Origin of the sequence: Rhizobium phaseoli (assembly GCF_003985125.1) — a bacterium.
In the GTDB taxonomy this organism is placed as follows: domain Bacteria; phylum Pseudomonadota; class Alphaproteobacteria; order Rhizobiales; family Rhizobiaceae; genus Rhizobium; species Rhizobium phaseoli.
Genome location: NZ_ML133565.1, coordinates 1 through 57,671 on the forward strand (window position 1 = coordinate 1; position 57,671 = coordinate 57,671).

A 57,671-nucleotide genomic window follows, 5' to 3' on the forward strand; every position below is an offset into this window, starting at 1 on the left:
TCTTGCCAGCATCGCTGATACGTCGATTACCAGGCTGGAGCAGTTGCTTCCGTGGAATTGGACGCCGCCGACCGTCAACGCTCAAGCGGCCTGACCTGCGGCCTTCACCGGAGGCTTACGCTGCAAGGGCGGCCGTGTCTTGAAGGTCGAGGCCAATATAGCGCCTGACGTCCTGAAAGCGCTGATCCGCTCGGTGGAAGACGCATGATTGCGCCAGGCGCAAATGTGCGCGTTTATCTCGCCTGCGGCGTGACGGACATGCGCAAGGGGATCGATGGGCTTCGCCAGAAGCCCACGTCCGGTTCGGTGTTTGCGTTCCGAGGCCGTCGCGGTGATCGCATCAAGCTTTTGTTTTGGGATGGCCAGGGGTTTTGCCTCTACTACAAGGTCCTGGAGAAGGGCCGCTTTCCCTGGCCGTCTGCGACCGATGGCACTGCCCGGCTAACATCGGCGCAGCTATCAATGCTGTGGGAGGGTATCGACTGGCGACGTCCGGCCTGGACATCTGCACCGACACGGGTGGTGTAGAACAGACGTCAATCTTTACAGATAGATAGGTGGCGATCTAACGCCAAATCAGATATAGATTTTGGGCATGGAAACGAGCCACTCGATCCTACCTGATGATGTCGATGCGTTGCGAGCCATTATCGCAGAGCAGGCAGATCAACTGGCTGAACAGGCTCGAAAGCTCCAATCCCGTGACACCCTGATCGACAAATTGAAGGCGCAGCTTGCGGTTCTCAAACGAGCACGGTTCGGCTCGTCGTCCGAGAAGATGGACCGCGCCATTGAACAGCTCGAACTGGCCTTGGAAGATATCGAGACGACCGAGGCAGAAGCCATGCCTCCGGCATCACCGTCGACTGCCGGTGCGGCAAAAGCCAAGCCGAGCCGCCAGCCACTGCCCGATCATCTGCCGCGCCATGACGTGACGCACCAGGCAACGTGCTCATGCCCGGTCTGTGGCGGCTCCGACTTCATCCGTGCAGGCGAGACTGTCAGCGAGGTTCTCGACTACGTCCCGGCCTCGTTCCGTGTCGTGCGTCATATCCAGCCGCGGTTCACCTGCAAGGGCTGTGATACGCAGGTGCCGAGATGCCGTCACTGCCCATCGAACGCGGCAAGCCGGGACCGGGTCTGGTCGCCCATGTGCTGATCGCCAAATACTGCGATCACCTGCCGCTCTATCGCCAATCTGAGATTTACGCGCGGGAAGGCGTCGATCTTTCGCGCTCGACCATGGCGGACTGGATCGGCAAGGCCAGCACCTTGCTGGAGCCGCTGCTGATCAAGCTTCGGGAGCATGTGTTCGCAGGCCATCGACTTCATGGCGACGACACGCCCGTTCCGGTGCTGGAGCCCGGCAAGGGCAAGACCAGAACCGGCCGGTTGTGGACCTATGTTCGCGACGGCCGTCCCCATGGCGACACGACACCACCGGCCGTCTGCTACTTCTTCAGTCCGGATCGCAAGGGACTGCATCCCAGGCAGCATCTGGCCACCTTCTCCGGCGTGCTGCATGCCGACGGCTATGCGGGCTTCCGTGACCTCTATGAACCACACAAACCAGGCGGCCCGCCGGCCATTCTCGAAGCCGCCTGCTGGGCGCATGCAAGACGCAAGTTCTTCGACCTGACGACGTCAGGCAAAGCGCCAATTGCCGAGGAAGCGCTGCGGCGGATAGGTGAACTCTACGATATAGAGAAGGCGGTCCGTGGGGAGTCACCAGACATGCGGAAAGCTGCGCGGCAGGAAAGAGCCAAGCCCAGGGTCGAAGCCCTGCAGTCCTGGCTGGACGACAACCTCAAACGCCTGCCGCAAAAATCCGGCACAGCGGAAGCGATCCGATATGCGCTTTCCCGTTGGAAATCGCTTTGCCGTTTCCTTGATGATGGCAGTATCGAGATCGACAACAATGCTGCCGAACGGGCAATCCGGCCGATTGCGCTCGGACGCAAGAACTGGCTGTTCGCGGGATCGGACAAAGGCGGCGAACGCGCTGCCGCGATCCTATCGCTGATCGAGACAGCAAAGCTCAACGGCCTCGATCCGGAAGCTTACCTGCGGGATGTGCTCACCCGCATCGCCGATCACCCCATCAACAGGGTCGATGAACTCCTGCCGTGGAACCTATAAATTCCTTCGCATCTGGCTTGAAGGGACGCTTACCCTGTTGCAGCACGCGTGATGATGCAAATATCATGATCTTGATCGCGATAGGTTACGGGTGCCCATGAACCTTCAACTTTGCCTATGTTGCAAACTCCCGACCTTAGAACAACGAAACAGGTTCGACGTATGTGTCGTCTGTTTTTGGGAGGACGATAGCCAAGACGATCCCCATGCCGATGAAGTTTGGCATGGACCGAACGGGGATTATTCGCTGGCTCGCGCACGCCAAAATTTCGCAAACCACTACCATATGTACGATGCCGGGAAGGGCATTCCCGAAGTCGAGTTTCCGAGTGCCGCGAGGAAGCGTTTGTTGGAATATGTTCAATCAAACTCCACACAGATTAAAGGTGCGAAACTGGCGGCATTGATCGAGGATTGGTACGAGCGGTGAATTGGAGCGCCGGTTTTGCGCCTTCAGCTCGAAAAAGAAGGCTCACCGGACGCTTACGTTCTGTCCGGCATGCAGCTTCTACAAACGGAAGCGCGTATTTGACATCGGGAGCGCTCGAAATGCGGATTTCGTCCTTCAATCGCCCCCATCCGTGCGTCTCGGGTATCTTTCGCACTTTCTCTTCAACGTCCACCAAGCTGGTCTCCGGCAGGCGCATCAGGATTGCCCTTCGCTGGACCTTAATCTCCAGAAAGTTCGTCCCGCCCGAAACCTTGTAGGCGATGCGTTGCCGAGACGTGACGACCTCGCCCGAACGCAAGCGGCCATCAATCGCCAGTATGTGGTCACGGAGCTCACGCAGAAGCGGCTGCCTGACTGCGTCGGCGTAGGCAATGTGATCCTCGAAAGAGGCCGTGCCTTCCGGCGTTCCTTGCCTTCTCCTCTGTGGTCCTACGGAAGGTTTACGCGGGACAAGATCGATGTCGCCTGTGGTCACAGTATCAGCCATCGGAGCGCTGGGTTCCTGTACAGCTGGTTTCTCCGGACGAAGTCCGACTGAGGCGGCAACTTCATTGAGGATATCAATCGCGAAACTGAGACTGACCTGAAAGAATTCACGGTCCGAACCGGACCGATGCTCCGCCAACCTCTGATGGATCAACCGTTCCGCCCGATGACAATCCGTCACCCGTCTGGACAACAGCACTTCGAAGTTTTGAGGCACTCCCGTCGCTGACGAGATCTCGGCGGCCCTTTCTTCGGGCGTCCGAGTCGTCATTCCGATCTTATACTGGTTTGCGCGATAGGCTGGATTGAATAGGATGTATATGTGCCCTTCAGTCAAGACTTCCTCCCATTTCAGGAATTTACAACGGCTAGCGGGTTCCTCGGTCCTAGGTTCCAACGCACCTCTGGGTGTCGGTCCGTCAATTTCGCCAGTGGCTAGGCTAGCTCGAAGGTGAACCCATTGCTGCCGTAGCAATCTTGTGATCGACCCATGCAGCAAGGCCGTTCCAGAGTTCTCGGTCGAGGCCGACTTGGCAAGCGATCGCAATGATCTGCTGGTATGAGACGGGCGTGATCGCAGATTGGCCCGCGAGACTGGGATCCATCAGACCCCGCTTCGCCTTCCGCGCCGTCGGGAAACTGGGGTGATCGGCAAAGACTGCGAGAGCAGTTCCTTGAAGATGGCGGTGCTTGCCGAGCGCTGCCGCCAGCACGGCGTTGCGCATCCACTGATAGGCATCTCCCTTAAAAGGGCAGGGCGTATGGTCAACACCCGTATCGAGAGCGAAGACCGTTGGGATATATTCCCAGTAACGAATGCCCTTGCCTGTAAGAGCACACTGTGAGCGCACGCCGTTGCCCGGGTTGATCTGATCGACGTAGCTTCCGTTGCATTGGCGCTCGCCAAAGCCTGACACCGCGGTTTGGCTACATTGTCCTCCGGGTTCGGTGAACTTGCACTCGATGACGAGTGCTGCCGCGGAGCCGATAGCAAGTGCATCGACTTGCGTCGGCCTCGGTTCCCCCAGAAGCCGATCAGTATCGGTCCACTCGAGTGTTATCGCCCATGGACCACCCGGCGCCACTCCCACACGCTCGGCGATGGCGTCGAAAATGCGGTCGCGATCTGTGCTCGTTTTGAGTGTGCCGAACACATCGATTGCAATGGCTTGCGACGAATGCACCTTATAGGCCTGAATTCGGTTGGTTCGGTCACGATGCCAGGGAAACGTCTCCCAGTCCTCGATCGCTCCGTGACTGGCCGGAAATAGATTTTCGCGGACTGCCTGGAAATCGGAGATCATCTTGGGTGCGCCTCAATTCCATCAAGCCAAGAAGATGGTTTCCTCCAATCGAAGAGGCTCAACCTTGCAGGCATTGGTGATGGGGTCGCGTTAGGTGACACTCGGCTTGTCCACCAGCTTCTCGACCAATCGCCTGAGTTCCGACGGGGTCGTTTGGCCAGCCACCACCTCGTGGTAGCCAATTCCGGCGCGTCGCAACGCCTCTTTCTTTACGGCGTCGCGCGCGGCCGCTGCGCCTTGATGATGCGCTCCGCCTTGGTATTCGATGACATGCCGCGGTCGGCAGTTGCTGTCCACGAGCAGTAAGTCGACACGCTTGGAATTGATGCAACTGTAGGCGTCTGGGTCGGCACTTCGCAGGATCTCGCCCAGTGAAACCTGAGCCATCACCTGCCAGGACGAATTGCAGCCGATCACCACACTGTCGAGTTCCCGAAACACCCGGGCTTCGCTCTTGTTCAGTAATGGTTGGATGGTGAACTTCGAGCGCATCACGATACGCAGTTGATCCGTGGCATCGATTGGCCGCAATGGCTGAGCAGCTGGGGTCTGAAGCCAGGGGCCTTGTATGACGCGCTCGTTCCAGCGCCTTTCCTCCGATTGCGACCTGTTTCTCTCTCGCCACGCCAGTCTGCTCGTCGCGGTTAGGTACTGCTCAACGGCCATGCCGATGATAATACCCACGAACAGCGCGGCGATTAGCAGTTCGGGCTTTTCAAAGTCTGCAATGGTTATGCCGCCCGAAGCGCCGGCTGCGGCAGCTCCGATGATCAGCCAAGGTGCTGCGAACAGCACCGACCTCTGGCGATATTGCATGCCCCTCTCCGGATTTCCCGCCAAGATAGTATGACGCTTTTACGGGGCGCGGAAAGTTATCCAAAAGAATGAGGTTTCACACGCCGCAAACCTCCACCCGATGATCGGTTTCCTGTTTCCGAGGGATGGTTCTAGCGACTAGCGGGCATCCGCTTTAGCCAGGATTCCTTCATCGCTGGCACAGCGAAAGCTTTAGGCTGCAGGGACAATTTAATCATTTGAGCCAGAGCATGATGGCGGCGATTTTGATGAATCCCATGAAGTTGGCGGCGACTTTGTCGTAGCGCGTTGCGATTCGCCGCCACTGCTTGAGCTTTGCAAAGAAGCTCTCGATCCCCCAGCGGGCCTTGTAGGCGATGCGGTCGTAGGCATGCTGATACTTTCGCTGACGGCGTGGTGGAATGACCGGTTCGCCACCTTGTTCGAGAATAATGTCATGCAGGCTGTCGGCGTCATAGGCGCGGTCGGCGAGCACCTGCTTGGCCGGCAGCCCCCGGACGAGATCGCACCGGCAAGCCGAGCGCATCGACTACTGCATGGATCTTGCTGCCAAATCCCCCGCCGGAACGGCCGAGAGCCTGGGCTTGCGGTCCCCCCTTTTTCGGCGTCCGCCTGCCGCTTGCGCTTGTGCCCGGATCACCGTGGCGTCGATGGACAACCGCTCCATATCCGGATCGATCGCGACGGCTTCGAAAATCTTGTCGAAGATGCCCTGTTCGATCCAGCGATAGTAGCGCCGTTTGATCGTCTGATAGGGGCCGAAGCGGTCTTCCGGCAGATCACGCCAGCGCGCGCCCGACCGGGCGAGCCACAACACCGCATCGAAGAACCGGCGTCCGTCACTACGCGGACCGCGCCGGCCTTTGCGACCGCCGGGCACTAACGGCTTCAGCCGCTCCCATTGATCGTCTCGAAGAACCTCACCATCCATCGCCAACCTCCAAAAGTCAGCGTTGAATCTGATTTGCTCCCAAAACGGAATCCCAAATCATTAATTTGTCACTACAGCCTAGAGTCAGTGCCAAGCCTGTTGCCATGGTGTTCACGCTCTGGGCTAAAAAGATCGCATAATGGATCGAAGGGAACTGGCTCGGCGAGCAGAAAAGCACTTCGATTAAAATCGTCCAGAACGCTCGACAGGCGGATGCCACCTACCGTAAGACGTCATGAAGACTTATCCACCAGGCGGGGCTTCGTTTCTCTGAGGGCCAGAGCCCGGCTTTCGCGCCTTAAGCGCTTAATGGCTGACCCTCATGTGTCGGCATAGTTAAGTGAGCTGTATTGCACGGTTTCGAAAATATACTATATTACATCTGCACATATATCGTTAACGCAATTGATAATGTGCGTAATTTATAATGGTATACTCCATTGGTTCCCGTGTTATTGCTGAATCCGCCAAATTTTTATTTTAGCTTAATATTACTATACGCGATGAGTTCCGAAGCTCGGCGCTCACGAAGTAAAACGGCCGGAGATGCGACAAAATTGCACATGGCGTTTCTTGCGAGACCCCAATACCAAAAGCGAGTGCGGGGGCGCATAAGCAACACGCTATAGGAGAGATCGCTCTCCTTGGCTCGGCTAAGGAAATGACCTCCGCATGGGCAGCTTTGATGCTGGTATCGCCACTGCTCCGGCACAGCCGCTCGATAGCGGCCTGCGCGCGCTGTGCGGGATCGCAGCCTTCTATAGGATTGCAGCCGACCCCAACCACCTCCACCATGAATTGTCACTTGGCAGAGGGGTGGCGAGCGAGCGTGAAATCCTGCGCGCCGCAGCGGCAATCGGGCTGAGGGCGCGAGCGACCGTTAATCTCACCGAGGCGCGGCTGAAAACCCTGCCAGTGCCCGCTATCGTTCGCCTCTCCGAGGGAACCTTTGCCGTTCTGGGTGGCCCCACGGCGTCGGGCCTCTATAGGCTTGTCGATCCGGTCACGCGCGCCGATCGTGAACTCGGCGCCAGCGAGCTTCTCCGCGAGTGCGGCGGGTCCGCGATCCTTGTCGCCCGAAAGCTTGGAGGTGCGGGAGCAGATCCCAGGACCTTCGGCCTGAAGTGGTTTCTTCCGTCGCTGTGGCGGTACCGCAAACCGCTGGCGCATGTGCTTGTCGCCTCGCTCTTCGTCCAGATCTTCGCGCTGGTGACGCCATTGTTCTTCCAGGTGGTGGTCGACAAGGTCCTGACGCACAAAGGCTATTCGACGCTTTTCGTCCTCGTCGCCGGCATTGCGATCATCGGGCTCTTCGACGTCGTGCTGCAGTATCTGCGGACCTATGCACTTTCCCACACCACCAACCGCATCGACGTCGAACTCGGACAACGGCTTTTCCGGCACCTGCTTCGCCTGCCGCTCGACTATTTCGAGACCCGGTCCGCTGGACAGACGGTCGCCCGGGTAAGAGAGCTCGAGACGATTAGGAATTTCCTGACGGGGCAGGGGCTTTTCGCCGCGATTGATCTGGTCTTTGCGATCGTGTTCCTCTGCATCCTTTGGCTCTATTCCTGGAGCCTGACATTGATCGTTCTCGGCTCGATCCCGCTCTACGCCGTTGTCGGAATTCTCGTCCGCCCGCCCCTCCGTGAAATGATCAAGGAGAAGTTTAATCGCGGCGCGGTCAGCCAGCAGCTCTTAGTCGAGGCGATTATCGGCATTCAGACCGTGAAATCGGCAGCGGTTGAACCCGTCATGCAGGCGCAGTGGGAAGAAAAGCTCGCCGCCTATGTGAAAACCGCGTTTCGGACGACGCTTCTTGGCGCCGGCGGTCAGAACGTCATCCAGTATATCAGCAAGCTTTCGAGCGCGCTGCTGCTGCTCTTTGGCGCGCGGGCGGTGATCAATGGCGACCTGTCTGTCGGTTCGCTGGTCGCTTTCAATATGATCGCCGGTCAGGCGACGGGACCGGTTCTGCGGCTGTCGCAGCTGTGGCAGGATTTCCAGCAGGTTCAGATTTCGATCGACCGGCTCGGCGATATCCTCAACACGCCGATGGAGCGCGCTCCCGCCACACGCCTCACTCTTCCTCCGCCGCGGGGATCGATCGAGTTTCGCAATGTGACGTTTCGGTACAGGCCGGGCAGTCAGGATATTCTCAAGAGGATCAACCTGCACATCAGACCGGGCGAAGTCGTCGGCATCGTCGGCGCGTCAGGATCCGGAAAATCGACGCTCACGAAACTCATCCAGCGCCTCTATCTCGCCAACGAAGGCCAGGTCCTGCTCGACGGGATGGATATATCGCAGACGGATCCAGCCTGGCTCCGTAGTCATATCGGCGTGGTCCTGCAGGAAAATCTCCTCTTCAACAGAACGATCCATGAGAACATCTCGCTTGCCAATCCGGCATTGCCGCGAGCGCAGGTCATGACGGTGGCCAGACTTTCGGGCGCTGACGAGTTCATATCTAGGCTGCCTCAGGGATATGACACTCTGATCGAGGAGCGGGGCGCCAATCTCTCGGGCGGCCAGCGCCAGCGCATCGCGATTGCCCGGGCGCTCGCCACCAATCCGCCGCTCCTGATTTTCGATGAAGCGACTAGTGCGCTCGACTACGAGAGCGAGCGGGTGGTGCAGGAAAACATGCGCCACATCGTCCAGGGGCGTACAGTCATCATTATTGCCCATCGCCTTGCCGCGGTCAGAAACTGCCACCGGATCATCGGCATGGCGGACGGGCATATCGTCGAGATGGGTACGCATGAAGAGCTGCTCCGCAAATCAGATGGCCTTTTCGCTAGGCTCTGGGCTTTGCAGAACGATGCGAGGGTCTGCGCATGAACGCGACGAACAGGAGCACCCTTGCCCTGCCAGGCCGGTCGCGGACCCGATCGGATCATGAGTTTCTGGCCCCGGCACTTGAGGTTCTCGAAACGCCGCCATCCCCAGTCGGCACCGCCCTCATCGTGATCATTTGCCTGCTGGCAACGATCGCCCTGGCATGGGCTTATATCGGCAGGATCGACATCATCGCGACTGCGCAGGGCAAGATTCAACCGGTTGGCCGGGTCAAGGTCGTCCAGCCGCTCTATGGCGGCAAGGTCGTGGTTCTGCCGCCTCCCAATGGAACCGAAGTGCATCGCGGCGACGTATTGTTCCAACTCGATTCTGCCGAAGCGATTGCCGACGAACGAGATGCCGAAACCGCGCTTGCGTCTGTCCATGCCGAAGCTACGCGTCGGCGCGAGGCGCTTGTTGCTGCGGCTGCAGCGGATGATCCCCGCGGTGCTCGTATTGACTGGGCAGCAGACGTGCCCGAGAAGCTTCGCAAGCGGGAGGACGCCATCCTCGCCAGCGAACTTGGCCAGCTTGATGCATCGCTGACGTCATTGCGTTCCCAAGTGCGCCAGAAGGAAGGGGAGCGCAACCATCTCCACGATACACTCGACGAGCAGGCGTCGCTCGTTGATACGCTGCAGCAGCGGGTTGCAATGCGGAGTACTCTCGTTGGTGAGAATGCAGGGCCAGTTGCCGGCGTCATCGACGCGACCGAAACCTTAAAGACGCAGCGAACACAGTTTGCAATCCAAAAGGGCCAACTTGCTGACGCCGTGGCAGGCATCGATGTCCTCAAGGCCGAGATCGAGAAGACCCGCAGCACGTTCGTCAGCGATCAGACCGAAAAACTGGGTGATGCCGAGCGTCAGGCTGAAGATCTGGAACAGCGCCTCGCAAAGAGCCGCGCCGAACTGGCACAGATGACCGTGCGCAGCCCAATCGACGGTGTCGTTCAGGCTTCAGTGATTTCGACCGAGGGCCAGGTGGTGACGGCCGGGGAGGAGGTTCTGAGGATCGTTCCGGCAGGAGCCATGCTAGAGCTCGAGGTCTACGTTCCTAATCGGGATATCGGCTTCGTTCATGTTGGCCAGCCGGTGGTGGTGAAACTGGATGCATTCCCGTTCACGCAGTACGGCACAGTTCCTGCGACGATCGTCAAGATTGCCACCGATGCAATCCCAGAGCCGGATGCTGAGCGCCGTGAGGAAGACACCGCTGCCGCGCTTCAGACATCGCTGTTTGGGGGTGCCGAGCGGACACAGAACCTGGTTTTTGCGGTGACGCTGAAACTCGAGCAAAATGCGATGCCGGCGGATGGCGCAGATGTTTCGCTTTCGCCGGGAATGTCGGCAACGGCCGAGGTCAGAACCGGTTCGAGGCGGATACTGGCCTATGTGTTATCGCCTCTCGTTGAGGTGGCAAGCGAAGCGATGAAGGAGCGATGATTTGATAAATGCGATGCGCCCTCGCAGCAACCGAGGTGGTCGGCATTTTCCGTCGTCTCATCATATCGGTGGAGGACCCGAGCGTGAACGGTGATTTTGTACCTGTAAGCCCGCTTTCCCCGATCGGGCCCATCCCCATCCTCTTGTTTCTGATCTTCCTGTTTTTAATAGGTCGAATTCTGCTTCGACGAAGCGTAATTGGCTTGGAAGGCGTTTTCGCGATTCTGATGGTCGCGGTGACAATTTCATCTCTCGCGTTGTTTCACCGATTTCGAACCCCTGACTATCTGCTCATCTTCTTGGTTACGCAGATTGTAATCGCTTTGACCTTCTTCCCCATCGCCTGGTGGATGGCCCGCCGCGCCAAGGTGACTGACGAGGGCTTTTTTTACAGACTCAGCAAAGTCCCAGTTGAAAGGAATATAAATAGCGCATCGGTGGCGGCTGCGGTAATGATAGCCGCATGTTTCGTCATATACATATCAGACTATAGATTGACGACACCCTGCGACAATATGAAGTGCTACACGATAGACTTTTTTATAGGATCTAGGGAAAGCGGATTCTTTAATCTGTACATGGCAAACACGCTGACATCCATATTCTTTATTTCGTTTTTTGTGCACCTATACAACATCTATCGCAAGACGGTAAAAGATCGCGAGAACTCCTGATGAATACACTCAGTGTCACATTCAGTTTCAATGACCTCAAGAATGAGTTCGATCAATTCAACAAAGAAGTTGGCAGAGCGGCATTTGCTGTTCAGTCATTCATGGCCTACACGATCTCGGCAACTTACGCTGCGCACCACCAAGCAATTGACATCCTTTCCCATGACAACCAATCGGCTCTGAATCGGTCTGTGGGAATATACGTCGACGACAGCATCGCGCTCTCCGCTGGCCGCCTCGCGGTCGGGCGGCGGAAGCGTCAGCCGCAGAACATCCAGAAATGTCGCTGTTTACTGGTGCCGAGCGCACTCAGAATCTCGTCATCGCGGTGACACTGAAGCCTGAACGAAATGCGGAGCGACCGGATGGCGCAGATGTTCCGCTCTCGCCCGGAATGTCCGCGACGGCTGAGGTCAAGACCGGTTCGAGGCGGATCCTTGGTCATGTGTTTTCCCCTCCGGTCGAAGTGGCAAGCCGGACGCTGAAGGAACGGTGAGTATGTTTCAGCGTCAGCGGACGATCGTAAATCTGATGTTCGAGCGAACTACATGCACCGGAAACCAGTGGGCGAATCTGGATAGCTCGTCGATTTGAACCTTTCGCAATGCGGACCCAGAAATGGTGCCCATTTCCCAGAACACTTGTTCCGCAACGGAATCTAGCAGATTTAAGTAATGGTTGAGCAATGGAATTGAATTCAAAATCGCACGAAAAGCCAAGCAGCAAAAGCACTGTTTTCGCTTTTAGGTTCCCAATTGTGGTATCCTTGCTGCAATCGCTAATGTTTCAGATATTGATTCTATGGACGAATATAGAAATACTGAAAATACTAATATTGTACTGGTTTTTGTCAGCATGTTTGGTGGTTTATTCTCTGATTTTTGGGGCAGTGTTATTATTGCGCGGCAAATGGTCTACATTGTTTTTAACTCCAATCACAATTCTGGCGATCTGCGGATTAGCCTTGACGCCTGGGCAAATTGCCGAGGGGGTGCTTAGAGGCTACGCCCAATATATTGAGGCGAGCGGAAAATGTTCGCCTACCGCTGCCCCTCTCGCAGCTAATCAAGCGTCGTTATGTTTTTCCAGAGATACCATCGACGGTTCTTACAAATTCCTGATTTATGATCCTACGGACAACGTCCTGCGTCCTCGAGAGAAGCAGGATGGTTACTGGAGAGATCAACTTGAGCGAGGGTCTCTAGGAGGGGTCCTAGTGGACTGCCATTCCTCGCCTGAACAATTTGCCACCCACGTCTACTTTCTTGACTGCCCCTACCTCTGAGGTCGCAAAATGCAAAACACCTTTTACGTCAAAGACATAAACCATAATTTGGTGCCGGCTAAGTATCTGGAGGTGGATGGTCTGCCTGTCTACAATCAAAATCTTTTGCTTGATAGACCAAGACTTAGTCAGGTGAATATAATCTATGATGCCAATGGTGTTGTGTTGCCTGAACAGAATATTACCGACCGTCTGATCGTTCCTGAAAACTATAATATTCAAGCCGCGATTGATTTTGGAAGAATGATTTCCGGCAACCCTCCATTGCCGACGGACGCTCTCAGTGGAGGGTTTTCTTCGTCACCTTCCCCCGAACTCACAATGGCAGGTGCTTTTTGGGAAGGCGGTTCTCAAGATCTGCAGCGAACATATCTCGGAATTAATGGGGAAATTGTGAGGGGTGGACCATTCGTCCAGGCGTTTGTCGATGCAGCCTCTTTCCACTTAGGCCTCGTATCGTACTTTGCCGGGGTTCCGCTGCACGACACCTTATGGGGAGGCGGCGCTTTGAATCGCCTTGCCGCCTTAACGAATTCGAAGATAGACCTAAGTGGCGACGAGTTTGGCAACACCCCCGCCAATGCCGTATCCATTCCATTGGGCTATCAACTGGGCCAATATCTGGATAACGCTTCCGATGAGCATTTCTTTAGCGGATTTTTGTCTCCATCACTTCCAACGATCAATGTAGCGCCTTTCGATATGTCTCCGGGAGATAGCGACGGCCTTGTTTTCATTGGCGATGTAACTTCGAATGGAAACAGCGAAGGCTTCCTCGGCGGCATCCCGTTACCTTCAAGCAATCCTGTAGATCCGTCAGAGAGTTACTTCACAGATCCCGCCAACTTCGACTTCAGCAGTGTGGGATATACACCGAAATCTTGGGATTACTTCTATCAGGATGATTGGACCTACAGCAGCGAGTCGGATGACAATAGTCCTTCGGCGTCGCGATCCGATCCCTTTTCGAGTGGACAAGGGTCGCATGAGTATGAAGTGAGCTACGACAACAGGGACGATAGTAGCCGCGACGCTGCCGATCCCGATAGCGGTTCGCTTGGTGGCGTGAGCTACAACAACTCCGGCGGGCAGCATAATGTAAGTATCAACACCGGGCCGAGCTACTATGACCCGGGCGGCTTCTTCCCGAATGTCGATGGTGATCTTGACGACGATTATTCCGACGATGACGACGACGACAGTGACGACGACGAACCCGTCGTCCTCGATCTCGACGGCAATGGTATCAAGCTGACGCAGCAGACGTCGTCGATCACCTATTTCGACATGGCCGGCGACGGCAAGCAGCACCTGACGGCCTGGGCGGCGGCCGGCGATGGTGTGCTTGCGATCGACGCGAACGGCGACGGCAAGATCGACCAGAAAAGCGAGATCGATTTTACCGCGTGGGACACGACCGCCACGACCGACATGCAGGCGCTGCGTGATGTCTTCGACACCAACCACAACGGAAAGCTCGACGCCGGCGACAGCCGTTTTGCCGATTTCAAGGTTGTCGTGACGCAGGCCGATGGAACGCAACAGCTGAAGAGCCTTGCCGATCTCGGCATCACGTCGATCGACCTGATTTCGAACAATCAGACGACAGAGCAGCCCGATGGATCCAAAATCAGCGGTACGGCGGCATTCTCGCGAGCAAACGGCTCGACCGGAACGGCCGCGGACGTGTCGCTCGCCTTTGACAAGACCGGCGTCGTGACCTCGACTTCGACCACGCATCTCGCCGATGGATCGACCATGATCGATACCAAGGCCAGCGGCACCGATGGCGCGCTGCAGTCGGAGCGCATTCTGGCGACTTCGGCGGACGGGTTGGGCCGCACGCTGACGATCGACATCGACGGCGACGGCATCATCGATCAGCGGCAGACGGATGTGACGGTGATTGGAAGCGATGGCAGCCGCTCCGAAACGCTTTCCGATTTCGGCAATGGCGGGACGATCCTGACCGACAGCATGACGACGGCGACCAGCGCTGATGGAAAGCTTGTTACGATATCGAGAGACCAGACTGGCGGCGGCCACACGACGCAGCGGGAGACGGATGCGACCGCCGCAGACGGCACTCTGACCGTCACGGTCACGGACCTCAACGCCGACGGTTCCGAAAAGGATCGGACGACCACTATCACCAGTGCCGATGGTCTTTCGAAGACCCAGAACTCGGATTCGACCGGGCGCGGCATCGTTGATGGGACCACGGCCGACATGATTTCCGTCGCCGGCGATGGCACGCGGACCGAAGATGTCAGCGACTACGCGGGCACGAGTTCTGCCAGCAGCAGCCGTATCGACGAGACCGTAACGGTGACGAGCGGCGATGGCCGAAGCAAGACCATCACCTCCGATCTCGATGGCGACGGACATGTCGATCAGCGTGCCTCAAACGTGATCGTCGTCAATGCCAACGGCACATCGACGGCAACACAGACCAGGCGCGGCGGCGATGGCTCGCTGCTCAGCGAGACCGTGACGGCGTTGAGCGCCGATTCCCTGGTGCGCGCCACGAGTACCGATGCCGATGGCGACGGCACTTTCGAAGAGAAAAGCCAGGACAGCACGGTGATTGCGGCCGATAGCGGCCGTGTCGAGACCGTTACGGATACCAACGCTGATCTATCGCTGCGTGATCGCACGGTCACCGCCTGGAGCGCCGATGGGCGAACCAGGACGATCGAGACCGACACGAATGGCGACGGTGGTTACGATTCCGTCGAAACCATCGCGGTTGCCGGCAACGGAACAATCACGGATACGCTTTCGGACTTCAATCCGGCGGGGACGATCCTGTCGAACCGGACGGTCACGGTGACGTCGGCCGACGGGTTGTCGAAGAATGTGCGCACCGACGAGGACGGCGATGGCGATTTCGACAAGCAGGCCGATACGGCAATCGTCATCAATGCCGACGGCTCGTCAACCACAACGCTGATCAACTGGAACGGCGCACACAGCATCCAGACCGGCAAGGCCGTAACAACGGTCAGCGTGGATGGAAAAAGCACGACGGTCGATCGATACCTCGGATCCTCCAGCGCAAAGGATAGTTCGGAACAGGACACGACGGTCCTGAACGCCGACGGATCGCAAACTCGTACCGTCATCGACACTGCGGGGTCGTCGTCGGCGCCGGTCAGCAAGACGGTGACGGCAACAAGTGCCGATCATCTGAACATCACGACCAGCACCTATCTCGACCAGTTTTCCAATCCGGAACAGGTCAGCGCCCAGATCACCGCAGCCGACGGCAGCGAAACGACCACTTCCTCGACCTACAGCGCTGACGGAAAGCATCTGCTTGAGTCTTCGGTGACGTCGACGAGCGCCGATCGCCTGACCTCGCTTGTCACGACCGACAGCGACGGAGACGGCGATGCCGACCAGCAAAAGAGCGATGTTACGGTGCTCAACGCGGACGGAAGCCATGTGGAGACTGTTTCGGATTACGCCGGGACGAGCTCCGCGGCTGCCAATCACGTCGATAGCCGTGTGACGACAACAAGCGCCAACCGCCGGCAGATCACTGTCCAGTTCGACCTCGATGGCGACGGGACCTTCGATCGCGTTGCAAGCGACGTGACGGCTTTTTCCGCCGACGGATCGCAAGCCGAGACAGTCTCCGACTATGCCGGGAACAGCACCACCCTCATCGATCGGACAACGATTACGACAAGCCATAGCGGCTATGACAAAATCACGACTGTCGATGCCGACGGCGACGGCCAGGTCGATACGACGACCACTGACATAATAACGCTCAATTCCGATGGATCGACGACCGAGACCATCACCATTGCCAATGGTGCGACACTCAGAAGCCGGCTCGTCACCAAAGAGCAGGCGGACGGCAAGACCAAGACGATCACAACCGATGCTAACGGTGATGGAGGCTTCGACACCGTCGAGTCCGTCACGGTTTCTGCCGACGGGAGTACCGTCGACAGCGTCTCGACCTTCAGTCCTGATGGGACCGTTCTCGAAAAGCGCGTCGTCACGACGACGTCGGCCGACGGCCTGATCAAGACCGTCGCAACGGACGCCGACGGCGATGGCGATTTTGACAGCCGGTCGGTAACCTCGAGCGCGACCAATACCGACGGATCTACGACAGTCACATCCACCCAGACGAACGGCGACGGGAGCGTGCAGACAGGAAAGACTGTCAAGACGATCAGTGCCGATGGCCAGACGCTGACGACCGACACCTATATTGGCAGCGATTCTTCCGTCGACAAGACCGTTCAGGAGGTCCGTACGCGCAACGCGGACGGCAGTATTCTCGATGTTGAGGACGGGGTTGCCGGCGTCAATCGCCTCAAATACGTCCACACTCTGACGACAGCGAGCGCCGATGGAAGAAGCAGCACTAGCGACCTGTCGAACGGTATCCCGCCGACCAATGCCCAGACGACGGTCAGCTCGGTCAACGCCGACGGCTCCAAGGTAACGATCGTCGAAACCTACGGCATCAATAACCCGGTCGCCTTCAATGAAATCAAGACGACCACGATCAGCGCCGATGGATTGACGAAGACCGTCAAGAACGATTTCACCAATAGCGACAATACCGAGTCTTACAGCGAGACGATGTTCGACGGGACGGTCCTGAATGCGGACGGCTCGCGCACGGAAACGCTGCGGGACACGAACACGACGGGCCAGGTGATCGATCAGGTCATCAAAACCACCTCCGCCAACGGCGATCTCGTCACCCAGCAATGGAGCGGCAATCACACCTGGGCCACAACTGCGCTCACCGTCCACAATAGCGACGGTAGCACCACGACGACAACCAGCGCCGGCACCGCGATATCAGGCTCGGCTGTCACCGGATTGGTCGATCAGCAAGTGCAGACGGTTTCGGCAGATGGCTTGATTACGAACACCGTGACCACCCTTCTAACGAAAACGGCAAAGTCCGACATCTCGATCCGGAATGTCGACGGCAGCAAGACGGAAACCGTCCAACTCTCGAATACTGTCACCGGCCATCTGCTGCGTTCGGAGACGATCGCAGACAGCGCTGACGGCCTGTCGCATACGGAGAGCCGCGACAGCGATGGCGACGGCGTTGCCGATCGCAGCGAAACGACTGTGACGGCCGGCAATGGCGTCAGGACGACGACGATCTCCAATTTCAATGCCGACGGCAGCCTCAAGGATCGCTCGACGACGTCAGTCAGCGCGAACGGTCTGGAGACCGATTACAGTTTCGATTCGGACGGGGACGGCGTGACCGATCGCCGGCGAACGGATGTTACCGTTCTCAACCCGGACGGCAGCCGTACCGAGACCATTACCGATCTCGCCCCTGACGGTATTGCCGTCCTCGACAAGGTGACCAGCACCACGAGCGCCGACGGGCTGAGCAAGACACAACTCTCTCAGCTCGACGCAGCCGGGCGCGTCTCGGAATCACAGATCGACAACACGACCGTCGATGCCAATGGGGAATTGGTCGAGACCAATACAACGTATTACAGCGACGGGACCAAGCGAAGCGGCTTTGTCCGGATCACAAGCGCCGACGGCCTCGAGATTGTCACCGACTTCGATCACGATGGCGACGGCGTCATCGACGAAAGCCAGCTGTTCAACACCGATGCGGCAGGAAACACCTATCAGTCGCTCGATTATCCTACGGGCAAGTCGTGGCGCACGGGTGCGGCGGACAGTTCGGCCGACGGTTTCGTCATCAACGTGGATGACGATGGGCGCAGCACTGATGTCACGATCCTGTCGCCGGACACGCCGTCCGATCCAACGAGCGCGCCGACCGATCTCGGCGACGAATTCATATCGGTCGCCGCCGAGGCGAACGGCTCTTATAGCTGGGAAGCGGTTTCGACAACCGGTTCGGTCACCGCCTATGTCCGGCACGGGATCGATCCCGATGGCATCGATACCATCACCTGGTCGAATGTGCGTGGTCTCAGCGGATCGGCGCAGATCGAAATGACCGAGGAAAACCTCGACGTCGCCGAGATGCAGCGGATCTACGATGTCGTCTTCGACCGCGACATGCAGAACTCCGAGCGCGAGCAACTCGGGACCTACCTGACCCAGGGCGCCCTCAACGCAACGCAACTTGCGACCGACCTCATTGCAAGCGCAGCCTTCACGTCGAACTACGGGACCTTGTCGAATGTCGGCTTCGTCGAAGTGCTCTATCAGAATGCCTATGGACGCAATGCATCCGTCAGCGAGATGCAAACGTGGCTCGGCAAACTGAGTTCCGGCAGCATTACGCGGGCGGCCTTGGTACTAGCGATTTCGGAGAGTGCGGAACATCAGGTCGTCGGCAATGACCACATCACGACCAATGTGACCTCTGGCAAATACCTGCATTCGACCGACAAGGCCGCGGCGACCGAAACCGTCGATCGTCTCTATCGCGTCCTGCTCGGCCGCGATCCGTCGGCAAGTGAAGCGGCGTCGAAGGCAACCGCCATCACCGGCGGTACCGAAACCCAGTTCCAAGTCGCCAATGACATTCTGGCCTCCTCGGCTTTCACGACGCTCTACGGCGGCCTGTCAACGGCAGATCTCGTCAATCAGCTCTTCATCAATGCTCTTGGTAGGGCGCCGACCGCGTTGGAGGCCTCTTTCTGGACGTCAGCACTCGGATCCGGCACCACCAAGGCTGACTTCGCGGTCGCTCTTGCGGTCAATCAGTCCTATCTGTCATCGACGACGGGGAATGGCATCGACGTTGTCGGCACCGCCGGCAACGATATTCTGACGGGCGGGACCGGCGACGATACGATCGATGGCGCGGCCGGCAGCGATGTGATTCTTGGCTTCGCTGGTAATGATACAATTGTCGGGGGAGCGGGTGCCGATACGATGATCGGCGGCACGGGCGACGACATCTATGTCGTCGACAATGCCGGCGATGTGGTGACAGAGAATGCCGGCGAGGGCACCGACACGGTGAAGACGGCGCTGGCGTCGTACACGCTTGGTGCCAATGTCGAGAACCTTGTCTCTACCGGGACGGCGGCCTTTGCCGGCACCGGCAACGAGCTTGCCAATGCGATCACGGGTGGAGTGGGCGCCGATACGCTCGACGGCGGAGCGGGTGCGGACACGCTGACGGGCGGGGCGGGCAACGACATCTATGTGGTCGACAATATCGGCGACGTGGTGGTGGAGGTCGCAAGTGCCGGCACCGACACGATCAAGACGACGCTGAACAGCTATTCTCTGGCGTCGCTCGCCAATGTCGAGAACCTGACCTTCACCGGCACGGGCGACTTCACCGGGGCAGGCAATGCCGCGGTCAACGTCATCACCGGTGGAGCCGGCAATGACATCCTCGACGGTGGCGCAGGCGCCGACACGCTGGTCGGCGGTGCGGGCAACGACATCTATATCGTCGACAATACTGGTGATGTGGTGACGGAAGCCGCAAGTGCGGGAACCGACACGATCGAGACGGCACTTGCCAGCTACTCGCTGGCAGCACTCGCCAATGTCGAGAACCTGACCTATACCGGCACGGCCGCCTTCACCGGCACCGGCAATACATTGGCGAACGTCATATCAGGCGGGTCCGGCAACGACACGCTCGATGGCGGCGCTGGCGCCGACACGCTGATCGGCGGCACTGGCGACGACACCTATATCGTCGACAATGCCGGCGACGTGATCACCGAGAATGCCGGCGAGGGCACCGACACCGTCAAGACGGCACTCGCCTCTTACACGCTGGCCGCCAATGTCGAAACCCTGGTCTATACCGGGACCGGAACAGCAGTCTTTGCCGGCACGGGCAATGCGCTCGATAATGCCATCACCGGCGGTGCGAATGCCGATACGTTGTCTGGCGCCTCCGGCAATGACACGCTTGATGGCGGCGCTGGCGCCGACCACCTGATCGGCGGCACGGGCGACGATACCTACATCGTCGATAATGCCAGCGATGTGATCACCGAGAATGCCGGTGAAGGCACCGACACGATCAGAACGAACCTTGCGACCTATTCGCTGGCCGCGCTCGGCAATGTCGAGAACCTGACCTACACCGGGACCGTTGCCTTCACTGGCACCGGCAATGCCGCAGCGAACGCCATTGCGGGCGGCGCCGGCAACGATACGCTTGATGGCGGCGCAGGTGCCGACACGCTCTCGGGCGGCGCTGGCAACGACATCTACATCGTCGACGATGCGGGCGACGTGGTGGTAGAGGCGGCCGGCGGCGGAACCGACCTCGTCAAGACGGTGCTTGCCTCCTATACGCTTGGCGCCAATGTCGAGAACCTCACCTATACCGGATCGTCGGCCTTTGCCGGCACCGGCAACGAGCTCGACAATGCGATCACGGGTGGGGCTGGTGCCGATACGCTCTCGGGCGGCGCCGGCAATGATACGCTCGACGGTGGGGCAGGTGCCGATACACTGATCGGCGGCTTGGGCGACGACACCTATATCGTCGACAATGCCGGTGATGTCGTCTCCGAGAATGCCGGCGAGGGCACCGATACGGTCAAGACCTCACTGACCACCTACACGCTGGGCGCCAATGTCGAGAACCTGACCTATACCGGCACGGCCGCCTTCACCGGGTCAGGCAATGCGCTCGACAACATCATCACCGGCGGGACCGGCGCCGATCACCTGGCAGGCGGTCTCGGCAACGACACCTACATCGTCGACAATGCCGGCGATGTGGTCACCGAGAATGTCGGCGAGGGCACCGACACGGTCAGGACCGCGCTTGCCTCCTACACGCTGGCTGCCAATGTCGAGAACCTGGTCTATACGGGTGCTGCAGCCTTTGCCGGGACCGGCAACGGCCTCGACAACATGATCACGAGTGGTGCAGGCGCAGACACGCTGACCGGCGGCGCCGGCAATGATACGCTCGACGGCGGTGTTGGCGCCGACCACCTGATCGGCGGCACCGGCGACGATACCTATATCGTCGACAATGCCAGCGATGTCGTCACCGAGAATGCCGGCGAGGGCACCGACACGATCAGAACGAGCCTGGCGACCTATTCGCTGGCCTCGCTCGCCAATGTCGAGAACCTGACCTACACCGGCACGGCGGCCTTCACCGGCACAGGCAACGCGTCGGCCAACGTCATCACTGGCAGTTCGGGCAATGACACGCTCGACGGCGGAGCAGGTGCCGACACGCTGATCGGTGGCACCGGTGACGACACCTATGTCGTCGACAATGCCGGTGACATCGTCGTCGAGAACATCGGCGAGGGCATGGACACCATCAAGACATCGCTTGCGAGCTATACCCTCGGGGCGAATGTCGAGTTCCTCACCTATACCGGGACTGCCGCCTTCACAGGGACGGGAAATGAGCTCAGCAACACGCTGACGGGCGGCACGGGCGCCGACACGCTTGTCGGCGGCGGCGGTGATGATTTCCTCGACGGTGGAACAGGCGCCGATCACCTGATCGGCGGCATCGGCGACGATGACTATGTGGTCGACAATGTTGGCGATGTGGTGACGGAGAATGCCGGTGAGGGAAGCGATACGATCTTTACAACGCTCGCGACTTACTCATTGGCAAATGTCGCCAATGTTGAAAACCTGACCTATACAGGAACAGCGGCATTTACGGGTACCGGGAACGCGTTAAACAACGTCATCAGAGGTGGTGACGGTGCCAACATCCTGGATGGCGGTGCCGGCGACGATACCTTGATGGGGGGCTACGGCAATGACACGTTCATCGTCGACAGCCTGAACGACGTCATCATCGAAAATGCCGGAGCCGGAACCGACACGATCAAGACGGCGCTTGCCAGCTACTCGCTGGCCGCAATCAGCAACGTCGAGAACCTCACCTACACGGGCACTGCTGACTTCACGGGGACGGGCAACGAGCTTGCCAATATAATTACGGGTGGGGTTGGCAACGATGTCCTGGATGGGGGAGCCGGCGTCGATACGCTTGTCGGTGGTGCGGGCAATGATACCTACATGGTCGACAATGTCAGCGATGTGGTCACCGAAGCTGCCAACGCCGGGATTGATACGATCAAGACGGCGCTCGCCAGCTATAGTCTGGCCTCGCTCACGAATGTCGAAAACCTTGTCCACACCGGGTCTTCTGACTTCGCGGGAACGGGCAACGCATCGGCGAACGCGATCATCGGAGGGGCTGGCAATGACACGCTCGATGGTGGAACCGGCGCAGATACGCTGACAGGCGGCACCGGAAATGACATCTATGTCGTCGACAATGTCGGTGACCTGGTGGTCGAGAATGCCGGCGAGGGGACCGACACAGTCAAGACCTCGCTGGCGAGCTACACACTCGGGGCGAATGTCGAAAACCTCATCTACACCGGGACAGCGGCGTTCACAGGAACTGGCAATTCGCTCGACAACGTCATCACCGGCGGCAGCGGTGCAAATCGGCTGTCAGGTGGCGGGGGTGACGACATCTTGATCGGCGGCGCGGCTGCGGACACATTCGTCTATGATGCCAACGGTGGGATAGACACGATCGTGGGCTTTGTCGCTTCCGGATCTGCCCACGACGTGCTCGCTGTCGATAGCTCGGTCTTTGCCGACTGGGCGCATCTCTTGGCGGCCTCCACACAATCGGGCAGCGACGTTATCATCACGGCAGACGCCGATGACAAAATCATCCTCAAGAACGTGACGGTTGCGAGCCTCCAACCAGCGAATGTGCAGTTCGTGTGATCGCCTCCATGGCTCGTCCGGTACCCACCGGGCGAGCCCACATTTTTTCACGTTGGACAGGTGAGTGTTTTGACTTCTTGGGACTATGGTTTCGCAGGACGGTGCTTCGGGCCGGTATCGACGGAAGAATTGAGAGCCTTGATTACGCAGAGGTCGCTTCCCCGAGTGGCCAGCGTGACCCTGGGCGAGGTTCTGGGCGCGAAGAGTCGTGCGGAACGAAGGAAATGATCTGCGTCAGACGGGCTCGTGAGCCTGCTCGCGGAGCCATGCGCAGAGCTGCCTGGGCGCGAGACGCGGATCGTCGGCGCGCATCAGCGCAAAATGCCAGGCGGGCCCGCTCAGCACGTAAGAGAACGGCGCGATCAGCAATCCCTTTTCCAGAAGCGGCCGAAACAACACCGGCGACAGCAGCGCCACGCCGACGCCGGCCAGTGCCGCATTAGCGTCCAACTCGTGCGTAGGATAATCGATCGCCACGAATCGCAGAGCCCGCGATAGCTCGCACCGGGCGCCCCTGAACCACGCATGCCAATCCGGATGAGGCAAAAGCTCGAAATCGGCAAGCGCATCCGGCAGGATCACGGTCCGCGTTGCCAATAGAGAGGGCGCCAGCATTGGCGTCACTTCAACGGGGACAAGCGGATATTCTTCAAGCCCTTGCCATCCTCCACGACCGGTCCTTATGGCAACGTCGAACGCACTGGGATCGCGGACATCTGCGGAGACATCGACCTCGATGGGGGATGTTCCTGCGGAGGGATATCGTGCCAGACGTGGCGCAAGCCAGCGGGACGCGAATGTCGGAGGCGCGGTCAAACGGAGCGGTGGGATGGTTGCCTGAAATTCGTCGATCGCGCCGGCGACGTTCTCCAGCGCCGCGCGAACTCGAGCAGCCAGCAGAGCGGCGGCAGGCGTTGGGACAACTGGTCGAGCCGCTCGCTCGAAGAGCGGCTGGCCAAGTTCGGCCTCCAATGTGCGGATACGAAGGCTGACGGCCGCGGGTGTCAGGCATAACTGTTCGGCCGCACGGGCGAAGCTACCGGTGGAAACACACGCTTCCAATATGCGCAAAGACTCCAACGGCAACCGCATGATCTCTTCTCTTTTGATTAATTTTTCTTGTGATGGTCACAAGCAATGCGCGTTTTGGAGCTACAGCGCCTTCAAGTAGGGTTTAGATCCAACATAGGCGATCCGACATGTCCCTGCAATCTCGACACTTATTCACATTGTTCCTGACTCTTCATCCGGCGCTTGAGCTTGGCCAGACACCGGCCGGAAGCCGCCGCATCTTTCCCGTTTCCGGCGGATGTTTCGAAGGCGCGCGACTGAAAGGAGAGGTGTCGCCGCTGATCGGCTCCGATCTGCTGCTGGTGCGCGCAGACGGCACGTTTCAGCAAGATGTAAGGCTGTTGCTTGTCGCCGATGACGGCGGCCTGATCTTGATGACCTATCGCGGCGTCCGGCGTTCGTCCCAGGCTGTCGACGAGCGTCTCGCCCGCGGCGAAATGGTTGATCCTTCCGAATACTATCTCCGGACAACGCCCTATTTCGAGACCGCCGCCCCACACCACGCCTGGCTCAACCAGATCGTCGCGGTTGCGAAAGGCGGACGACGGCCTGGTGGCGTCGAGTATGATGTGTTCGAAATTCTTTAAAGCAGCTCGCAATCAATCTGGCTCGCTATCAACGCGCGGCCTTCATCCAGTGCGAGGGCAGCATGATAAGGGAGACTGCAAGTGAAGAAACTGATCGTCAGCAATTGGGTCAGTCTAGACGGATATATCGCCGGCCCGAATGGTGCCCTTGACTGGATCCTTGGCGACGGTCGCCTTGCGCAATACGAAACCGAACTCATGGCGCAAGCCGATACGATTCTCAGTGGTCGCCGGACCTACGAGCAGCTGTCACAATACTGGAGTGCGGTACCGAATAACCCTCAAGCAATGGATTGGGAAAGGCGCTACGCGGATATGATCAATGCCGCCCATCACATCGTCGTCTCACATGACTTGCAAAAGGCGCCTTGGGGCAACTCTACGATATGGCCCTCCATCGAACAGCGAGCTCTCGACGCCCTAAAGGCGGGATCGGATAAGGCGATCCTCATCTTCGGCAGTGCTACGGTTGTGCAATCCTTGACGAACCTGGGGGCCGTAGACGAGTTTCACCTCCTGGTCCACCCGGTGCTGCTTGGCGGCGGGACGCGGTTGTTCGAGGAGGTGGATGTTCGCATGAACCTTAGACGTGTCGATGTTGAGGCGTTCGACAGCGGAATCGTCAAGATGGTCTACCAGCGGGGCTAGAAGTTTCCGCTGGACCAGAGATCGGCACTAGTCAAATTTCGTCCCGAGAGAACGACGGCGTCAGCAGCATCACAAAGCCGAAGCTTGCCTGTTCAGCTGAGGCAAGTGCGTCGCCGAGCGTGAAGCCACCACGCCTCCGTGCGGTGTTGGCAAGTCTCATAAGCGTGACCGAGGCGACGCCGCGAGGTTCGCCTACTTTGCTCTTCTCCGGATCCATGATCAGGCTTCCCGGGCCTGGTCATTCTCGATCTTAAGAGCCAGCGTCAAGCAGTTTGGATCACGTGCAACCAAAGCTCGGCTGGTGCTGTCCAGCCGGTCGCGACCCCCACAGCCGTGACGATGGCCCAGCCCGGCTCAGCGCCAGCGCGTTCCACAAGTCGCGGCGCATGTGAGGTGATACATTGCCGCGACTGTTGGACTGCTGCGACAGGAACTTTGGCCGCTTCTAACCGCTCGCTGATCTGCGCCTGAAGCGGGTCGATGGCGAATAGAGCAAATAGCCAAGCTGCGATATCCGAGATCACAAAATACCTCCTATTCGGTTCGGCAAGACAATGTCGGGAAATGGTCCGGCATCACGAAAGCGCCGAAAATTTCGCCAGAGGGGCCCGGACCAGGGGAGCGTTAGGGGTTGCATCAGACGGTGTTCAAGTCTGATAGTCGTGTCGGCCGCTTCTGCGATCCGAATGGTCGTGAAGATTTCTGATAGTAGGCAGGCGCCACGACGAGGTAACGCGAAAATCCCGTATCGTTCATGATCTGATCACCTGGGCCTATTGATGAATTGGCGAGTTTGATTCATCACCATCATGGAAGAACCCGAAATGGCGGAAGACGGCACCACCACCATCCGAGCCACATTTGAACTTTTGGGTTTTACGACAGCCGGCTCGACCTCACGCGCGTGTTCAGTCTCGGGGCGGTGACCAAGGAGCCGTTACAGGGCAGTACCAGGGCCTCCGAAAAATCGGGCCAAAGTCTCCGCAGTATCTCTTGGATGCTCTTCGGGAAAAAAGTGGCCGCCCAGCACAGCGCAGCCTTCCACCTTGTCGCTCCACTGACGCCAGAGCGCCAGGGGCCCGCCTTCCGAGGCGTACCACTCAGCCAGCGCACCGGTCGCGCTCCAGAGCGCCAGCATCGGGCAGTCAATTTTACGATCCGCAATCCGATCTTCTGCATCGTGCTCACGATCGATAGACGCTGCTGCGCGATATTCTTCGCAAATTGCGTGGACGTGATCCGGATCAGACAGTGCCTGAACATAGGCGCGTTTGACCTCGGGCGGGAAAGCCGTTGCAGAGGAACCCCAACCCTCAAGCGCCTGGTCAATAACAGCCTCGGGCGCGCCGACAATGAGCCGCTCCGGCAATGGCGGCGACTGCGCGAGCAGGCTCCAAGGCCAGAATGCCAGAGCGAAACGGTCGTCCGCACGGTTCCATGAGTCGTCAGTCGGGACAATATCGAGAACTGCCAACTTTTCGATCAGACCTGAATGATCGAGCGCCATTCGATAGGCCACACGGCCGCCGCGGTCATGGCCGCAGACCATGAAGTGGCCAAATCCGACTTTTGCCATCAGCTCGATCATGTCTTTGGCCATCGCACGCTTCGAATAGGCCAAGGGGTCGGAAACAGTCGAAGGACAGCTGCTGGCACCATAGCCCCTCAGGTCGGCGCAGACGACTGTGAATCTGGACGCCAGCAATCGAGCGATGTCTCGCCACATGAGGTGTGTTTCGGGAAAGCCGTGCAAGAGCAGCAATGGAGGGCCATTGCCGGTGACCGTGGCGAATATCGACGCGTCGGACAGTGCGAACAGTTCTCCATGTACCCGATCCGGCATTTGTCAGCCTCGTGCGCTGCGGTTGAGCCCGCTCGCGTTGATTGCGGACGTGATGACGGGTGAACGTCCTGCCCGCGGCAGAGTTGCAAAGAACTCGGACCGCCAGATGAGCGGTTACGCGCGGAGTGCGACCAGCGAACGGCGCGCAGGCTTATATTAAGGGTGAAACTGACACCTAGGCAGGGTGTGATAGATGGGCCGCAGGTTCAACTCCCTTCAACTGCAGCCATTTGAAGATCGACGGTTCCCCCACCGAAGCGATGCGTGATGAGTGGAGTGATAGCGAATGCTGCTGCTGAATTGGTTCAGAGACCTTGTGCGGTGGCCACATACCCACATACGTGCTAATGTAGGTTTTCTCAGTTCAGGGAGTAGTTCGATGAGCCGATTGACGATCGACATAACGGACCAGCAACATCAGACCCTGAAGGCGCTGGCAGCTTTGCAGGGCAAGACAATCAAACAGTATGCACTCGAGCGCCTATTTCCTGGCGACACAGATGGAGATCGGGCCTGGCAGGAGCTGAAAACGTTGATGAACACGCGCATCAAGGACGGGCTCGCGGGAAAACTATCGACCAAAACCGTAGGCGACATCCTCGATGAGGAGATTGCCGAGGATCGTGCTTGACAGCCTACATCCTTACGGCAGACGCGGAATCCGATCTACGTTCTGTAATCCGCTACACGCGGGCGCAATGGGGTACTGCTCAGGTGCGCCGCTACGTCTCAGCTTTGGAGCGAGGTATTGCAAATCTCGCTGAAGGCAAGGGTCCGTTCAAGGATATGAGCGCGCTTCATCCGGCATTACGAATGGCGCGGTGCGAACATCACTACGTCTTTTGTCTGCCTCGCGAGGGTGCGCCCGCTTTGATCGTAGCGATCTTTCATGAGCGGATGGATCTCATGAAGCGTTTGGCTGGTCGTCTGGACGAATGATCTTTGGACGAAGGTGAGATTGCGCAGTGCTGGCAGGTGCTGCCGATAAAGCGGCACCCCTTCGCATCGCCAATTTTTTTCGCGTCAAGAGCCCACACCTAATTCTAACGACGCGCTCTGGTTTTGCTGCGGCTCCCACCGGTAGGCGGTGGTTATGGTCGTCGATGGCTGACCGCAAGTTCAGTAAATTATTGTTATCGCGCACGATCAAAACAGCACGGTCGACGGTTCATATCCCATCAAGGCGAAGGTACCCCATGCCTTGATAAAACGCTCCTTTTTCGTGATCTGCATGCGCGGCCCACATTGCGAAAACCGACGAATGCGGCCCGGATGAGCGGGGCGGCCGTCCGCGTTCCGCTAATCTGGAATCCGACAGGCCCGCGCCAGCGGTCGCACATCGAGACGTTTTCGCTTTGGACACAAAGAACATATCGCATTTTCATCAAGTCAGAACAGATCGCGGCAAGAGTACGAAACAACATTGAACCCAGAGAGATATGATGTCGCGGATGGCTTCACCCATTGTGATCATATCTATGGTTGACACTGATATGGTCTCCTGGGTATTGTTTCATCCAGTTCAACTTGGAGACAGACATGAATCCGCAGCAGCTAAAGGCCGCACTTGGCTCGGGCCTCCTTTCGTTCCCGGTTACCCACTTCGATCGCAACGGCAAGTTCGCGCCGGAGAGCTACAAGGCTCATGTCGAATGGCTTGCCAGCTACAATGCACCGGTCCTGTTTGCCGCAGGCGGAACAGGCGAATTCTTCTCATTGAGCCCGAGCGAGATCCCGGCCATCGTTTCAGCGGCAAAGGAAGCCGCGGGAAAGACCGCCATTGTCTCCGGGTGCGGATATGGGACCGAGATTGCCGTGGAGATTGCAAAATCGGTGGAGAAGGCGGGGGCTGACGGCATACTTCTGCTGCCGCATTATCTCATCGACGCTCCGCAGGAGGGATTGTATGCCCACGTGAAGAAGGTGTGCCAATCGGTCGGCTTCGGCGTCATGGTCTATAACCGCGACAATTCCGTTCTTCATGCCGATACACTCGCCCGTTTGTGCGACGAATGTCCTAACCTCATCGGTTTCAAGGACGGCACAGGCGACATCGGACTTGTTCGCCAAGTAACGTCAACCATCGGCGACAGACTTATGTATCTGGGCGGGATGCCGACCGCCGAGCTGTTTGCGGAAGCCTATCTTGGGGCAGGGTTCACCACATATTCGTCCGCCGTATTCAACTTCGTGCCTGGATTAGCGAATGATTTCTATGGCGCGCTGCGCGCCGGCGAACGCGCGAAGTGCGAACAGCTTCTCAAGGACTTTTTCTATCCCTTCATGAAGATTCGCAACCGCGGCAAGGGCTATGCGGTGTCCGCGGTAAAGGCGGGCGTTCGAATTCAGGGCTTCGATGCGGGCCCGGTCCGGACTCCTTTGACCGATCTGACCGGAGAAGAGATGGGCATGATGGAAGCGCTCATTGCGCCATATCGCCGATAAGATGTAGAGCCTTTCCACGAAGTGCGAAGCAGTTTTCCATCCGGAACTGCGCAAAAATAGAAAGTTAGAGCGGTTCAGCGCTTCCATCAAAAGCTGGATCGCTCTGGCACGCGTTCTGGAAGTCTGCGGCAATTCCGGAACAGTGACTTCGGTGTCGCGACCCCCGCCGCCGGTTTTGTCGGCTTTTCACATCCACTTGCATGGCGTATCGACGCCCAATAGATCGTCTCGAGCGCTGTGCATCTTTTCAGACGCGCGGCGCTGGAGCACGTTGAATTGCTGCATAATTTCATCCTCAAATCGATTCCGATTTAGGGAATAATGCAGCGGGCTGCCCTCGAATTTCCGTCGGATCAGCGCAGGTCGTCGGGCAGTAAGCTCTCCGGCACATTCTGGTACGACACCGGCCTGAGGAACCGTCGGATCGACATAGTTCCGACAGATGTCGCGCCAAAGTTTGTCGAGGCCGGGTAGGGGCCGCCATGCACCATCGCGTCGCAGATTTCCACGCCGGTCGGATAACCGTTGCAAAGAATCCGACCGGCCTTTCTTTCCGCTATCAAAAGAAGCTCGCGAGCGACGCCGCAGTCGTCATCGTCAAGATGAACAGTAAAGGTCAATTGACCTTCGAACGACCTGGCGACCTCGAGCAAGTCCCGGACATCGGACGCCTCGACGATTATGCCCGACGGTCCGAAAACTTCGGAGTGCAGGGTCGGATTTGCAAGCCAATTCCTAGCTTTTGTCCTGAACAGGTACGGCGCCGCAGCCCGATCTGGGCTGATCTGCCCCATTTCTTTCGTCACGCCTTCGGCCGTCTCAAGGGCAGCCGTTCCATCGCGATACGACCGTGCAATAGAAGCCGTCAGCATCGGAGCCGGGGAAATCTTCTGAAGCTCTTCCGCAGCCGCCTTCACAAAGCTGCCGGCATCGGTTCCCGCGACGACAATCGCGACACCAGGATTTGTGCAAAACTGACCGACCCCTTGGGAAAGTGAGCCGGCCCAGCCTCGGCCGATATCGGCTGCACGCGCTTTCGCCGCGCTCGGGAGGACAAACATCGGATTGATGGAGCCGAGTTCGCCGAAGAAGGGAATAGGCTCGGGCCGGGCCATCGCCAGGTCGAAGAGGGAGCGACCGCCGGCTAGCGAACCTGTGAAACCGACAGCCTTGATCGATGGATGCTGGACCAAGGCGTGGCCGACGGCGCGGTTTCCACCCTGTATGAGGCTGAAGACGCCAAGCGGCATGCCGCAGCGACCGATCGCTTTCTCGATCGCCTGTGCGACGAGCTCGCCGGTTCCAGGGTGGGCGCTATGTCCCTTGACCACAACCGGACAGCCAGCAGCAAGGGCGGCGGCAGTGTCACCTCCCGCCGTCGAGAATGCCAGAGGAAAGTTCGAGGCTCCGAAAACCGCAACCGGTCCCAGCGGGCGCTGCATCAGACGGATGTCGGGCCGCGGCACAGGTTTTCGATCAGGCAGCGCGATATCGTGACGGCGGTCAAGGTATAAGCCGTCGGCAATGTGATCGGCAAACAGCCGGAGCTGTCCGGTCGTTCGAGACCGTTCTCCTTCGAGGCGTGCCGGGGGCAGGCCGGTCTCGGCCGAACCGATCGCCGTAATCTGCGAACCAATGGCGTCGATCTCTTCCGCAATCGTTCGCAGAAAGCCGGCGCGAGTTCCCCGGGATAAGGCGCTGTAAACCGGGAAGGCCTCGTCCGCCGCTGTAATCGCTTCGTGCACGAGTTCAACCGATCCGGCGGAGAATGTGCGATCGTCACCCGTTATCGTATCGGATCGAAACGTTCCACTGCCATCGTTCCAGCGGCCCGCAATCAAGTGCTTGCCTGTCAGCATATCCAATCTCCTTCAGCTCGCGCCTGTCCTTGCCGCTGCCCGTTTCAGAGCTTTCTCAACCGCCCGAACGCATCCCCTGAGTAGGCAATCTTCATCCCACGATCTACGCCTGTTTTGCGAAGATCCCGCCCTGCAGACGGTTCACCACGTCCTCGCGACTGGGTTGAGGATCTGCGGCGAAGATATCGTCCTGATAATCGTCGGCACTGTCCTTCGGACGGTAACCGATGTGGGAGGCAAACCGGTTATCCCAGAAAGATGCCCGGTTGTTCGACGCACCATAAATGATCGTGTGCCCGACGCGCGGCACGGTGAGGGAGCGTTCGACCAGCTGCCACATGTCGTCGAACGAAAGCCATGTCAGAAGGTGACGGCGAGTACTCGGCTTCGCCTCACAAGAGCCAATGCGCAGCGAGACCGTTTCAAGCCCATGCTTGTCCCAGAAGAGCTGCGCCAGATTCTCGCCGAAAGCCTTGGCGACGCCGTAATTCGAGTCGGGCCGTGCAGGGACTCCGGAGTCGATCGTCTGCGTCTGATCGTAGAAACCGATCGCATGCACCGAGCTGGAAAATACCACGCGCTTGACGCCTGCCGACCGGGCTGCCTCGTAGAGACTGTGGAAGCCGGCAATGTTGACACGGTGAATAGATTCGAAGTCGGCGTCCTTGGAAATGCCACCAAAATGCACGATCGCTTCGATATCACGCACAAGGTTCTTCGCGGCGCTGATGTCACCGAGGTCTGCCTGTACCAGTTCCTCGTTGGGAGCAGCATCGGCCATCGAAGCGATATCGGTGGAGCGAAGAAATTTGACTTTCGGAGTGAGACGCTTGCGCAGCTCGGTTCCAAGGAGCCCGGCCGCCCCGGTGAGCAGAATACGATTGTAGATCATTGGGTCGTCTTTCTCTTAAAGGTGGGATTGCCTGCGGTGGCGCCCTCAAGGGCGCTGGTGAATAGAGCCGAACCAACGTTTCCGCCCGACACGACAACGACGACAGTCTTTCCGCGGAACGAGCTCGATCTGGCTAGGATCGAAGCGAAAGCCGCGGCGCCGCTGGGCTCCGCGATGAGGTTGAAACTATCGAAGAGCGTTCGGATGGCATTGGTAACATCGATATCCGAGACGGTTTCGAATGACGGTCGCAGGCCTCGGACGATTTTGAACGGCAAAAGTCCCGGCCTTGGCGACATGAGCCCATCACAAAGTGTGCTCTCACCTGGTTCAAAGTCCTGAAGCTCGCCCGCGGCGATAGACCTTGCGAAATCGTCGAAGCCTCGCGGTTCGACAGCCACTATTGCGCATTCCGGGAAATCCGCCTTGACGGCTACTCCGCTACCGGCGATCAGACCTCCGCCACTGGCAGGGATGGCGATGAAGTCCGGCGTGATGGATCGCGCGTTCAATTGTTCCGCAATCTCAAGCCCGACGGTACCCTGCCCGGCGATGATATCGTCGTGGTCGAAGGGCGGGACGAAGACGAAGCCTTGCGAGACGAGATCATTCACGCGCAACTGCCGCGTCTCGAAGAAGTCATCCAGGAGCTCGACTGTTGCGCCAAGTGCCCTGGTCCTTTCAATCTTGCGGGGCGAAGCCGTCTTGGGCATCAGCACGGTGGCCGCCGACCCACAGATCCTTACCGCATAAGCAAGTCCCTGGGCATGATTGCCGGAGGAATATCCGACGAAGCTCGATCCTGCGCTGGCGCCGTGACGAAGAAGAAAGTTGAGCGCGCCGCGCGCTTTGAATGAGCCCGTCTTTTGCAAGTTCTCCGGTTTGACGATCAAGCGTACCCCGAGCTCGTCGTTTAGCGTGACACTTTCCAGGAGAGGAGTCCGGACGACAAATTCCCGAATACGTTCGGCTGCCGCCGCAATGTCATCGCGCAAGTTTCCGAAATCGTACATTTCTGCGCCTCCCTAAAGAAAGCGCGCCAAAGTGAAAGCGGAGAGATCGATTTTGCTTTTGCCGTCATGGATGACCTGGGCAACGGCTTCTCCTATGCCTAGCGAATGCTTGAAGCCATGTCCTGAGCATGCAGAGATTACGATGACCTTGTCCATTTCGGGATGGGCATCGATGATAAATCCGTTATCGGGCGTGTTCGTGTAGAAGCAGGTCGCGTTGTTGACCACATCGGGCTTCACGCCGACCATATTCGGCCCGACATGCTTGCTGTAAAAGTCATCGGACTCCCAGCGTTCGGCCTTGGGACCGATCGTCTCGTGATCGATATCGGGCGTGTCGCGGCTTGCGACCATCTTGACGCCCTCCCGTGGATCCGTGACCGGGAATCCGGTGAAGTAGTCTTCTAGACGATCCGTCACGAACCAGATGAACACCGGCATCTTCTCGGGCGCGAACGGCGCGAAGTCATCTGCATCGTACCAATGGATCGTCTGACGAGTGACGGTGAGAATTCTATCGAAGGGCGCTCCGAGCAAACCTCGGGTCCAGCCACCGGCCGCGACGACCGCTCTCTTGGCGTGAACAGTTGCATTGTTCGTATGCACGACGACTTTGCCGTCGACCTGCTCGAGTTTTTCAACAACGGTATCCGTCATCACCTCCGCACCAAGCGCCCTTGCGCCTTTGATCTGGGCATTGATGAGAGCTTCTGGAAGCATGTATCCGGCATTGGGCTCGAGATAGCCGCGATCGGTATCACGGAAGTTCCTGAACTGGGGATAGCGGGCTCGCAACTGCTCGGCGTTGAGGATTTCATGCTCAACGCCGAACTCCTCGGCCATGGCGATACTGCTGGCTAGAAAATCCTGCGCCCCGTGAAGCGGTGTGGCTCCCTTCATCGGCGATCCGACAATAAGCGTTCCTGACTTCACAAGGAAAGTCTCACCGAACTCCTTTTCGAGATCTGCAATGATCTCATGAGAGCGCACAGCAAGGGGAACGTATGCCGGACCTTCGCCGACTGCTTCTCGGGTCACCCGAGTACCGCCGTGGCTGGATCCTTTTGCGTGTGGAGGAACGAACCGATCTATGCCTAGAACTCGCTCGCCCCGCTTGGCGAGTTGATAGAGCGTAGAAGCTCCCATCGCGCCAAGCCCGATGACGACGACATCAGTTTGAATGGTGGACGTATTCCAGGACATAGCTTTGCTTCCGATCATGCTGAGCCGCCATCACACCGGCCGGCGCTTCATTCGCAGATGGCATAAGGCCTTCGCTCGATCGAAACCTGAGCATGCAACCACGACCGCCGCCCGCAGGGCGTGAATGCGCAGCCGAACCCGGGGCCGCACCATCAGGACAAAATCAGGCGAGGTCAATTTCACGCCTCGATGTCATCCTATCACAATGCAAAGAGATCATATCTTATGTAGCGTCGTCAAGCGTATTGTCTTGTTCCTCGGTATTTTTCCGAGCCTGCACCATCAGCCCCCGGTAACGCATCTGGCTTCTGCCAATGTGATTCTTCATGGCATCACGCGCCGCCTCCACGTCTTGATGCGCGATCGCCTCGCAGATCGCGTGATGCTCGCCGACCGACTTCTCAAGGTATTGATGGGTTATGAGTGTCCCACGCTTGGCACCCTCCAAAGCACGGCGCGGGAGGATGGAAAGGCCCAGCCGGTCAAAGAATTCGATGAAAGCTTCATTGTTTGTCGCTTCCGAAATCGAGCGGTGAAAGGTCCAGTCCGCTTCCTCGGTGGGCACGTTATCGGCGAGCGCCGCTCGAAACCGGTCTGCCGCTTCCCAAATTTTTGCTTCCTGCGCCCAAGACCTGCGTGCTGCGGCAAGGCCGGCTGCGTGCACCTCGACCGCCATACGAAGTTCGAGGATATCGAGCATGGAAGCTGAAAAATGCAAATTTCCAACGCCTTGCTGTGAGCTGGCTTCCGGCTCCGCCTTCTGGGAAACGAACACGCCGACACCGTGTTTGGCTTCCAGCAATCCATCCGCGCGCAGCGCTGCAACCGCCTCTCGGATTACTGTTCGGCTTACCCCGAACTCAAGTGCCAGCGCCTTTTCCGTCGGTAATTTGTCGCCCACTTTGATGGAGTCGTCGAGGATGCGCTCCCGCAAGGCCTTCTCCGTCTTCAATGTCAGCGTGTTCTTCTTCGTCGCGCTCAAGTGAATGCCTCCAACCTCAAGCCTCGGTGATCATATCTTGCTCGGCACATGTTTGCCCTTTCACGTGCCGTATGTCCATCACGAAGTTGAAACCCTGGATTTCCAACGAAATTTGGCCTTCCGCAGCTGCGGGAAAACAACATAATCACCGACATGCTAAAACAATCTGTTGACAAGAGATCATATCTCTATCAGGCTACAAGTACGATCTTGACCGCCAAGCCGGCTTTAGGCCGCAGATGAAAAAAGGGAACGAGCGGGCGGACGTGAATCACAATGGGTTCCCGAAGATAGGGCATAGATAGATGGACAACCCAAAGGCCAGGATCGGCGTCGACATCGGCGGTACGTTTACCGACGTCGCGATGGAGTACCAAGGCAAGATCTTCTCGACCAAGGTCCTCACGAACTATACGGCCCCTGAGGCGGCTATCATCGACGGTATCGCGGGGGTCTTGAGCGACGCCTCCCTGCCGTTCTCGGAAGTGGGTACCATCATTCACGGAACGACGCTTGCGACCAACTCGCTCATCGAGCGGCGTGGCGCCAAGACGGCCTTCGTCACGACCCGCGGCTTTCGTGACGTCATCGAAATGCGGACCGAAAACCGCTTCGAACTCTACGATCTCAATATCGTGCTTCCCCCTGCGCTGATCCCGCGCCGCGACAGACTCGTCGTGGATGAACGCGTCGGCTCCGACGGGGAGATCTTGAAAACTCTGGACGAGGCCGAGGTTGCCGCGCTGGCTGCCTCCATCAAAGCGGGCGAATATGAAAGCGTCGCCATCGGCTTCATGCACTCTTATGTGAACGACATTCACGAAAAGAAGGTCCGCGACATTCTCGCAGCCGAAATCCCCGGGATTTCGATATCGATATCGAGCGAAGTCTCGCCGCAGATGCGCGAGTTCCAACGCTTCAACACCGTTTGCGCCAATGCCTATGTGAAGCCTTTGATGGCATCCTATCTCAACCGGCTTGTCGACAAACTGCGCCAAGCGGGTGCACATTGCCCCGTATTTATGATCCATTCGGGCGGAGGCATCATTACCGTTGACAGCGCCGCTGAATTCCCGGTCCGCCTGCTAGAATCCGGGCCGGCTGGCGGCGCCATCTTCGCTGCCGAAGTTGCCAAGCGGTACGGCCTTGACCGCGTTCTCTCCTACGACATGGGCGGAACGACCGCAAAAATTTGCCTAATCGACGACGCTACGCCGAAAACCGCCAAGACGTTCGAAGTGGCGAGAACCTATCGCTTCAAAAAGGGCAGCGGCATGCCGATTTCCATCCCGGTTATCGAGATGATCGAGATCGGCGCCGGCGGCGGTTCCATCGCCTCCGTCGATGGGATGAAGCAGATTCGTGTCGGTCCTCATAGCGCCGCATCCGAGCCTGGGCCTGCCTGTTACGGCCGCGGCGGTGACCGGCCTACGGTCACGGACGCCGATTTGCTGCTTGGCCGACTGGACGCTGACAACTTCGCAGGCGGCTCGATCAAGCTCCGTTCCGACAATTCGAAGAGCGCGCTTTCCCGCGAGGTCGGCGCCAAACTCAGCATTGACGAAAATGCCGCCGCTTTCGGCGTCTGCGAGGTCGTCGACGAAAGCATGGCGAACGCCGCCCGCATGCACGCGGTCGAAAATGGCAAGGAGCTTGCCGAGTACAGCATGATCGCGTTCGGTGGCGCCGCTCCGCTGCATGCCTCCCGGCTTTGTGAAAAGCTCGGCATGAAGGAGCTCCTGATTCCTCCGGGCGCGGGTGTCGGGTCCGCCATTGGATTTTTGCGTGCACCTATTGCCTTCGAATCCGTGCGGAGTGCCTATGTCCGCTTCGCACGGTTCGAAGCCGGCAAGGTGAATTCGGTACTGAAAGAATTGCAGGAAGAGGCCACGCGCTTCGTGCACGCGGCCGATCCAAATGCCGAGGTGGAGATGGAGTGCACAGCCTATGTCCGCTACGTCGGCCAGGGCTGGGAAATCCCGGTCATCGTAGAAATAAGAGATTATGCGGAAAACGACGGCGCGTCTCTGCGCCAGCAGTTCGAAGACGCCTATGCCGCCTATTTCGGCCGGGCCATCGATGGTCTCGACGCGGAAATCATCAGTTGGTCGCTTCGCGCCAGTTCCCCGATCCATGAGGCGCAGCCCGTTCGGCGGGCTTCGAGGACTCATGCGGCCAAGGTGCCGACGCGACGAGAGATGTTCGACGCCCGCGCAGGAAAATATCTGCCCGCCGACATTGTCGAGCGAACTGAGCTGAAGGTTGGCGAGTACGTCTCCGGTCCGGCGGCGATCGTGGAGCGGGAAACGACCACGATCATCTCGTCATCCTACGAGGCGATCATGCAGCCCGATGGCTGCCTGCTTGTGACTGCAAAGAACGCATAAGGAAAAGGCCATGACACAGAAACGCGATGCAATCGCCGAGATGCGGCTCCAGATCATGTGGAACAGGCTCATCTCCGTCGTCGAAGAGCAGGCTCTGACACTGGTGCGCACCGCTTTTAGCACGAGCGTGCGGGAGGCGGGTGACCTTTCAGCCGGTGTATTCAATATTGCCGGTGAAATGGTCGCACAGGCCGTAACGGGAACGCCCGGACACGTGAACGCCATGGGCGAAGCCGTAAGTCATTTCATCAACACGATCGGACGCGACAATATTTTCGAGGGCGATGTCTACATCACCAACGATCCCTGGAAGGGTACCGGACATCTACACGACTTCACGGTCGTCAGCCCATCCTTCCACAAGGGTAGCCTGATAGGCTTTTTCGCATGCACCGCGCACGTCGTCGATGTCGGCGGACGCGGCTTCGGACCCGACGCTGGTGAAGTGTACGAAGAAGGCATTTTCATCCCGATCATGAAGTTCGCGGAGCGAGGCGCAGTAAACCGCGATCTGATCAACATCGTTCGTAACAACGTACGCGAAGCCGACCAGGTCGTCGGAGACCTGTATTCGCTCGCCGCCTGCAACGAGATCGGCCACAAGCGGCTTCTCGAAATGCTCGCGGAATTCGATATTGCCGATATCGAGGATCTTGCGAAGTTCATCTTCGATCACTCCTACCAGGCTACCGTCGACCGCATCGCCGAACTGCCCGCAGGTATCTACCGCAACTCGATGCGCGTGGACGGCTACGGATCGGCGATCGACATGGTCGTAAAGCTCGATGTGCGGAAGGACGAAATCATCGCCGACTTCGATGGTACATCGCCGCCCAGTCCCCTCGGCATCAACGTCCCGCTGATCTATACGACGGCATACGCCGCATACGGCTTGAAATGCTCGCTGGCACCGGAGATTCCAAACAATGCGGCGTCCCTGAAGCCATTCAGGATCATTGCACCGGAGAATTGCATTTTGAATGCGCAGCGACCAGCGCCGGTCGCTGTTCGCCACGTACTCGGTCACTTCGTTCCGGATACCGTGCTCGGCGCAGTCCATAAGATGCTGCCCGACACGGTTCCGGCGGAAGGCGCTGGCGCCCTGTGGAATATCCACCTCAGTGCCCGCCCGTCTCAAGGCCGTGCAGCCAACGGCTTCGATCTGCACCGCACCGAGATCCTGATGTTCAATTCCGGCGGAAGCGGTGCTCGCCCAACGCTCGACGGTCTCAATGCGACTGCTTTTCCAAGCGGCGTTCACAGCATGTCGGTGGAAGCAACCGAGCACGTGGGCCCGGTCATCGTTTGGCGCAAAGAATTGCGAAATGGATCGGGCGGCGAGGGGCGCCAGCGCGGCGGCCTTGGTCAAGTCGTTGAGATCGCACCGACGGACGGTCATGAATTCTACTTCAACGCCATGTTCGACCGAGTCGAAAACGCGGCGAGGGGCCGGGAAGGGGGCGAAAATGGCGCCTCGGGCCGCGCCTATCTCAACGACGGCACCGCCCTGAATGCAAAGGGCCGGCAGTTCGTCCCAGAAGGCAAAAGACTGGTTATCGAGCTTCCCGGCGGCGGTGGCTATGGCAAGCCCGACGATAGGCCGCACGAAGCAGTCGAACGGGATCGTCTCGACCAGTATGTCGTTTCGAAGTGAGTGTTTCGATGAGCATGATCGAGAAACTGGCCGCAGAAATTGGCACCTTCAACCTGTCACCGGGACTGCGCGGCATTCCGGTCGGGAACGCGCCGGTCAGTTCCGCCAACATCCCGGATGCGCACTGGCGTCCCGCCGGCGGCGAGATGAGCCTCCCGCTGCTGACGCTCGATCTGCAAGCCTATGAGACAAACAAGAAGACAATGCTTGGCATCTGCAGTGACTTCGACTGCCAGATCGCTCCGCATGCCAAGACGCCGATGTCGCCTGTTCTCGCCCGAGATCTCGTATCTGCCGGCGCGTGGGGTGTATCCGTCGCGGACCTTCGCCAAGCGGAGGTGATGCTGCATCACGGACTCCGCCGGGTGCTGATCGCCAACGAAATTGGTGGTAAATCCGCCGTGACGCGGCTGGCACGACTGCTTCGAAACTATTGCGAAGCAGAGATCTTCATGTTCGTTGACTCGACCGACGTGGTATCGGCCTTGGCCAGATCGTGGTTGGGCGACGACACGCTTCCGCCGCTGAACCTGCTGGTGGAGGTCGGCTGCGGCCGGGGTGGAGTAAACTCCGATACGGAAGCTCGGCATCTTGTCCGGTCGATCGCGGGCCTCAATTCGAAGCATATCCGATTGGCAGGAATTGCCGCGTATGAGGGAACGGCAAACCATCCAGACGAGAAGGAGCTTCTAGAGAATCTCGACGACCTTTTCGATCGCGTCTCCTTTGCCTTGAAAGCAGCTCGGGAAACGGTCGGGCCGGAAAGGCCGCTCGTCTTGTCGATGGGGGGCTCCAGTCTTTTCGACTACGTAATTGATCGCTGTCGGCCGATCGTGGGCGGCGATTCTAACGTCACACTCCTCTTGAGGAGCGGAGCCTGCTTCTTCAGCGATCACGGACCAATTCGTGCGAGACTACAGGCGATCTCTTCACGTGGAATGCTGGGCAAAGCTGCAAGCGACAGCATCGCAGGAGCCTTCACGCCCGTGCTCAGGATTTGGGCCGAGGTCCTGTCTATGAATGGCCCTCATAATGCCATCTGCGGCTTTGGCCTTCGCGACGTCGCACATGATCAGGGTCTTCCGGTCCCCGTCGCGGTATGGCGCAACGGCGAACGGGTGATAACCCTAGGCGACGTATCGGTCGTCTCGAAGCTTAACGACCAGCACGCATTCGTTCATGCCCCGGAACTCGAGCTGAGCGTCGGCGACGTCATCGAGTTCGGCATCAAGCATCCGTGCACGACGATCGATAAGCACGACGTGATCTTCGGTCTCGACGAGCGGGGTGAGGTGAAGGTCGCTTTGCGAACATTCTTCGGCTGAACGTCAAAACTTACCTACAGGAACTGAAAATGAAAAAGTCCGTCCACGACCGCATCAACGAGCTGGGAATCGTTCTTCCCGCCGTAACGGCCCCAACCGCTACCTATATCCCGACCAAGATCCTCGGATCGATGCTCTATGTATCCGGACAGGTTCCCAAGGTCGATGGGCAGGTGCGCTTCGTCGGCAAGGTAGGCGAAACGATGTCGGCCGAAGAGGCGAAGCAGGCTGCGCGCGTCTGCGCAATGAACATCGTCGCACAGTTGAACCATGCGCTTGGCGGCAACCTGGATCGAGTTGTTGGCTGTTCTCGCGTTCGCGGCTTCGTCAACGCAGTCCCGGATTTCGGCGGACACGCAGCGGTAATCAATGGAGCCTCGGACGTGATTGTCGAGATCTTCGGCGAAAGAGGCCGTCACACGCGCACCGCTATCGGCGTCGGCTCCCTTCCGCATGGCGTTGCAGTCGAAGTGGACGCCGATTTCGAGATCGCAAACTGATGATGAGACAAGTTCGCAAGAAACGCCGGATTGAAGACGACGGACGCGATTATGGGATATGATTTCGATTTCTCCGTGGTATGGGACGCATGGCCCATCCTTCTGGATGGCATACTCAAGGCTCTCTATTACACAGCTGTCTCAAGTATTCTGGCGCTCGTTCTGGGCGTCCTTGTGATGCTTATGCGTAGGAGCAATGTCTCGCCCGTTCGCATAACAGCGCGAGTGTTCATCGAGGTCATTCGCAATACTCCATTCCTCGTCCAACTGTTCTTCATCTTTTTTGGGCTGCCCTCCATCGGCTTGAAATTTTCGGTTTCGTTCGCAGCAATCGCGGCGCTGACTGTCAATACGGCGGCCTATATAGCCGAGGTTCTTCGCGGTGGGGTCGACGGCTTGCCGTACGGCCAGATCGAAGCCGGCAAAGCCCTGGGCTTGAACCGACGCCAGATCTTCTTCGACATTATTCTGAAGCCATCCGTTCGTGCGGTCTATCCCGGTCTCTCCGCTCAATTCGTCCTTCTGATGCTGACCTCGAGCGTTGTCGCTTCGATCTCTGCGCCCGAACTGACCTATTCGGCGCAAATGATTGAATCGCAGTCCTTCCGTAGCTTCGAAGTCTATTTCGTCGTCACAGGAATCTACCTGGCATTGTCCATCTGCATCTCGTCGTTCCTTCGGCTCTTTGGCCGGTTCTACTTCTCCTATCCGACTAAGTGAGGTCAGACCATGGTCAGAGAAATTTCGGTAAATGACCTTTGGATGCTCATGGAAGGGCTGAAGTGGACGGTTCTTCTTTCGGCTATTGCATTTGCAGGCGGCGGCATCTTCGGTGTGATGATCGCTCTGATGCGAACCAGTCCCTACGCGCTTCCGCGCTGGTTCGCCTATTTGTACATTGAGGTGTTCCAGGGAACGCCGCTCCTGATGCAACTCTTCGTGTTCTATTATGGCGTTGCTTTGGTCGGACTCGACGTCAGCGCATGGATCGCCGCCGCGATCGGATTGACCGCCCACAGCAGTGCGTTTCTCGGCGAAATCTGGCGGGGAGGCATCGAGGCGGTGCCGCTTGGCCAGACCGAAGCGGCGCGAGCCCTCGGCCTGCCGTACCGCCACCGCATGCTCGACGTGGTCTTCCCACAGGCATTCAAGATCTCGCTTCCTGCGACGATCGGCTTCCTCGTCGGACTCGTTAAAGGAACTTCGCTCGTCGCAATCATCGGCTTTACCGAACTCACCCGTGCCGGGCAGATCATATCGAATAACACTTTCCAGCCGTTGATCGTCTTCGGAATGGTCGGCGCGATCTATTTCGCGCTGTGCTGGCCACTTTCCCTCCTGAGCGGACATCTCGAAAAGAGGATGTCGTTCGGCAGGTAAACGGATCAGCGAATTCGGCACGCTGGTGGAAAACGAAATGCCGATCAAACCAACAGAGGTGAACACAAATGTTTAACAAGAAGAGCGCTCTCGGACGTCGCACTTTCCTCGCCTTCAGCAGCCTTGCCCTTGCAATCGCCTTTACCGGTGCCTCTCATATCCGTCAGGCTGGCGCGGCAACCCTCGATGAAATCAAGAAGAAGGGCACAATCACCTTTGGCATCGTGACCGATCAGCCTCCCTTCAGCTTCATCAACGGGAGCGGACAAAACGAGGGCTACGACATCGAGCTCAGCAAGCTGATGGCGAAGGAGCTCGGCGTCGAAGCGGCCTATGTTCCGATAACGAGCGCGAACCGTATTCCTCAGCTCATGACCGGAAAGGTCGACATGCTCATCTGCGTGATGGGCGTCTACCCCGATCGCGCCAAGGTCGTCCAATATGTCGCTCCGTACGCGGAAATCAATGCGGCTATTTACGGGCCGAAAGACGGCGGCGTTACGAAGGTCGAGGAACTTTCCGGACATTCGATCGCTGTTGAAAAGGGCAGCTCCATGGACAAGGCTGTCACCGACGCCGCTCCGAAGGATGCCACAATCCAGCGCTTCGATGACGCATCATCGGCCGTCCAGGCACTTCTTTCCGGCCAGGTCGAATATCTCGGCAGCTACAGCCACCAGTTCGGCGGCGTCGAGAAGGCCGCACCGGGCAAATACGCTCAGAAGATCGTGCTTTCGACGGAATACGAAGGCATCGCCGTCAGCCCGAAATCCGAGGAGCTCGGCAAATGGGCCGGCGAGTTCATGTCTAAGCACAAGAAGGACGGGACCCTTAACGATCTGTACCAGAAGCACTTCGGCGCTCCGTTCCCGGAGATGCCGGCGTCGATGGACGGCATCACGTTCACGATGAACTAAGCTGCGTGAAACAGGCTCATACCACGGAAGGATAAAGCCAATGGCTGAGAAAACGATCAAGATGGTTGACGTCGACAAGTGGTATGGGCCTCTTCACGTGCTGAAGAAAGTCAACCTCGAGGTTGCGACGGGCGAGCATATCGTTCTGTGCGGTCCGTCGGGATCCGGCAAGTCGACCCTTATCCGATGCATCAACTATCTCGAGGAAACCCAGGGAGGGCATATATCCGTGAACGGCATCGAGCTCGGCTCGAAGGGCACCAATGCCGACCATATCCGCCGGGACGTCGGCATGGTCTTCCAGCACTTCAATCTGTTTCCTCATAAGACCGTTTTGGAGAATTGCATGCTGGCGCCGAAACGCGTGAAGCGCGTCAGCGACAAAGAGGCGCGCGAGACCGCGATGCGGTATTTGGAGCGTGTTCGCATCGCCGAGCAAGCCAACAAGTATCCCGCCCAGCTATCGGGCGGTCAGCAGCAGCGAGTCGCCATCGCGCGCGCACTCTGCATGGGGCCGAAAGTCATGCTCTTCGATGAGCCAACGTCGGCCCTCGATCCCGAGATGGTCAAAGAAGTGCTGGATACGATGATCTCGCTCGCCGAGGACGGCATCACCATGATCTGCGTGACGCATGAAATGGGCTTTGCCCGCGCCGTCGCGCATCGGGTAATATTTATGGATGGGGGACAGATTATCGAGAGTGCTCCGCCGCACGAATTCTTCTCCAATCCGCAGTCGCCGCGTGCCAAGGCCTTCCTGGGCCAGATCCTCAACCATTGATCGAACCCGGAGCCAGAATGCAAAATCAGTTAACCTGGGCAGCAGGAGTTGAAGGCAGGACGGCGTCCAAGGAACTGGTTGATGGTACAGCGCTTGCGGCGCTGCGGCCCCGGTATGCCGGTGTCGACGGTCGAAAAGGCAATGGGCTCTGTTTGGCGCACGCCTGCGCCGCATAAGGGCGACCTGATCGACGTTCTCGCAAAGACGGATGGCGTTAACGTACGAACCGAGCGGAAAGGGTCTGATCGGCGGGATCGATTTGAATTCCCGCTTCATGCATACCATCGCCAGCATTCCCGTGGGGACATCGCTTGCCGATCTCCGCGGTACAGTGCCGGAAATGGAGATCAGTGAGGACAGTACTGCGAGTGGGGTTCACGTTTCGGCGCGAAACAGCTGCCGGAAGGCACCCTTTTTCGCCGGCATTACGTTCGATGTTTCCGGCATCGCTATCTTCAATCCGATGCCGAATAGGCGGAGCCGAGCTTTCCACCTTGTCCTGCTGGTAGCCGGCACTCCATGCTTCAGTTGGTCGGGGGACCGCTATTCACCGGCCTTCGTCGTGCTCTCGCAAGCGTCCTCGAAATGCGTTGGGCGTCGCCCCGATCGCATCCTGAAACATCGCAATGAATGCAGAGGTGGTGCTGTAGCCCAACTTGAGTGCAACCGTTTGAACGGAAAGGCCATCCGCAAGCATGGGAACCGCCCGGGTTAGCCGAAGCCGCTGACGCCATTTCACAAAGCTCATGCCAAGATCGCGCGCGCAGCGACGGGCCAATGTACGCTCCGTGCTGTGGACGTGGTTCGCCCATTGGCCAAGAGATCGACCGTCACCGGGGTCTTGAAGAAGTGCTTCCAGAACTTGCTTTAGGGCGCGATCGTTCGACAATGGCAGGAAGCTCTCCAAAGGCGATCCAACACTCAGTTGATCGATCAACACGCGCATCAGCCTTGCATCATCGGCATTTCCAGGCTCTCGTATACCACGCTTCTTCAAATCAAGAAGAATCGCTTTTGCGATCGGCCCGACGGAGAGAACGCTTGCTTGGTGCGGAAGACGGTCACAATGGCTCTGTTCGATGTCCAAAAGCAGATACGTGGTTTCGTCGCCAGCCCAGGCCAGATGCTCGGTCTCGGGCGGCAACCACACGCCGAAGTCTGGCGGCGCCGTATAGCGGCTGCCTTTCACCGTCAATTCGACGACGCCCGCGACGGAGTAGACGAATTGACCCCAGCTGTGTCGATCCACTGGAAATGCGGTGACTTCAGTCAACTGCACAACCTTCATGGCGACCGATCCACGTGCAGACCGTTCATTTTTTCCTAAACGATTGCCGCCAGCCATTTTGTCAGAAGCCACGTATCGAGTGTCCGGATTTCAGTATCTGCCCTTGTGTATAGGGTCCTCATCTGACGATGTGTAGAGGATAATCGGATGAGTGCTCTCGAAACTCTTGGACGCGTGCCGCGTCTCGATCTGCGTGGGTTTGTTTCCCCGGTACAGCGTCTCGAACGCTTCAGCGAGGCGATCGGAGTCGAAGTCTGGTGCAAGCGGGACGACATCGGCTCTGTCGGTCTCGCTGGCAACAAGGTCCGCAAGCTGGAGGTCGAACTGGCTCATGCCGTCGCTTACGGTGCAACGCACCTGGTCGCGGAAGGCTCTCGCCTTTCAAATGCGACGCGCGCGGTGGCCGCTGCCAGCGCTGCTCTCGGACTGAAATGCACACTGCTCCTATGTCATGACGAGCCGCACGAACCTGTCGGCAATCTGATGCTTGATGGTCTTTTCGGCGCTGATCTTCGACTTGTGGGTGATGTGAGCTGGACCGATCTAGCTCGACATTCAGTATCCGTCGTCAGTGAACTCGAACAATCCGGAGAACGCGTTTATCGACTTCCCATCGGATGTGCTTCCGAACGCAGCTGCTTGGGGTTTGCCCTGGCATATGGTGAACTTTGCCAGCAAATGCGCGAGCACGGACGCAATGCTGGGACAATCGTCCATGCAAGCTCGTCCGGCGGAACCCATGCGGGGCTCGTCCTCGGGAATGCGCTCCACGGTTTTGAGACTGACATTCGTGGCATTGTCGTCGCGGAGGACGTCTATTCCGACGTAGTTGGCACATATCTTTCCTTCGCACGCGGCGGCGCGCGCCTTATCGATGCAGAAGTCGAATTGACGCGCGACCATATCAACGTCACGCAAGCATATGTCGGTGAGGGATATGGACTGCCTGCTGACGGCATATATGAGGCGATTGATTTGCTCGCGACGAAAGAGGGCCTGCTGGTCGATCCTGTCTATAGCGGGAAGGCGATCGCGGCGATCATCGATCTTGCCGCGAAGGGTGAGCTAAACGGCCCTGTCGTCTTCTGGCATACAGGCGGCTATCACGCGCTTTTCGACCCTCGCTATGCAAAGCGAATCTGGTCGGCACTTGACCGCCTTGCAGGCATCTTGCTGTGATGTTGCACTGGACCGCCGCTGAAATATAGTCATTAACTGGAAGAGCCGAAGTGCGAGGGCGCTGGTTGCACTCTTGTCCGCGCGGCGCCGCCGGCAGAGTCAGGACGGCAATGCGGGGTCGAAAGGCGCGGACGCACAATGGTCCTAGTGTCATTGACCGCCAGATCTAACTAGCGCCCGTTCTTATTGCGCCACTCGGCGCATTTGAGCTGATGCTCCTGTTTAGTGCAGGGATAGAAACCAATGATGGCTGCTCCGTTCTTCACTTGCTCGAGTACGAAGTCTTCATAGCTCTCCATCCCCGCGCATTCATCAGCAATCTCTTCTGCAAGATGACCGGAATCACATTACGCCGTCTTTGTCTGCCACCAGCACGTCCCCGGGAAACACCGCGACGCCACCACACGAGATCGGCACATTGGTCCCCAATGCCTCATGGAGCGTTTGGTGGGAGCGGATGGCTTGGCGAAACAAGCTGGCATAAGCCAATGCCCTCTGCGTCACGAAAGCCACCATCGGACACGACGCCTGCAGCACCTCGTACTGCAAAGCGCGCCAGAGGTGGCGAGACAATTTCGAAGCTAAGTCGGCATCGGCCGACGACACTAACCGGATTTGGTCTGGCGAATCGGCCGTCATGGTCGCTGGGTCCGCCGACCACGTCACATCGCGTCAGGTTTAACGGTATTGCGAAATTGTAGCCGTGAAATTCCGTGTGATTTTGGTCCCGGTTCGTTTTTTTAACCAAGAGGCGTGTTCTCGTGGGGCAAATTTCCAGCGAGCTTGAGAACACCGCAGTCGAATTTAGTTCGAAGTGGAGGTTGTAGATGAATTTGCATAGGATGCAGGTTAGGGGCGAAAACCATGGCACGGCGGTCGTCGGCGATGCAAGCTTGACGCTAACTGCCAATGGAAGCACTGACTGGTTCCATCATCCGGCGGAGAGCTTTCGCCGGAACGACGTGCTTTCCTTAAGTACGGAAGTCGCTGAAGAGACGTTCGCGGTTGTCGCAAGGGTGTCAGTTGAGTTCTCTTCACCCTACGACGCAGGTGCAATTTTCGTGCAGACCGACGACGATAACTGGGCAAAACTGGCGTTTGAATACTCGGCTGCCCGGAAGCCAACAATCGTAAGCGTCGTTACAAGGACGACATCGGACGATTGCGACGGACCAAATTTCCATGGAGAGGCTGTTTGGCTCCGCGTTTATTGCGATGGGGAAACGATCGCATTCCATTTTTCTGAGGACGGCAAATTCTGGCAGTTTATGCGCTGGTTCGCTATCCCTGGCATCCGCAACCGTCCAATTAAAGTTGGCTTTGGCGTTCAATCGCCTACGGGAGAGGGCTCACGGGCTCACTTCGACCATATCGGACTAACCTTTGAAAAGATTGCCGACCTGCGAAGCGGTGCGTAAACGGCATCGGCACAGGCTCACGCGGCCTCGGTGTAATTCACGGCGAATATCACGCGGCGTTCGTGAGGCGACGAACAAGAACCCCAGGGTCGCGGAGGACGGGGACGTCAACCGGGCGACATGGATGGCATCCTCATCACGATAACAAAACCGATGTATGCAGCAACGGTGTTGCGGCGCTTCGAGACAACAAACGAGACAGGAAAAAACGATGAAAGTTCCTACGGCGGATTTTCTGCACAGATTAGCCGACGCTGCCGATCGCGAGACAGTGTCGCGATTTCGGCAAAAGCTTGAGACGACAACAAAACCAAAAGAGGGATACCGCTTTGATCCAGTGACGGATGCGGATCGGGAGGCCGAATTGGCAATGCGAGCGCTGATCTCCGAGGAGTTTCCCGATCACAGCATTCTCGGTGAAGAGTACGGCGTCACGGGAGTTGGAGCCTGCCAGTGGGTCCTCGATCCGATTGATGGCACCCGTCCTTTCCTGCTTGGAATTCCGGTATGGGGAACTTTGATCGGCTTCTGCGAGCAAGGGCGAGCGACCTCTGGATTAATGAGCCAACCGATCACGAGAGAGAGATTTTGGGCCCACAACGGCGAAAGCTGGCTCACGACGGACAACGCTACAACCCGCCTGACGACAAGTGCGTGCACGCAACTCTCGGGTGCGGTCTTGCACACCAACTCGCCTGAAGGCGTGCGCCGGAACCCCGACGTTCGATTTGATGTGCTCGACGCCACAGTCAAAATGACCCGATATGGGGGCGAGTGTTACGCTTTCGCCATGTTGGCGGCCGGCCACATCGATATCTGCGTCGAATTCAGTCTGCAGCCTTACGACATCGTGCCCATAATTCCGCTTATCGAGGCAGCGGGGGGCACAGTAACGACGTTTGACGGGTCGCGTCCGGAAAACGGAGGCCGCATTATCGCTTCTGCCAACCAGGAACTCCACGCCGCTGCGATCAGCGTTTTGAACCGTGGACGATGAAGCATGACGCGGCAATGGTGCGATCGCCTGTCGCGAGGAGCGGCCAGTAGCTGAGACGGTGGGCGCGACAGTGCGTTCGCCGTCATCTGTTCCCGGATAGCCCGAGCTGAATCTGACGTTAGATCCGCGCGACTTTGCGGTTGTCAGTACAGGTTTTAGATCGCCGACACCAAATAATCTGAGCCAACCTTACCTTCCACCTTACCTCAACTGCCACCGTGGTTGTTGGTAGTACGCCGCTTTCCGGCGTTTGCTCTTATCGGGGCGCAATGGCAGGCGCAGTCATCCTGACAATACTGCAAAGCATCTGATACTTGGGCTGCCGGAATCCGCCTGACAGATTGCCTATGGCGGCATGCTTGCACCTGTTCTTGCCATTCGCTCTGACTGTCGCCCCTACGGGACGGGCTCGTGAAAAGGAGGAACTGCATAACGCGAAGTACTCGAAGAGACCCGCTTCCCGACCGCCTTCCAGCGGCTCCGACTGACCCGGCCCTCCAGCCGCGCATTGAAACTGCAACGTCAGACGAAAAGCCCCACCGCCAAGCATGAGCCTTTTACCGTTTGCTGATTTTCATAAATCCCCGAACTTCACTCATCTGTGACGATGAACGTCAAACACCAAGTGCGCCTCTTTGATCAGTTCATTCCAGACGCGTGAGCATTATGAAGCACTTTTGACTTCATAATGCTCATTCACGCGGACGTGGTCGCCAGCTCAGAAACCGTCCTTCATTATCCCGCACATCGCTTGCTAGCTTCAACACGGCGCCTCCTGCTCGGGCGGGTTGTTGCAGTCGCAATTCAACTGGCTTCGGGCTCTGCCCCGGCCGAAGCAACATAAAGCAAAGTGCGCTTCATCCTGCGTCACCGTTTCGGAGTCTGCGAACTTGCGAGTCCGCCCGATGCGGCCGCAATGTAGGCGCAGTTGAACGGCTGCGGTCATTGCCAGCCCACGACTAAAGAACAACGAACTTTAGAGGGTGAAGATGATGAAACTCACAGGTGGCCAGGTTGTCGCAAGGGCACTGAAAGAGTATGGCGTCGAATATGTGGCTGGCGTGCCGGGGCACGGGATCTGGTCGCTCTTTGACGCATTCCTCGAAGAAGGCTCCCAACTTCCATTCATCCAGGTCATGCACGAGCAGAGCGCCGTCCATATGGCCGATGGATATTTCCGGGCCAGCGGAAAGCCGATGGCTTGCTCGACCTCAGTCGGGCCGGGCGCTGCAAATACCATCATCGGTCTCGCAACAGCCCTAACCGATTCCACCTCGCTTTTCTACGTATCGGGTTCTCCGCAGACCTACATGCACGGTCACGGCACCATGCAAGAACTCGAGCGTCATCAGGATAACGCCTTTCCGCGCGTCACCGAGCAGGTTACCAAACGTGCGTGGCAGGCAAATTCCGTTCAGGTTCTTCCCAGCATCATGCATCGCGCCTTCAGCGAAATGCTGACCGGCCGTCCGGGTCCGGTGCATGTCGAAGTGCCTATGGACGTTCAAGTCGAAGCTGCTGACGTCACGATCCATCCGCTCCAAAAGCGGCTTCCGATCGGCATTGCCTACCCGGATCCGCGTGCAATCGAAGCTGCAGTGAAGGTTCTTCTCGCAGCCGAGCGACCTGTCATTGTCGCTGGCGGCGGTGCTATTTCTGCGAACGCGTCGGAGGAATTGACGCGGCTGGCTGAAAAACTCGGTGCGGCCGTCTCGATTACATGGAATGGCAAGGGCGCGATTTCTGAAGATCATCAGCTGTTCATAGGTGCTGTCGGTCAAACCGGCACTACGAGCGGCAACAAGATCACGGCTTCGGCAGATGTTGTCGTCTCCGTCGGTTGTCGCTTCACGGATTGGTCTGCGTCTTCGTATGCCAAGGGCGTCTCCTTCTCGATTCCCTCTGCAAAGCTGATTCACATCGATCTCGATCCACGCGAAATCGGCAAGAATTACGAGACCGAGGTCGGCATCGTGGCGGACGCCAGGGTTACTCTCGAAGCCATTCTGTCGCTGATTTCCGACGCAGACTCCACAAAGATGCTGTCGCGCCGCGAGAATTTCCTGGCTGACGTACAGAAGGCGAAGGCAGATTGGCGCGCCCAGGTCGAGCCGCGTGAGACGAGCCGGGAAACGCCGTTCACGTCGCAGCGCCCTTTGATGGCGCTTCGCAAGGTGCTCGACCGTGACGGCATCGTCGTCGTCGGCTCGGGGAATACGCAAGGCTCCGTCAAGCAGAGCTTCCCGGTCTACAAGCCTCGCACCCACCTCACGTCCGGCTCCTACTCGCCGATGGGATGGGCCGTTCCCGCAGCGCTCGGCGCCAAACTGGCCTGCCCAGACAAGCAGGTCGTCGCGATCGTCGGAGACGGTGACTTCATGATGTCTCTCCCGGAGATGGGAACAGCGGTCATGAACGGCATCAACGTTGTCTTTCTCGTTCTGAATAATTTCGGATACATGTCCATCCGCGGTGGTCAGCGGAAGTTCATGGGCCGCCACGTCGCTTCCGAGTTCAACCACCATGTCGGCAACGGTGAACCCTATTCTGCCGACATCGCCGCCTCTGCACGCGCATTTGGTCTCGAAGCATGGAAGGTCGAGAAGGACGAGGACCTCGAAAGCAGCATCAAGGCTGCTTTGGAGTGCGGTGGGCCTGCTCTCGTCGAGGTGATCGTATCGCGTGACGCCGCCGGCCCATTCGCCACCGGCTGGTGGGACTTCCCGTCGCCGGCCTATTACGAGAAGGAACAGGCTGCCTACGCAAAGATGCGCGAACTCGAGCAGCATCTGTAGAGCCAACTTCAGGCTGGGGGCGCCGCCTGGCGCCCCGCCAACCACAGTCTCTCCAAACCCAGAATGCGGGGCACGGCTTCCGCAAACGAAGAGTTATTGTCATGATCAGACACATCAAAACTGCCCAAGCCTCGACGGCGGGCGCTTCCGATAGCGCGATAACAAAAGCTGTCGAGGAGCTCCTTTCTAAGGTGGAAGCCGGCGGCGACAAAGCGGTCCGGGAACTCTCCGTTAAGTTCGACAAACTCGACCGCGAGTCCTATCGCCTGACAAAAGACGAAATCGCTGCCGCGATTAATTCGCTGACCAAGCAGGAGCGCGAGGACCTGGACTTTGCCCAGGATCAGGTCCGCCGCTTCGCACAGGCACAAAGAGATGCGCTGCAGGATCTCGAAGTCGAGACGATCCCAGGCGTGGTCCTGGGCCATCGCAATGTGCCGATCGAAAATGTCGGCTGCTACGTGCCGGGTGGAAAATATCCGCTGCTTGCATCGGCACATATGACTGTGCTGACAGCGCGTGTGGCGGGCTGCGACCGCGTCATTACCTGTGCTCCCCCGTTCAACGGACAGATATCCAACAAGATCGTCGCCGCACAGGCTCTCGCCGGTGCAGACGAGATCTACTGCATCGGCGGTGTCCAGGCGATCGCGGCGATGGGCTATGGCACCGAAACGATCGAAGCTGTCGACATGCTTGCCGGTCCGGGCAATGCCTATGTGGCAGAGGCCAAGCGTCTCTTGTTCGGCAAGGTCGGTATCGACCTGTTTGCCGGCCCGACCGAAACGCTGGTGATTGCTGACGAAAGCGTCGACGGTGAAATCGTTGCGACGGACCTGCTCGGCCAAGCCGAACATGGTGCCAACTCTCCGGCAGTGCTCATCACCAATTCCGAGAAGCTCGCCAAGGATACACTTGCCGAAATCGACCGGCTCCTGCAGATCCTTCCGACGGCCGCCGTCGCAGGAAAGGCCTGGAACGACTGCGGAGAGATCATCCTCTGCGACACGATCGAGGAAATGGTGTCCGAAGCTGACCGCGTCGCTTCGGAACACGTTCAGGTCATGACGAGCGACCCGAACTACTTTCTCGAGAACATGAAAAACTATGGAGCGCTGTTCCTTGGCGCCCGCACCAATGTCGCCTTCGGCGACAAGGTCATCGGCACGAACCACACACTGCCGACGAACAAGGCTGCGCGCTACACCGGCGGTCTGTGGGTCGGGAAATTCCTCAAGACCTGCACCTATCAGCGCATAGAGACCGATGAGGCATCAGCCCTTATCGGTGCCTATAGCTCTCGTCTCTGCCTGATGGAAGGCTTCGCGGGTCACGCCGAGCAAGCCAACATTCGTGTCCGCCGCTTCGGTGGCCGCAACATTCCTTACGCGGGGGCCGCCGGCCCGCGCGACGCATAAGCAACCGGCGGCTTCGACACCCTCTTGTCGAGACTGCCCGCAATCCACCAACCGCTGAGGCAAAAAAGGGGAACTACAATGAAACTGAAAATGCTTCTTACCGCTTCGATCTCTCTTCTTCCGATAGCCGCTGTGGCGCAGGAGAAACCCAAGGTCGAAGGTATTCACCACTGGGTTTCCGAGAGCGAAGTCAAGGCGCTCAAGGTCATCACCGACAAGCTCGCCACCAAGGGCTATACTTGGCAGGACAGCGCGGTCGGGGGACTATCCGGGGCAAACGCCCTGCAGGCGCTGCGTACCCGGCTCGCCGCCGGCAATCCGCCGACGACAATGCAATTCCTGGGCTTCGAGGGGCTCGACTGGGCGAACGAAGGCGTTTTGCGTTCGCTGAACGAGCTCTATGAGAAAAACGGGTGGGAGAAGACCATTTCTCCCCAGTTGGAAGCCTTCGTCAAGAACGGCGACGACTACATCTCCGTGCCGATCAACATGCATCGCCAGAACTGGATCTGGGCCAACAAGGCACTCTTCGACAAGTACGGCATCAGCGAGCCAAAGAGTTGGGACGAAGTGATCGCAGTTGGCCAAAAGCTCAAAGCTGCGGGTGTCGTCCCTCTGGCGATGGGCGACGAGCCCTGGCAGATCCTCGAAGTCTTCGAAGCAATCGCGGCAGACATGAACGGGCCGGATTTCTACAAGAAGGCGATTGTCGACCTCGACGAGGGCGAATTGTCGAGCGACAAGATGGTCAAGACGTTCGACATGCTGCGCAAGGTTCGCGGCTTGGTCGATGACGGCTTCACCGGCCGCGACTGGGCGGTTGCCTCCGCAATGGTCGCCGACGGCAAGGCGGGTATGCAGCTAATGGGCGATTGGGCCAAGGGCGAGTTCCTCAACAAAGGCCTCAAGCCCGGATCCGACTTTCTCTGCTTCCCGACGCCGGCGCAGACACCTTATTTCAAGTTCGTCATCGACGCCTTCGGCCTCTTCAAGACCGATAGCGAACCGCTTGTCCTCGCGCAGGACGCCTGGGCGGAGTCCGTCATGGATCCGCAGGTCCAGAAGGACTTCAACAAGGTCAAGGGGTCGATCCCCGCCCGGATCGACATCTCGGTTTCGGACTTCGACGCCTGCGCACAGCGCAGCTTCGCCGACCGCGATGCAGCCCAGAAGAACGACACGATGCTCGGCGGGTTGACGGAAGGCTTCGCCAACCAGCCGCAGTTCACCGGTGTCTTCAGCGACGTGGTCGCGAAGTTCTTCACGACCGACATGTCTTCCGAGGACGCGGTCAAGGCTCTCGTCGACGGAATCAACAACGCAAAGTGAGCGTCCGTCCGGTTCCAGCCCGCCTAGGCGGGCTGGTTTACCGCACTTCGACGCACATGCGCCTCAACGCTGGAATGCTGTGATGAACAGTAGGATTTCTCCGAAAGATAGATTTACGCTCTGGCTGCCCCGGCTGGTCCTCTCCCCAAGCCTGGTGGTGGTTTTCATCGGCGTCTATCTCTTCATTGCATGGACGGGCTGGATATCCCTGTCGTCGTCCAAAATGGTGCCGCGATACGACTTCGTCGGCCTGGAGCAATATGTTCGCCTTTGGGCAACGCCCCGCTGGGAGACGGCAGTCGCCAATCTATTCATCTTCACGGTGCTGTTCCTGGCAATAACGATCGCGCTCGGCCTATTCCTCGCGATCCTTCTCGACCAGCAGGTTCGGGCCGAGGGCTTCCTGCGCGCCGTCTACCTCTATCCGATGGCGCTTTCGTTCATCGTTACCGGCACCGCGTGGAAGTGGATCCTCAACCCTGGACTCGGGGTGCAGAAAGTCGTCAACGAGCTCGGCTGGACCGGCTTTGTCTTCGACTGGATCACGAGGCCGGAATACGCCATCTACTGCGTCGTGATTGCGGCGGTCTGGCAATCGACCGGCTTTGCCATGGCAATTTTCCTGGCTGGCCTGCGGGGCATCGATAATTCCGTGATCAAGGCCGCGCAAATCGAAGGTGCGGGCCTTGTGCGGATCTACTGGAGCATCATCGTGCCCATGCTCCGGCCGGCCTTCCTCAGCGTCATCGTTCTCCTGAGCTATATCTCAATCAAAAGTTTCGATCTTGTCCTGGCGCTGACAAACGGTGGCCCGGGCAGCGCTACCGAAATGCCGTCGACCTTCATGTTTTCCGCGACCTTCAAACGAAATCAGATGGGCATTGGTGCGGCGAGCGCCATGATGATGCTGATGACGGTCGCGGCAATCATCGTGCCGTACCTCTATTCCGAACTGAAGGAGAGCCGCAATGACCACTGAGGTTAACAGGGCACGGCGTTCCGCCTTATTCGGGCATATCTTCATCTACGGGTCGCTCATCGCTCTTGCAGCGTTCTATCTCATGCCGCTGTGGGTGATGATCGTCACGTCGCTCAAGTCGCTTGACGAGATCTATTCCGGTTCGTTTATCGGTCTTCCGCAGCAACTCACCTTCGACGCCTGGCAGAAGGCCTGGGACGAAGCATGCATCGGCACCGAGTGCAGCGGCCTGAAGCCTTATTTCGTGAATTCGCTGCTGATGGTCATTCCCGCCGTCATTCTGTCGACCGGGATTGGTGCGATCAATGGCTACATCCTGACAAAATGGCGCTTCCCAGCCTCGAACTTCGTGTTCGGTATGCTGCTTTTCGGTTGCTTTCTGCCGTTCCAGGCGGTGATCCTGCCGATGGCCCAGCTTCTTGGCGCCCTGAAGCTCTCAGGAACCATTCCGGGACTGGTCCTCGTTCACACCGTCTACGGGATCAGCTTCACGACGCTGTTCTTCAGGAACTACTTCATCACGATTCCAAACGAACTCACGCGTGCGGCGCAAATCGACGGTGCCGGATTTTTCCGTATCTTCTTTTCGATTATGCTGCCGGCGGCACTGCCCATCATCGTTGTCTCATGCATCTGGCAGTTCACCCAGATCTGGAATGACTTCCTCTTCGGTGTGTCCTTTACCGCGGGACAATCGTCACCAATCACCGTGGCACTCAACAATATCGTCAACGTCACGATGGGCCGCAAGCAATACAACGTCGACATGGCCGCTGCCATGATCGCCGCCATTCCCACGCTCGTCGTCTACATCCTGGCAGGCCGCTACTTCGTACGCGGATTGACTGCCGGTGCCGTGAAAGGCTGAACCCATGTCTACTCTCGAAATCGATCGCGTCCGCAAGGCTTATGGCGAACTGGAAGTCCTCAAGGAAGTATCAATCTCGATCGGCACGGGCGACTTCCTTGTGCTGCTCGGACCTTCCGGCTGCGGCAAGTCGACCCTCCTGAACATGATTGCAGGCTTGGAGACGATCACCGGCGGTTATATCCGCATCGGAGAAAAGGTCGTCAACCACCTCTCGCCGAAAGACCGCGACATCGCAATGGTCTTCCAGTCATACGCGCTCTATCCTACGATGACAGTGCGGCAAAACATCGAGTTCGGAATGAAGATCCGCAGAGTGCTTCCGGCCGAGCGGGACAAAGCGGTCAAGGCTGCGGCCGATCTTCTTCAGATCAGCCATCTTCTTGATCGCAAGCCGTCGCAACTGTCGGGAGGTCAGCGCCAGCGCGTGGCCATGGGACGTGCGATCGTCCGCCAGCCAAAGCTCTTTTTGTTCGACGAACCGCTGTCTAACCTTGATGCCAAGCTTCGCGTCGACATGCGTACCGAAATCAAGCGCCTGCATCAGCGCCTTGGTACGACAATCGTCTACGTCACGCACGACCAGATCGAGGCCATGACGCTCGCAACCCGTGTCGCGGTTATGAAGGATGGCGTCGTCCAGCATCTCGACGAGCCTCAGAAGGTCTATGACCGGCCGGCAAACGTCTATGTCGCAAAGTTCGTCGGCTCACCGTCGATGAACATCATCCCCGGCAGGCTCGAGGTCGCCGGCTCATCCGTGGCCGCCGTCATCGACGTGCCGAATAAGCCATCGGCGTCCATAACCGGTATCGCACTCTCTGCCGAGTCAGCCAAACG

General features: G+C 58.2%; 45 protein-coding genes and 2 pseudogenes (1 of these 47 running past the window's edge). 31 read left to right on the forward strand and 16 right to left on the reverse strand.

Going from position 1 to position 57,671, the window contains the following annotated elements; all coding sequences use genetic code 11:
* The first annotated feature begins 204 nt into the window (after positions 1-204).
* The 3 genes and pseudogenes from tnpB to EFD56_RS33655 all read left to right on the forward strand — a co-directional run bounded on the left by tnpB (position 205) and on the right by EFD56_RS33655 (position 2,569).
* Positions 205-528 carry an IS66 family insertion sequence element accessory protein TnpB gene (gene tnpB / locus EFD56_RS00005; protein ID WP_126904381.1) on the forward strand — a complete coding sequence of 108 codons (324 nt, stop codon included), beginning with the start codon at positions 205-207 and terminating at the stop codon, positions 526-528.
* Positions 529-595: 67 nt separating this feature from the next.
* Positions 596-2,139 (forward strand): annotated as a pseudogene (tnpC, locus tag EFD56_RS00010) (IS66 family transposase).
* A gap of 97 nt (positions 2,140-2,236) precedes the next feature.
* Positions 2,237-2,569 carry a CPCC family cysteine-rich protein gene (locus tag EFD56_RS33655; protein ID WP_126904382.1) on the forward strand — a complete coding sequence of 111 codons (333 nt, stop codon included), beginning with the start codon at positions 2,237-2,239 and terminating at the stop codon, positions 2,567-2,569.
* On the opposite strand, the gene EFD56_RS00020 is transcribed toward EFD56_RS33655, so the two are convergent.
* The 5 genes from EFD56_RS00020 to EFD56_RS33445 form a co-directional block, all read right to left on the reverse strand.
* Positions 2,520-3,413, reverse strand: a complete 894-nt coding sequence (locus EFD56_RS00020) for a GIY-YIG nuclease family protein (RefSeq protein ID WP_245440520.1) — start codon at positions 3,411-3,413, stop codon at positions 2,520-2,522. The genes EFD56_RS33655 and EFD56_RS00020 overlap by 50 nt on opposite strands.
* 103 nt (positions 3,414-3,516) lie before the next feature.
* A complete protein-coding gene (locus EFD56_RS00025; RefSeq protein ID WP_126904383.1) occupies positions 3,517-4,380 on the reverse strand; it encodes a PGN_0703 family putative restriction endonuclease in 864 nt (287 codons plus the stop codon).
* Positions 4,381-4,470: 90 nt separating this feature from the next.
* Positions 4,471-5,196 (reverse strand): DUF2726 domain-containing protein, encoded by a 726-nt coding sequence (locus EFD56_RS00030; protein WP_126904384.1) that lies wholly within the window; start codon positions 5,194-5,196, stop codon positions 4,471-4,473.
* A 214-nt stretch (positions 5,197-5,410) separates the two neighbouring features.
* Complete coding sequence (locus EFD56_RS33440; RefSeq protein WP_281040027.1) at positions 5,411-5,671, reverse strand: transposase; 261 nt, start codon at positions 5,669-5,671, stop codon at positions 5,411-5,413.
* A 54-nt stretch (positions 5,672-5,725) separates the two neighbouring features.
* Positions 5,726-6,127, reverse strand: a complete 402-nt coding sequence (locus tag EFD56_RS33445; RefSeq protein WP_281040028.1) for an IS5 family transposase — start codon at positions 6,125-6,127, stop codon at positions 5,726-5,728.
* A 672-nt stretch (positions 6,128-6,799) separates the two neighbouring features.
* Here EFD56_RS33445 and EFD56_RS00040 point away from each other — a divergent pair.
* The 5 genes from EFD56_RS00040 to EFD56_RS32900 all read left to right on the forward strand — a co-directional run bounded on the left by EFD56_RS00040 (position 6,800) and on the right by EFD56_RS32900 (position 23,073).
* Positions 6,800-8,971: a peptidase domain-containing ABC transporter gene (locus EFD56_RS00040; RefSeq protein ID WP_164736810.1), complete on the forward strand. Its 2,172-nt coding sequence runs from the start codon at positions 6,800-6,802 to the stop codon at positions 8,969-8,971.
* Positions 8,968-10,413 carry an HlyD family type I secretion periplasmic adaptor subunit gene (locus EFD56_RS00045; RefSeq protein ID WP_126904385.1) on the forward strand — a complete coding sequence of 482 codons (1,446 nt, stop codon included), beginning with the start codon at positions 8,968-8,970 and terminating at the stop codon, positions 10,411-10,413. The genes EFD56_RS00040 and EFD56_RS00045 overlap by 4 nt, the downstream gene beginning before the upstream one ends.
* 83 nt (positions 10,414-10,496) lie before the next feature.
* Complete coding sequence (locus EFD56_RS00050; RefSeq protein WP_126904386.1) at positions 10,497-11,087, forward strand: hypothetical protein; 591 nt, start codon at positions 10,497-10,499, stop codon at positions 11,085-11,087.
* Positions 11,087-11,419: a hypothetical protein gene (locus tag EFD56_RS00055; RefSeq protein WP_037118365.1), complete on the forward strand. Its 333-nt coding sequence runs from the start codon at positions 11,087-11,089 to the stop codon at positions 11,417-11,419. The genes EFD56_RS00050 and EFD56_RS00055 overlap by 1 nt, the downstream gene beginning before the upstream one ends.
* A 1,949-nt stretch (positions 11,420-13,368) precedes the next feature.
* Positions 13,369-23,073 carry a beta strand repeat-containing protein gene (locus EFD56_RS32900; protein WP_206513403.1) on the forward strand — a complete coding sequence of 3,235 codons (9,705 nt, stop codon included), beginning with the start codon at positions 13,369-13,371 and terminating at the stop codon, positions 23,071-23,073.
* Positions 23,074-23,307: 234 nt separating this feature from the next.
* Here EFD56_RS32900 and EFD56_RS00075 read toward each other — a convergent pair whose 3' ends face one another.
* Positions 23,308-24,165: a LysR family transcriptional regulator gene (locus EFD56_RS00075; RefSeq protein WP_126904387.1), complete on the reverse strand. Its 858-nt coding sequence runs from the start codon at positions 24,163-24,165 to the stop codon at positions 23,308-23,310.
* Positions 24,166-24,272: 107 nt separating this feature from the next.
* On the opposite strand from EFD56_RS00075, the gene EFD56_RS00080 reads away from it, so the two are divergent.
* Both EFD56_RS00080 and EFD56_RS00085 read left to right on the forward strand, forming a co-directional pair.
* Positions 24,273-24,731 carry a DUF3237 domain-containing protein gene (locus tag EFD56_RS00080; protein ID WP_126904388.1) on the forward strand — a complete coding sequence of 153 codons (459 nt, stop codon included), beginning with the start codon at positions 24,273-24,275 and terminating at the stop codon, positions 24,729-24,731.
* Positions 24,732-24,812: 81 nt separating this feature from the next.
* Positions 24,813-25,379, forward strand: coding sequence for a dihydrofolate reductase family protein (locus EFD56_RS00085; RefSeq protein WP_126904389.1), 567 nt, complete (start codon positions 24,813-24,815; stop codon positions 25,377-25,379).
* A gap of 31 nt (positions 25,380-25,410) precedes the next feature.
* On the opposite strand, the gene EFD56_RS00090 is transcribed toward EFD56_RS00085, so the two are convergent.
* The 3 genes from EFD56_RS00090 to EFD56_RS00100 all read right to left on the reverse strand — a co-directional run bounded on the left by EFD56_RS00090 (position 25,411) and on the right by EFD56_RS00100 (position 27,222).
* The gene (locus EFD56_RS00090; RefSeq protein WP_126904390.1) at positions 25,411-25,596 is read right to left on the reverse strand and encodes a hypothetical protein; all 186 of its coding nucleotides are present in this window, start codon (positions 25,594-25,596) and stop codon (positions 25,411-25,413) included.
* Positions 25,597-25,642: 46 nt separating this feature from the next.
* The gene (locus EFD56_RS00095; protein WP_210289983.1) at positions 25,643-25,903 is read right to left on the reverse strand and encodes a hypothetical protein; all 261 of its coding nucleotides are present in this window, start codon (positions 25,901-25,903) and stop codon (positions 25,643-25,645) included.
* A 413-nt stretch (positions 25,904-26,316) separates the two neighbouring features.
* A complete protein-coding gene (locus EFD56_RS00100) occupies positions 26,317-27,222 on the reverse strand; it encodes an alpha/beta fold hydrolase (protein ID WP_126904391.1) in 906 nt (301 codons plus the stop codon).
* A 379-nt stretch (positions 27,223-27,601) separates the two neighbouring features.
* Here EFD56_RS00100 and EFD56_RS00105 point away from each other — a divergent pair, with 379 nt between their 5' ends.
* The 3 genes from EFD56_RS00105 to kdgD all read left to right on the forward strand — a co-directional run bounded on the left by EFD56_RS00105 (position 27,602) and on the right by kdgD (position 29,667).
* Entirely contained in the window at positions 27,602-27,853 is a 252-nt protein-coding gene (locus tag EFD56_RS00105) for an antitoxin (protein WP_126904392.1), read from the forward strand.
* The gene (locus EFD56_RS00110; protein ID WP_012490253.1) at positions 27,850-28,161 is read left to right on the forward strand and encodes a type II toxin-antitoxin system RelE/ParE family toxin; all 312 of its coding nucleotides are present in this window, start codon (positions 27,850-27,852) and stop codon (positions 28,159-28,161) included. The genes EFD56_RS00105 and EFD56_RS00110 overlap by 4 nt, the downstream gene beginning before the upstream one ends.
* A gap of 600 nt (positions 28,162-28,761) precedes the next feature.
* Positions 28,762-29,667 carry a 5-dehydro-4-deoxyglucarate dehydratase gene (kdgD, locus tag EFD56_RS00115; protein ID WP_126904393.1) on the forward strand — a complete coding sequence of 302 codons (906 nt, stop codon included), beginning with the start codon at positions 28,762-28,764 and terminating at the stop codon, positions 29,665-29,667.
* A gap of 353 nt (positions 29,668-30,020) precedes the next feature.
* Here the strand turns inward: kdgD and EFD56_RS00120 are convergent, their stop codons facing one another.
* The 5 genes from EFD56_RS00120 to EFD56_RS00140 form a co-directional block, all read right to left on the reverse strand.
* Positions 30,021-31,526: an aldehyde dehydrogenase (NADP(+)) gene (locus EFD56_RS00120; RefSeq protein ID WP_126904394.1), complete on the reverse strand. Its 1,506-nt coding sequence runs from the start codon at positions 31,524-31,526 to the stop codon at positions 30,021-30,023.
* Positions 31,527-31,629: 103 nt separating this feature from the next.
* Positions 31,630-32,418 carry an NAD-dependent epimerase/dehydratase family protein gene (locus tag EFD56_RS00125; RefSeq protein ID WP_126904395.1) on the reverse strand — a complete coding sequence of 263 codons (789 nt, stop codon included), beginning with the start codon at positions 32,416-32,418 and terminating at the stop codon, positions 31,630-31,632.
* Positions 32,415-33,431, reverse strand: coding sequence for a threonine ammonia-lyase (locus EFD56_RS00130; protein ID WP_126904396.1), 1,017 nt, complete (start codon positions 33,429-33,431; stop codon positions 32,415-32,417). The genes EFD56_RS00125 and EFD56_RS00130 overlap by 4 nt, the downstream gene beginning before the upstream one ends.
* Before the next feature lie 12 nt (positions 33,432-33,443).
* A complete protein-coding gene (solA, locus tag EFD56_RS00135) occupies positions 33,444-34,634 on the reverse strand; it encodes an N-methyl-L-tryptophan oxidase (protein WP_012490248.1) in 1,191 nt (396 codons plus the stop codon).
* A gap of 223 nt (positions 34,635-34,857) precedes the next feature.
* Positions 34,858-35,616: a FadR/GntR family transcriptional regulator gene (locus tag EFD56_RS00140; RefSeq protein WP_037113432.1), complete on the reverse strand. Its 759-nt coding sequence runs from the start codon at positions 35,614-35,616 to the stop codon at positions 34,858-34,860.
* 305 nt (positions 35,617-35,921) lie between these two features.
* On the opposite strand from EFD56_RS00140, the gene EFD56_RS00145 reads away from it, so the two are divergent.
* From EFD56_RS00145 to EFD56_RS33660, 9 genes are all read left to right on the forward strand, one after another.
* Positions 35,922-38,003, forward strand: coding sequence for a hydantoinase/oxoprolinase family protein (locus EFD56_RS00145; protein WP_126904397.1), 2,082 nt, complete (start codon positions 35,922-35,924; stop codon positions 38,001-38,003).
* Positions 38,004-38,013: 10 nt separating this feature from the next.
* On the forward strand, positions 38,014-39,657 hold the full coding sequence (locus tag EFD56_RS00150) for a hydantoinase B/oxoprolinase family protein (RefSeq protein ID WP_004669975.1): 1,644 nt from the start codon (positions 38,014-38,016) through the stop codon (positions 39,655-39,657).
* Between the two features lie 8 nt (positions 39,658-39,665).
* Positions 39,666-40,982: an amino acid deaminase gene (locus EFD56_RS00155; protein WP_012490245.1), complete on the forward strand. Its 1,317-nt coding sequence runs from the start codon at positions 39,666-39,668 to the stop codon at positions 40,980-40,982.
* Between the two features lie 29 nt (positions 40,983-41,011).
* Positions 41,012-41,482: a RidA family protein gene (locus EFD56_RS00160; RefSeq protein WP_126904398.1), complete on the forward strand. Its 471-nt coding sequence runs from the start codon at positions 41,012-41,014 to the stop codon at positions 41,480-41,482.
* A gap of 51 nt (positions 41,483-41,533) precedes the next feature.
* Positions 41,534-42,202 (forward strand): amino acid ABC transporter permease, encoded by a 669-nt coding sequence (locus EFD56_RS00165; protein ID WP_126904582.1) that lies wholly within the window; start codon positions 41,534-41,536, stop codon positions 42,200-42,202.
* Positions 42,203-42,211: 9 nt separating this feature from the next.
* The gene (locus EFD56_RS00170) at positions 42,212-42,862 is read left to right on the forward strand and encodes an amino acid ABC transporter permease (protein ID WP_126904399.1); all 651 of its coding nucleotides are present in this window, start codon (positions 42,212-42,214) and stop codon (positions 42,860-42,862) included.
* Positions 42,863-42,930: 68 nt separating this feature from the next.
* A complete protein-coding gene (locus EFD56_RS00175) occupies positions 42,931-43,779 on the forward strand; it encodes a transporter substrate-binding domain-containing protein (protein WP_126904400.1) in 849 nt (282 codons plus the stop codon).
* A gap of 40 nt (positions 43,780-43,819) precedes the next feature.
* Positions 43,820-44,560, forward strand: a complete 741-nt coding sequence (locus EFD56_RS00180) for an amino acid ABC transporter ATP-binding protein (protein WP_004669986.1) — start codon at positions 43,820-43,822, stop codon at positions 44,558-44,560.
* Between the two features lie 141 nt (positions 44,561-44,701).
* Entirely contained in the window at positions 44,702-44,914 is a 213-nt protein-coding gene (locus EFD56_RS33660; protein ID WP_425376302.1) for a DUF7256 domain-containing protein, read from the forward strand.
* A 193-nt stretch (positions 44,915-45,107) separates the two neighbouring features.
* Here EFD56_RS33660 and EFD56_RS00190 read toward each other — a convergent pair whose 3' ends face one another.
* The gene (locus tag EFD56_RS00190; protein ID WP_245440522.1) at positions 45,108-45,920 is read right to left on the reverse strand and encodes an AraC family transcriptional regulator; all 813 of its coding nucleotides are present in this window, start codon (positions 45,918-45,920) and stop codon (positions 45,108-45,110) included.
* A 75-nt stretch (positions 45,921-45,995) separates the two neighbouring features.
* On the opposite strand from EFD56_RS00190, the gene EFD56_RS00195 reads away from it, so the two are divergent.
* The gene (locus EFD56_RS00195) at positions 45,996-47,027 is read left to right on the forward strand and encodes a 1-aminocyclopropane-1-carboxylate deaminase/D-cysteine desulfhydrase (RefSeq protein ID WP_126904401.1); all 1,032 of its coding nucleotides are present in this window, start codon (positions 45,996-45,998) and stop codon (positions 47,025-47,027) included.
* A 170-nt stretch (positions 47,028-47,197) separates the two neighbouring features.
* Here the strand turns inward: EFD56_RS00195 and EFD56_RS00200 are convergent.
* Positions 47,198-47,586 (reverse strand): annotated as a pseudogene (locus EFD56_RS00200) (RraA family protein); the annotation flags it as partial.
* Positions 47,587-47,854: 268 nt separating this feature from the next.
* Between EFD56_RS00200 and EFD56_RS00205 the strand changes: the two are divergent.
* The 8 genes from EFD56_RS00205 to EFD56_RS00240 all read left to right on the forward strand — a co-directional run.
* A complete protein-coding gene (locus tag EFD56_RS00205) occupies positions 47,855-48,445 on the forward strand; it encodes a DUF1349 domain-containing protein (RefSeq protein ID WP_126904402.1) in 591 nt (196 codons plus the stop codon).
* A 211-nt stretch (positions 48,446-48,656) separates the two neighbouring features.
* The gene (gene hisN, locus EFD56_RS00210) at positions 48,657-49,442 is read left to right on the forward strand and encodes a histidinol-phosphatase (RefSeq protein ID WP_126904403.1); all 786 of its coding nucleotides are present in this window, start codon (positions 48,657-48,659) and stop codon (positions 49,440-49,442) included.
* A gap of 989 nt (positions 49,443-50,431) precedes the next feature.
* Positions 50,432-52,237, forward strand: a complete 1,806-nt coding sequence (locus EFD56_RS00215; RefSeq protein ID WP_164736811.1) for a thiamine pyrophosphate-binding protein — start codon at positions 50,432-50,434, stop codon at positions 52,235-52,237.
* A gap of 101 nt (positions 52,238-52,338) precedes the next feature.
* Positions 52,339-53,655 (forward strand): histidinol dehydrogenase, encoded by a 1,317-nt coding sequence (gene hisD / locus EFD56_RS00220; protein WP_126904404.1) that lies wholly within the window; start codon positions 52,339-52,341, stop codon positions 53,653-53,655.
* A gap of 78 nt (positions 53,656-53,733) precedes the next feature.
* Complete coding sequence (locus EFD56_RS00225; RefSeq protein WP_126904405.1) at positions 53,734-54,984, forward strand: ABC transporter substrate-binding protein; 1,251 nt, start codon at positions 53,734-53,736, stop codon at positions 54,982-54,984.
* An 82-nt stretch (positions 54,985-55,066) separates the two neighbouring features.
* Positions 55,067-55,963, forward strand: coding sequence for a carbohydrate ABC transporter permease (locus EFD56_RS00230; protein ID WP_012490238.1), 897 nt, complete (start codon positions 55,067-55,069; stop codon positions 55,961-55,963).
* Complete coding sequence (locus EFD56_RS00235) at positions 55,953-56,831, forward strand: carbohydrate ABC transporter permease (RefSeq protein WP_004670015.1); 879 nt, start codon at positions 55,953-55,955, stop codon at positions 56,829-56,831. The genes EFD56_RS00230 and EFD56_RS00235 overlap by 11 nt, the downstream gene beginning before the upstream one ends.
* Before the next feature lie 4 nt (positions 56,832-56,835).
* Positions 56,836-57,671, forward strand: partial view of an ABC transporter ATP-binding protein gene (locus EFD56_RS00240; protein ID WP_004670017.1) — the 5' portion only. It continues 265 nt past the right edge of the window; only the first 836 of its 1,101 coding nucleotides appear in the window; its start codon is at positions 56,836-56,838; its stop codon lies off the right edge, out of view.

Coding starts and splice junctions, on each gene's coding strand:
- EFD56_RS00230 (WP_012490238.1), top strand. CDS start 55,067: ATGAACAGTAGGATTTCTCCGAAAGATAGATTTACGCTCTGGCTGCCC.
- EFD56_RS33655 (WP_126904382.1), top strand. CDS start 2,237: ATGAACCTTCAACTTTGCCTATGTTGCAAACTCCCGACCTTAGAACAA.
- EFD56_RS00195 (WP_126904401.1), top strand. CDS start 45,996: ATGAGTGCTCTCGAAACTCTTGGACGCGTGCCGCGTCTCGATCTGCGT.
- EFD56_RS00120 (WP_126904394.1), bottom strand. CDS start 31,526: ATGCTGACAGGCAAGCACTTGATTGCGGGCCGCTGGAACGATGGCAGT.
- EFD56_RS00170 (WP_126904399.1), top strand. CDS start 42,212: ATGGTCAGAGAAATTTCGGTAAATGACCTTTGGATGCTCATGGAAGGG.
- solA (WP_012490248.1), bottom strand. CDS start 34,634: ATGTCCTGGAATACGTCCACCATTCAAACTGATGTCGTCGTCATCGGG.
- EFD56_RS00040 (WP_164736810.1), top strand. CDS start 6,800: ATGGGCAGCTTTGATGCTGGTATCGCCACTGCTCCGGCACAGCCGCTC.
- kdgD (WP_126904393.1), top strand. CDS start 28,762: ATGAATCCGCAGCAGCTAAAGGCCGCACTTGGCTCGGGCCTCCTTTCG.
- EFD56_RS00160 (WP_126904398.1), top strand. CDS start 41,012: ATGAAAAAGTCCGTCCACGACCGCATCAACGAGCTGGGAATCGTTCTT.
- EFD56_RS00130 (WP_126904396.1), bottom strand. CDS start 33,431: ATGTACGATTTCGGAAACTTGCGCGATGACATTGCGGCGGCAGCCGAA.
- EFD56_RS00080 (WP_126904388.1), top strand. CDS start 24,273: ATGTCCCTGCAATCTCGACACTTATTCACATTGTTCCTGACTCTTCAT.
- hisN (WP_126904403.1), top strand. CDS start 48,657: ATGAAAGTTCCTACGGCGGATTTTCTGCACAGATTAGCCGACGCTGCC.
- EFD56_RS00145 (WP_126904397.1), top strand. CDS start 35,922: ATGGACAACCCAAAGGCCAGGATCGGCGTCGACATCGGCGGTACGTTT.
- hisD (WP_126904404.1), top strand. CDS start 52,339: ATGATCAGACACATCAAAACTGCCCAAGCCTCGACGGCGGGCGCTTCC.
- EFD56_RS00090 (WP_126904390.1), bottom strand. CDS start 25,596: ATGGATCCGGAGAAGAGCAAAGTAGGCGAACCTCGCGGCGTCGCCTCG.
- EFD56_RS00235 (WP_004670015.1), top strand. CDS start 55,953: ATGACCACTGAGGTTAACAGGGCACGGCGTTCCGCCTTATTCGGGCAT.
- EFD56_RS00045 (WP_126904385.1), top strand. CDS start 8,968: ATGAACGCGACGAACAGGAGCACCCTTGCCCTGCCAGGCCGGTCGCGG.
- EFD56_RS00165 (WP_126904582.1), top strand. CDS start 41,534: ATGGGATATGATTTCGATTTCTCCGTGGTATGGGACGCATGGCCCATC.
- EFD56_RS00075 (WP_126904387.1), bottom strand. CDS start 24,165: ATGCGGTTGCCGTTGGAGTCTTTGCGCATATTGGAAGCGTGTGTTTCC.
- EFD56_RS33660 (WP_425376302.1), top strand. CDS start 44,702: ATGGGCTCTGTTTGGCGCACGCCTGCGCCGCATAAGGGCGACCTGATC.
- EFD56_RS00055 (WP_037118365.1), top strand. CDS start 11,087: ATGAATACACTCAGTGTCACATTCAGTTTCAATGACCTCAAGAATGAG.
- EFD56_RS00150 (WP_004669975.1), top strand. CDS start 38,014: ATGACACAGAAACGCGATGCAATCGCCGAGATGCGGCTCCAGATCATG.
- tnpB (WP_126904381.1), top strand. CDS start 205: ATGATTGCGCCAGGCGCAAATGTGCGCGTTTATCTCGCCTGCGGCGTG.
- EFD56_RS33445 (WP_281040028.1), bottom strand. CDS start 6,127: ATGGATGGTGAGGTTCTTCGAGACGATCAATGGGAGCGGCTGAAGCCG.
- EFD56_RS00180 (WP_004669986.1), top strand. CDS start 43,820: ATGGCTGAGAAAACGATCAAGATGGTTGACGTCGACAAGTGGTATGGG.
- EFD56_RS00225 (WP_126904405.1), top strand. CDS start 53,734: ATGAAACTGAAAATGCTTCTTACCGCTTCGATCTCTCTTCTTCCGATA.
- EFD56_RS00105 (WP_126904392.1), top strand. CDS start 27,602: ATGAGCCGATTGACGATCGACATAACGGACCAGCAACATCAGACCCTG.
- EFD56_RS00215 (WP_164736811.1), top strand. CDS start 50,432: ATGATGAAACTCACAGGTGGCCAGGTTGTCGCAAGGGCACTGAAAGAG.
- EFD56_RS00100 (WP_126904391.1), bottom strand. CDS start 27,222: ATGCCGGATCGGGTACATGGAGAACTGTTCGCACTGTCCGACGCGTCG.
- EFD56_RS00030 (WP_126904384.1), bottom strand. CDS start 5,196: ATGCAATATCGCCAGAGGTCGGTGCTGTTCGCAGCACCTTGGCTGATC.
- EFD56_RS00155 (WP_012490245.1), top strand. CDS start 39,666: ATGAGCATGATCGAGAAACTGGCCGCAGAAATTGGCACCTTCAACCTG.
- EFD56_RS00205 (WP_126904402.1), top strand. CDS start 47,855: ATGAATTTGCATAGGATGCAGGTTAGGGGCGAAAACCATGGCACGGCG.
- EFD56_RS00125 (WP_126904395.1), bottom strand. CDS start 32,418: ATGATCTACAATCGTATTCTGCTCACCGGGGCGGCCGGGCTCCTTGGA.
- EFD56_RS00175 (WP_126904400.1), top strand. CDS start 42,931: ATGTTTAACAAGAAGAGCGCTCTCGGACGTCGCACTTTCCTCGCCTTC.
- EFD56_RS00025 (WP_126904383.1), bottom strand. CDS start 4,380: ATGATCTCCGATTTCCAGGCAGTCCGCGAAAATCTATTTCCGGCCAGT.